Genomic DNA, 57,133 nt, shown 5'->3' on the forward strand with positions numbered 1-57,133 from the left:
GTACGAGCAGCAGCAGTACGACCAGCAGTACGACCAGTACGGGCAGCCGGTGTACGGGCAGGACCCGTACGGCTACCAGCAGCAGGGCTACCAGGGGTACGACGGGTACCAGCAGGGCGGACAGGGCGGGCAGTTCCCGCAACCACAGCAGCAGCCGCAGCAGCCGCAGTCGTACGAGCAGCAGCAGTACGACCAGCAGTACGACCAGTACGGGCAGCCGGTGTACGGGCAGGACCCGTACGGCTACCAGCAGCAGGGCTACCAGGGCTACCAGCAGCAGCCGTACCAGGCCGCCGCCCCGGTCGCCGCCGAGCCGCAGGCGCCGTCGCCGGTGCCGCCGTCGCGGGCCGAGGCCGCCACGCAGTCCGCCGCCGCGGCGGCCGCAGCGGCACCCGCCGCCGCGCCGCCGCGTCCGCGGGTGCCCCGGCCCGCCGAGGAGGCGGTGCCGGCCAAGGCCGTGCCGCCGTCCGAGCAGGTCGCCGGGGCGCGGTCCGGGAAGGCCGGCAAGGCCGGAAAGGCCGGGAGCAAGGCGCCCAAGGACAGCTACACCACGGGCGAGTTCACCTTCGTCGACGAGGAGGCGGAGGAGACCGAGGACGTCATCGACTGGCTGAAGTTCGCCGAGTCCCGCAGCGAGGTGCGCGCCGAGCGCCGCCGCAAGCTGCGCAACCGGCTGATCGGCCTCGGCGTGGTGGTGGCGCTCGCGGCCGGCGGCGTCGGCGGCTACCTCTTCCTGACCGGCGACAAGCCGACCGCGGCCACCGCCGCCGGCGGCCGCCAGGTCAACGTCGTCCACCTGCGCGACCTCCAGGGCAAGGTGTCCAGCGCGCTGCTGGTCAACGACGCCTCCGGGAAGAAGGGCACGGTGCTGCTGCTGCCCGACAACCTGCGGCTGCCCGGCCCGGGGGACCCGCCGGTCAGCACGGTCGGCCAGTCCATGGACGGCATCGGCGCCTCGGCGACCCGCGAGGGCCTGTCCACCGTGCTGGGCGCCCCGGTGGCCGGCACCTGGCGGCTGGACACCCCGTACCTGGAACTGCTGGTCTCCCAGCTCGGCGGCGTCCGGGTGGACACCAACGCCGAGACCCACGAGGGCGGCAAGCCGGACGGCAAGCTGCTGTCCGCGGCCGGGAAGAACACCATGCTCAGCGGGAAGGCCGCGGTCGCGTACGCGACCTGGCAGGCGCCCGGCGAGAACCGGGACGCCCAGCTGGCCCGGTTCGGGCAGGTCCTGGACGCGGTGGTGCGCACCATGCCGACCGAGTTCAAGGACGCCAAGGACGACGTGCACCGGATGAACGCGGTGCTCGACCCCTCGCTGCCCGAGGACGCCCTCGCCGGCGTGCTCGTCCAGCTCGCCCAGCAGGCGAAGGACGGCCACTTCGGCACCACCGCGCTGACCGTCAAGCCGGACGGCAGCCTGGACGAGGCGACCGCGGGCAAGCAGGTCAAGGACGTGCTGGGCGGCACCGTGAAGTCCGCGGCCGTCGGCGACGCCCCGGTCCGGGTCGCGCTCCAGGACGCCACCGGCAACGACGCGGCGGCGGCCGCCGCGCAGGTCCAGATCGTCAACTCCGGCCTGACCTTCATCCCGGGCGGCGCCAAGGCGGCCCCGCAGCCGGCCAGTGAGATCCGCTACACCGACGACGCCCGGCAGGGCGCGGCGAAGTCGCTGGCGACCAGCCTTGGGCTGCCGGACACGGCGGTGAAGAAGGTGACCGGCGACGCCCAGAACGCGGACCTGCTGGTCCTGCTCGGCAAGGACTACCAGCCGCCGAAGAACCAGTAGGGCGGCGGCCCGGGCTCCTGCGGTCCGGGTGTCGCGGTGCGGTGGCCCGGGCGGGCCCGGAAAACGGTTCCGGGCCCGCCCGGGCGGCGTGAGATCCTGGAAGGCGACCCCGGCCGTGCGCCGGGGCACCCCAAGCCGCCGAGCCGGAAGAACACCGTGACCGTCACCGACCACAGCCAGCAGCTCATCACCGTCGCCGCGCAGGCGGCGGCCGACAAGCTCGCGCACAACATCATCGCCTTCGACGTCAGCGAGGTGCTGTCGATCACCGACGCCTTCCTGATCGCCTCCGCGAACAACGACCGCCAGGTCCGCTCCATCGCCGAGGAGATCGAGGACCAGCTGCGCGAGCAGCTGGACATCAAGCCGGTGCGCCGCGAGGGCGAGCGCGAGGGCCGCTGGATCCTGCTCGACTACCTGGACATCGTCGTGCACGTCCAGCACTCCGAGGAGCGCTCCTTCTACTCGCTGGACCGCCTCTGGAAGGACTGCCCCGAGCTGCCGCTGCCCGAGGACGCCGTGGCCTCGCGCAACCGCCCGGACGCCCACACCGACGAGGCCGGCAACGCCGTCGCGCCCGCCGACGACTTCGGCAAGCCCGAGGATCTGCACTGAGCCGCGGCGCGCGCGGCCCGCGCATCGTCTTCTGGCGGCACGGCCAGACCTCCTGGAACCTCGAATCGCGTTTCCAGGGCACCACGGACATCGAGCTGACCGGCCAGGGCGTCCTGCAGGCCCAGCGGGCGGCCCGGCTGCTCTCCGGGCTCCGTCCCGACCTGCTGATCTCCTCGGACCTCCAGCGGGCCCGGCGCACCGCCGCGGAGCTGGCCGAGGTCACCGGGCTGGACGTGCAGCACCACGAGGGCCTGCGGGAGACCTTCGCGGGCTCCTGGCAGGGCCTGACCAACGCCGAGATCCGCGAGCGCTTCCCGGAGGAGTACGAGGCCTGGGCGGCCGGCGAGCCGGTACGCCGCGGGGGCGGCGGCGAGCTGGCCACCGAGGTCGCCGACCGCTCGGTGCCGGTGGTCCTGGAGGCCGTCGGCAAGCTCCCGGAGAACGGCACGCTGGTCGTGGTCAGCCACGGCGGGACGATCCGCACCATGCTCGGGCGGCTGCTCGAACTGGAGCCCTCCCGGTGGGAGCGCTTCGGCGGGCTGTCCAACTGCTGCTGGTCGGTGCTCGGCCTGGGCACGCGCGGCTGGCGCCTGCTGGAGCACAACGCGGGCACGCTCCCGCAGCCGGTCATCGGCGACGACACCTGAGCGGTACCGGTGCGGGCGGCACCGGGGGCCGGGGGCCTCTCGGGGCCCTCGGCCGGGGTCCGGAGGGAGCGGATTTCGCAGTTCCGGCCCTGACCAGCTAGAGTCTTCCTCGTTCGCAGGGAAGGAACGCGGCCCGGAAGGGAAGCGGGAGATCCGGTGAGTGCGGGGCTATAGCTCAGTTGGTAGAGCGCTTGCATGGCATGCAAGAGGTCTGGGGTTCAATTCCCCATAGCTCCACTCCGCATCGGCGGTCGTGGTCAGCCAGGGTCGCCCGTGTCGCGGGGCTATAGCTCAGTTGGTAGAGCGCTTGCATGGCATGCAAGAGGTCTGGGGTTCAATTCCCCATAGCTCCACAGCAGTTCGGAAGGCCGTCACCCAAGGGGTGGCGGCCTTCCGGCGTTCCGGGCCCGGCCGGCCTCAGGCTTCGCAGGTGTGGCTCCAGCCGCCCGGCGGCAGCGAGTCGAGCCGCTCCACCCGCTCCCGGTCCTCCGGGCCGGCCGGCAGGTACACCACGATGTAGCACTCGGGCACGCCCGGCATCGTCAGATAGGTGGCGTTCAGCCGCAGCACCCCGACCGCCGGGTGGCGGAACACCCGCAGCCAGGGCTCCGGCGGCGCGACCTCCTGGCGGTCCCACAGCTCCCGGAACAGCTCGCTGCGCGCCGACATCCGCTGCACGTGCGCCTCCCAGGCCGGCTCGCCCACGTGCTTGCCGTACGCCGAGCGCAGCACCGCCACCATCCGCGGCAGGGTCTCCTCCCGGTTCTCGCACGGGTTGCAGCACGGCGGGGCGGTCAGCATGCACCAGAGGCTGTTGAACACCACCCCGCACGACGGGCGCATCCGGTCGGTGCCGAACATCGCGCGGTACGGGCCGTTGAAGCCCAGCACGTCGAACCGGGTGTTGGAGACCGCCGCCGGCAGCGGGGCCAGCGAGTCCAGGATCACCTGGATCGACGGCGACAGTTCCGGCACCGACGGCAGCGCCCGCGCCGAGGCGGACACCCCGGCCAGCCGGAACAGGTGCTCGTGCTCGGTGCCGTCCAGCCGCAGCGCCCGGGCCACCGCCAGCAGCACCTGCTCGCTCGCGTTGATCGGCCTGCCCTGTTCGAGCCACGTGTACCAGGTGACCCCGACCCCGGCGAGCTGCGCGACCTCCTCGCGCCGCAGCCCCGGAGTGCGGCGGCGCAGCCCCGGCGGCAGCCCCACGTCCTCGGGGGTGACCCGCGCCCGGCAGGCCTTCAGGAAGCGGGCCAGTTCGGTACGGCGGCGGTCGCGCCCGCCGGCCGCGGCGGGCAGTTCCTCCAGGACGGTCATGGCCCCATGGTGCCGCAGCCCGGGCCGCCGATACAGGTGCTGCCGGTACCAGGATCGGCAGGCTCTAACCACCAGTACCGGTACGGGGCCAGGCTGGCTGCCATGACGGACCTTCAGACCCGGCCCCGCGCGGCCGCAGGCACCACCGGCGCCCCGGCGGTACGGCCAGGGCTGCTCCTCGCACTCGTCCTGTGCGGGCAGTTCATGTCCGTGCTCGACGTCTCCATCGTCAACGTCGCGGTCCCCACCATCAGAACCGACCTGGGCGCCTCCGGAGCCGCCCTCCAGCTGGTCATCGCCGGCTACACCATCGCCTACGCCGTCCTGCTCATCACCGGCGCCCGGCTCGGTGCCCGGTACGGCTACAGCCGGCTCTTCCAGCTCGGCCTGGCCGCCTTCACCGCCGCCTCGCTGGCCTGCGGCCTCGCCCCGGCCACCGGCTGGCTGATCGCCTTCCGGCTGCTCCAGGGGGCCGGCTCGGCCCTGATGGTGCCCCAGGTGATGAGCCTGGTGCAGCGCACCTTCACCGGCGCCGCCCGGGTCCGGGCGCTCGGCCTCTACGCGGCGGTGCTGGCCGGCGGCATGGCGCTCGGCCAGGTGCTCGGCGGCGTCCTGGTCAGCGCCGACCTGTTCGGCAGCGGCTGGCGGCCGGTGTTCCTGGTCAACGTGCCGATCGGCGTGGTGCTGCTCGCGGCCGGCGCCCGGCTGCTGCCCCGGCTGCCCGGCGACGCCACCCGGGGCTTCGACCTCCCCGGCCTGGTGGTGCTCGGCGCGGCCCTCGGCCTGCTGGTGGTCCCGCTCGTCCTCGGCCACGAGCTGGGCTGGCCCGTCTGGGGCTGGGCGATGATCGCGGCCGGTGTGCTGCTGTTCGGCCTGTTCGTGGCCGTCGAGCGCCGGATCGCCCGGCGCGGCGGACAGCCGCTGATCTCCGGGCGGGTGCTGGGCGCGCCCGGGCTGCGCCCCGCGGCCGCCGGACTGTTCGCGATCATGGCGGCCTTCGCGGGCTTCATGTTCGCCTTCGCCCTGCACCAGCAGGCCGGGCTCGGCCACACCGCGCTGAAGGCCGGGCTCTGCTCGGCGCCCGTCGCCGTCGGCTTCGGCGTGTCCAGCATGCACTGGCACCGGCTGCCCGGCCGGCTGCACCGGATCCTGCCGGCGCTCGCCGGGGTGCTGCTCGGCGGCGGCTACCTGCTGCTCGGCCTGCTGCTCGGCGGCGGGGCGGAGATCGGCGCCGGGCCGCTGGTGGAGATGGCCGCGCTCGGCCTGGCCGCCGGCTGCGCGTACGCGCCGCTGGTCGCCCGGGCGCTCGCGGGGGTGGCGCCCGAGGACGCGGCCGACGCCAGCGGGGTGATGGTGACGGTCATCCAGCTCGGCCAGGTGATCGGCGTCGCGGTGCTGGGCTCGGTGTTCCTCGGCCAGGTCGACCTGCCGGCGCCGGCCGCCGAGTCGGGGGCGGCGTTGCGGACCACGCTGCTGGTCGACGCCGCGGCGGTGCTGGTGGCCGCGGGCTTCGCGGTGCGCGGCCGGCGGGCGGCGCGGTAGCGGGGGTGGGGTCGCCGGTAGGGCGGCGGTGGGGCGATGGGGTGCGGTCGGGGGTGCCGCAGCCGGGTGCGGGCGGAGGGCAGGGGTCGGGTGCGGGCGGCGGGCGGCACGTCAGCTGGGCGCGTGCGCGGTTGTCGTGCGCCCCGGGCGGGAGGCGCACGCCCGGGGCGCGGAAGGGGGACTCCCCGGGCTCCGCGGACGGGGCTCCCGGGGCGCGTGGTGCGGACCTCGGGAAACGGATTTCAGGAGCACGCCCAGGACCGTGTAAAGTAGTCGATGTCGCCGAGGGAAACGGCCGGAAACAACCGGGAACCACGGTGACATCGCAGGTCAAGGGGCTATAGCTCAGTTGGTAGAGCGCTTGCATGGCATGCAAGAGGTCTGGGGTTCAATTCCCCATAGCTCCACAGCAGTCGAGAGCCGCCTCCCGGAAACGGGAGGCGGCTCTTCGCCGTTCTGCCCGCGCCACCGGTCGCGGCGGCCGGAATCCCGCTACCGTCGTGCCATGGCCGATCTGGAGCGAAGGCGGAACGAGGAACTGGCCCGGATACTCCACCAGCTCGGATGGAGTCCGGAACGGCTCGCCCGCGAGGTGAGCCTCGCCCTGCCACCGGGCCTCGCCATCAGCTCCACCGCCCCGTACAAGTGGCGCGACCGCGGCATGGTGCCGCGCAGCCCGCACGACCAGGCGGTCTGCGAGGTGCTCAGCCGGACCCTCGGCATCGCCGTCACCTACGAGCAGCTCTGGGGCCGGATGGGCGGCCACCGCGGCGCCAAGATCCTCTCGCCCCGGCTGCTCACCGACCCGTGGACCGCCGACACCGCCCAGACCGCGCTGCGCGAGGCCGCCACCGACGCCGGACCGGTCCGCCTCACCGACCTGTTCCGCAGCGCCGACCTCGACCAGGCCGCCGCCCGCCTCGACTCCCCGCCACCGCCCGTCGGCGGCGGCGAGGGCGCGCTGCGCGTCGAACCCGGGCTGGTCGGCGAGCTCGGCCTCTCCTACCGCAGCAAGCAGAAGCTCGAACGGGCCTGCGGCGGCGGCCTCGTCCTCGGCCCCGTCCGGGCCGAACTCGCCATGCTGGCCAAGCTGCTGGAACTCGGCGCGTACGACGAACGGCTCGGCCGCGAGCTGTACGGCACCGCCAGCAGACTCGCCCGGCTGGCCGGCTGGGCCGCGTACGACCTCGGCCACGACGCGGCCGCCCAGCGCGCCTTCGTCGCCGCGCTGCGCGCCGCCCACGTCGGCGGCGACCCCCGGCTCGGGGTCGCGGTGCTCGGCGCGCTGGTCGTCCTCGCCACCCAGGGCCCCGGCGGGCGCGGACTGGACGCCGTCTCCGCGCTCGCGACCGCCCTGGACACCCACGGAGCCGCGCTCGGCCCCACCGCCCGGGCCCGCCAGTACGGCCGGCTCGCCCGCGCGTACGGCCGCCGGGGCGAGGCCGAGCTGGCCGAGGCCGCCGCCGCCCGGGCCTTCGCCGAACTGGACGGCCTGCCAGGCGCCGAGGAGACCCGGGCCGGCGTCGCCGGGATGGTGGGGGAGGGACGGCTGGCGCTCGGCGGGTACCGGATGGCGAAGGTGCTGCTCGCCGAGGCCGTGGCCGGGCTCGGGCCGGGACGGGCCCGCTCCAAGGCGCTGCTCATGGTGCGCCTCGCCGAGGCCCACCGCAGGCTCGGCGACCAGCGGGAGGCGGCCCGCACCGCCGCGCTGGCGCGCTCGCTCGCGGCGGGGATGCAGTCCGAGCGGCTGGCGAAGGCGCTGCGGGAGTTCGACGCGGCGGGGCGGGCGGCGGCGCGGTAGGGCTCTCCGGATCTCCGGCCCGGTCCGGCGCGGTCCGGCGCGGTGCAGTCCGGTCCGGTTCAGTTCGGTGCGGTCCGGGCCTGGACCCGCTATCCGGCCCCGTCCCGTACGGCCCCGCGCGCCGGTCCCGTACGGCCCCGCGCGCCGTCCCGTCCCGTGCGGCCCCGCATGCCTGCGTGCGGGGCCGCACGCAGGCATGTGCACCCCGCAGCCCGCCGACCCGCTTGCGGTACCCTGAGCCCATGCGAACCGTGCGCCTGCTCCTTAGCCGGCCGCGCTGACCAGGACCGGCTGAGCCCTCGGGCGGTGCCGGAGTCGGCGTGGCGTCCCCTCCTGCGAGGGGATTTTTTGTTTTCCGCCCCCGACCCCGTCCCGGGCCGGGTACACGGGCCGGCCGCCTGTGCGGTTCGCCAACCGACATCGATGGAGCTTGAAGGACCATGAGCGAGACGACCCCTGCGTCCGGCGCGGCCGAGACCGTGACCGAGCCGTTCCGGTACAGCGCCGCGCTGGCGGCCGAGATCGAGTCCCGCTGGCAGGACATCTGGGAGAAGGAGGGCACCTTCCACGCCCCCAACCCCACCGGTGCGCTGGCCGACCCGGCGGCCGGCGACGTCACCGCGAAGCCGCACAGCTTCATCATGGACATGTTCCCGTACCCCTCGGGCGCGGGCCTGCACGTCGGGCACCCGCTGGGCTACATCGCCACCGACGTCTTCGCCCGCTACCAGCGGATGACCGGCCACAACGTGCTGCACACGCTGGGCTACGACGCCTTCGGCCTGCCCGCCGAGCAGTACGCCGTGCAGACCGGCACCCACCCGCGGGTCTCCACCGAGGCCAACATCGCCAACATGCGCCAGCAGCTGCGCCGGCTGGGCCTGGGCCACGACCCGCGCCGCTCGATCTCCACGATCGACCCAGAGTACTACCGCTGGACCCAGTGGATCTTCCTGCAGATCTTCAACTCCTGGTACGACGCGGACGCCCGCAAGGCCCGTCCGATCGCCGAGCTGGTCGCCCGGTTCGAGTCCGGCGCGCGCGAGCTGCCGGGCGGGCGCGCCTGGGCCGAGCTGTCCGTCGCCGAGCGCGACGAGGTGCTGGGCGAGTACCGCCTGGCCTACGCCAAGGAGGTGCCGGTCAACTGGTGCCCGGGCCTGGGCACCGTGCTGGCCAACGAGGAGGTCACCGCGGACGGCCGCTCCGAGCGCGGCAACTTCCCGGTGTTCAAGTCCAACCTGCGCCAGTGGATGATGCGCATCACCGCGTACTCGGACCGGCTGATCGAGGACCTGGACCTGCTGGACTGGCCCGAGGCCATCAAGCTGCAGCAGCGCAACTGGATCGGGCGCTCCGAGGGCGCCCGGGTCGACTTCGCCGTCGACGGCGGGAAGATCACCGTCTTCACCACCCGGCCCGACACCCTGTTCGGCGCCACCTACATGGTGCTGGCCCCCGAGCACGGCCTGGTCGACTCGATCGTCCCCGCCGCCTGGCCCGAGGGCGTGCCCGCCGAGTGGACCGGCGGCGCCGCCACCCCCACCGAGGCCGTCGCCGCCTACCGTGCCGCGGCCGCCGCCAAGTCGGACGTCGAGCGCCAGGTCGAGGCCAAGGTCAAGACCGGCGTCTTCACCGGCGCCTACGCCGTCAACCCGGTCAGCGGCGAGTCCGTACCGGTGTTCATCGCCGACTACGTGCTGATGGGCTACGGCACCGGCGCCATCATGGCCGTCCCCGCCCACGACCACCGCGACTTCGCCTTCGCCCGCGCCTTCGCGCTGCCGATGCGCTGCGTCGTCGAGCCGACCGACGGGCGCGGCTCCGACCCCGCCGAGTGGGACGACGCGTTCGACACCTACGACTCCGTCATCGTCAACTCCGCCCGCTCCGAAGGCGACCTGTCGCTGAACGGGCTGAGCGTCGTCGACGCCAAGGCCGCCGCCACCGCCTGGCTGGCCGAGCGCGGCATCGGCGAGGGCACCGTCAACTACCGCCTGCGCGACTGGCTGTTCAGCCGCCAGCGGTACTGGGGCGAGCCCTTCCCGATCGTCTACGACGAGGACGGCGTCATGCACGCGCTGCCCGAGTCGATGCTGCCGGTCGAGGTCCCCGAGGTCGACGACTACTCGCCGCGCACCTACGACGCGTACGACGCCGCCTCCTCGCCGGAGACCCCGCTGTCGCGCAACGAGGCCTGGGTCAACGTCGAACTGGACCTGGGCGACGGCGTCCGGAAGTACCGCCGCGAGACCAACACCATGCCCAACTGGGCCGGTTCCTGCTGGTACGAGCTGCGCTACGTCGACCCGTCGAACTCCTCGGCGGTCGTCGACCCGGCCAACGAGAAGTACTGGCTGGGCCCGACGGAGACCAAGCCGGCCGGTGGCGCCGACCTGTACGTCGGCGGCGCCGAGCACGCCGTGCTGCACCTGCTGTACGCGCGCTTCTGGCACAAGGTGCTGCACGACCTGGGCCACGTCTCGTCCGTCGAGCCGTTCCACAAGCTGTTCAACCAGGGCATGATCACCGCCGACGTCTACCGCGACGAGCGCGGCTTCCCGGTGCCCGCCGCCGAGGTCGAGGAGCGCGACGGCCAGTACTTCTGGCAGGGCGAGCCGGTCAAGCGCGAGGCCGGGAAGATGGGCAAGTCCCTGAAGAACGCCGTCGCGCCGGACGACATCGCCGACGAGTACGGGGCCGACACCCTGCGCCTGTACGAGATGTCGATGGGCCCGCTGGACGTCTCCCGCCCGTGGGACACCCGCGCCGTCGTCGGCTCGTACCGCTTCCTGCAGCGCCTGTGGCGCAACGTCGTCTCCGAGACCACCGGCGAGCTGGTCGTCACCGACGACGCGCCCGACGAGGCGACGCTGCGCGCCCTGCACAAGGCGATCGACGGCATCCGCGGCGACATGGCCGGGCTGCGCTTCAACACGGCCGTCGCCAAGGCCATCGAGCTGAACAACTACCTGGTCAAGCGCGGCTCCACGCCGCGGGCGGTGGCCGAGCAGCTGGTGCTGATGGTCGCCCCGCTGGCCCCGCACATCGCCGAGGAGCTGTGGCGCCGACTGGGCCACGGCGACTCGCTGGCGCACACCGACTACCCGGTCGCCGACCCGGCGTACGTGGTGGACGAGACGGTGACCTGCGTGGTCCAGATCAAGGGCAAGGTCAAGGCGCGGCTGGAGGTCGCGCCGGGCATCTCGGACGCCGAGCTGGAGGCGCTGGCGCTGGCGGAGCCGGCGGTCGTCGCGGCGATCGGCGGGGCCGAGGTGCGGAAGGTGATCGCGCGGGCGCCGAAGCTGGTGAACATCGTCACCGGCTGAGTGCGGCTGAGCTTGGTCGAGCGCGGCTGTGCTTGATCGAGTGCGGCTGTGCGTGGCTGCCGGGGCAGCGAGCGCGGAGCGGTCGGGCGGGCGTCCTTCGGGGCGCCCGCCCGGCGTTTTGCGGGAGGTGGGGGCCGGAGGGGCTTCCCGTCCGGCGTTGCGCGGAGGAGCCGGCGGTTTCCGTCCGGCGTTGCGCGGAGGGGCCGGCGGTTTCCGCCCGGTGTTTCGCGGAGGGGCCGGAGGGTGCTCGCGGGGGCTTTCCGGGGCGGTCGGGGACCCTCGGGGAGATCCCGGATCTGACCCTGATCTCCGTCCGCGGGGGCCGCTCGGGCTGCCCCCGGACGGCTTCCGGCGGCTACCGTGGAACCCTCGGCAATTGCGGCCCGCGTTGGGCCCGGTGGGGGCCGGAACGACGGCGGAAGGTGGCGCGCGATGGACGTGTTCGGCGTGATGATCGGCCTGGTCCTGCTCTTCGGGGTCGCGGTGATGGTGCTGGCCGTGGTCGGCACGGTCAAGGCCGCCAAGGCCGTCGGCGCGAAGATCGAGAAGCACGAGGCCAACGCCCGCCGGGCCGTGGAGACCGCCACCCTCAAGGCGAAGACGTACACCAAGGTCGGCCCGTCCGCACAGATCGCCTCCGTCCGGCTCCGCCTGCGGACCTCGCTCGACGGCACCCGGCAGGTGCTGGAGAGCGGCCTCACGCAGGACGGCCAGCTCGGCGAGTCGCTCGCCCTGCTGAAGCGGCTCGACGAGCACGCCGCCGAGCTCGACGGCGAGCTGCGGATGCTGGAGCGCGAGCCGGAGACCGCGCGGATCGCCGCCAAGCTGCCCGAGCTGCGCGAGCGGGCCGAGCGGATCACGCACTCGGCGGAGACCATGCGCTGGGCGGCGCAGGACCGGATGCAGCGGTTCGCGGACGACGAGCTGAGCCGGCTGAGCCAGGAGTGCGAGAGCGAGGCGGGGGCGCTGCGGCACTGGGACACCGCGGGGGGTGCTTCCTCCGGCAAGGGTTCGGGTGCTCCGGGTGCCTCGGGCTCTGCCGGTTCCGCGGGTTCCGCGGGTTCCGCCGGTTCCGGCGGCGCGGCCGGGAGTGCGGCTCGGGCCCGGCTGACCGACGGGAAGGGGCGTGCGAGTGCCGAGGAGCTGCTCGGGCTCGCCGATCCGCTGGCCAAGCTGGCGCAGCGGCTGCGCAAGCCCTCGGCCGGGCCTTCGACGGGGCCCTCGGCAGGCTGAGCCGGCGGGGCGGTGCGAGGCCTTCGGCCGGTGCCCGGACCATGCGCTGTCCTCCCGGACCGGCGGGGAGTAACCTCCGGCTCATGCCCTCCGACCTCGCGCTTGTCACCGATTCCACGGCCTATCTGCCGCAGGAGACCCTCGACCGGCACGGGATCACGGTGGTCCCGCTGAGCGTCGCGGTCGGTGACTCCGTCCTGAGCGAGGGCGTCGAGATCTCCCCGAAGGACGTCGCCGAGGCGCTGCGCGGCAAGCAGCGGGTGACCACCTCCCGGCCGAACCCGGAGACCTTCGCCGCCACCTACCGGGCGGCCGCCGAGGCCGGGGCGAAGGGGATCGTCTCGGTGCACATCTCCGGCGAACTGTCCGGCACCGTCGAGGCCGCCCGGCTGGCCGCCGCCGAGGCGCCCGTACCGGTGCGGGTGGTGGACAGCCGGCTGGTCGGGATGGCGCTCGGGTACGGGGTGCTGTCGGCGGCCGAGGCCATCGAGGCCGGGCAGGGCCTGGCGGAGGCGGCCGAGGCGGCCGAGCGGCGGGCGGCCCGGACCAGCGGGTTCTTCTACGTCGACACCCTGGAGCACCTGCGGCGCGGCGGCCGGATCGGGGCGGCGCGCGCCCTGCTCGGCTCGGCCCTGGCGGTCAAGCCGCTGCTGCACCTGGACGGCGGGCGGATCGAGCCGCTGGAGAAGGTGCGGACGGCGTCGCGGGCGATCGCGCGGCTGGAGGAGATCGCGGTCGAGCGGTCGGGGGAGCAGGAGGTCGACATCACCGTGCACCACCTGGCGGCCGAGGACCGGGCCGAACCGCTCGCGGAGCGGCTGCGGGCCCGGGTGCCGGGGCTGCGGGAGCTGTACGTGGGTGAGGTGGGGGCGGTGATCGGCGCGCACGTCGGGCCGGGGCTGCTGGCGGTGGTGGTCGCGCCGCGCTGAGTGGTGCGGGTGGTTGCCGGTGTGGGGCGGTCCGGCTGGTCGCCTGGTCGCCTGGTCGCCCGGTCGGCTGGTTGCTTGGTCGGCTGGCTGCTTGGTCGGCTGGTCAATTTCGGACAGCCCTGCTCACTCCTGTGAGTGACACTTTTTATCCACAACCCCCGGGTTGTCCACAGGGTTTGGTTGATTTCCGCGCGCTCGCCGGAGGACTCCTACCGTCCTCGGCATGACGACCATGGGCCTGGGCGCGGCGAAGCGCCATGCGATCAACGAGACGGTACGGCTGCGGATGGCCGCGCTGCTGCCGGCGGGTGGCGAGCCGACGGGTGACGAGCCGGAAGGCGGCGTCGGCGGGGGCTCCCCGGGGTCGGCCGCATCACCGACAAGGGGCCGGGCGGCGGCGGTCGGCGGCCCGTCGTTGCCGTCGCAGGCAGCGGTGCCGGCGGCGGTGCCGGCACCGCCGGACGCGGGTGCCGCGCCGGATCCGGGTGACGCCGTGGATCCACCGGAGGCCGGGGCACGTCCGCGAGTCCCCTCAACCGCCTCGTTCCCCCCGCTCGGCTCGGCGTTGGCGCTCGACCGGCGCGCGGTGGCCGGGCTGGCCATCCTGCTGCTGTTCGCGGTCGGCTACGCCGTACAGCACTTCTGGCTGGCCCGGCCGGAGACGGTCGCCGTGCCCGCGTCGGCGGCCGTCGCGGCACCGGCGGGAGCCGAGCCGCCCGCTCCCGCCGACGCCTCCGCCGTCGACCCCAGGGCCGGGCCTGCCGCCGGTACCGGGGCGGAGGTCGTGGTGGACATCGGCGGGCGGGTCCACCTCCCCGGCCTGCACGCCCTGCCCGGCGGCTCCCGGGTGGCCGACGCCCTGCGGGCGGCGGGCGGGCCGCTGCCGGAGACCGACACCAGGAGCCTCAACCTGGCCCGCATCCTGACGGACGGTGAGCAGATCCTGGTCGGCGAACCGGTGCCCGCCCCCGCTCCGGCCGTCGTCGGCAGCGGGAGCGGACCTCCGGGCCCCGCCGCACCCCGACCACCCGTCAGCCTCAACCGCGCCACGCTCGAACAGCTCGACACCCTTCCCGGCGTCGGCCCCACCCTCGCCCAGCGCATCCTCGCCTACCGCACCTCGCACGGCTCCTTCCGCTCCCTCGACCAACTCCGGCAGGTCAGCGGCATCGGCGCCCGCACGTACGCGGAACTCCGCCCGCTCCTCACCCTCTGACGCCGCCACCGCCGCCGTCCCCGCCCGCTTCCCCGGCCACCGAAGGGAGGTACCGCCATGTCCGTCGCCACCGCGCCGGCCGGTCCGGCCGCTGCGCCCCGCTCCGCGGGCGCCGACTTCCGGCTGCTGCTGCCCGCCGTCTCGGCCTGGACGGTCACGGCGGCGCTCCTCGGCCTGGAACCGGGGTACGAGGCCCTCGCCCTCACCGCGGCCGGCCTTGCCGTGCTCGCGGCCGTCCTGCTGCTCACCCGGCCGGGGGTCCTGCGCCGGCGCGGGTCCTCGGCGACGCTGGCCGCCGTCCTGCTCACCGGCGCGGCGGCCGCGATCGCCACCCCGCTGCACACCTCCGACCTCCACCGGGGGCCGCTGCCGGAGCTCGCCCGCGCGTCCGTGGCCGCCGAGCCGGGAACGCCGTCCCCGGTGGTGGAGGTGGAGCTGACGATCACGGGGGACCCGAAGGCCCACACCTCCCGGGGCGGCCCCGCCGCCGGGCAGACGCTCCTCACCGTCGAGGCGGTGGCCGACCGCGTCACCCCGCTCCCGGACGGGCGGAGCACCCGCACGCGGACGCCGGTGACGGTCATGGTCCGAGGGGCGCGGAGCGAGCCCTGGCAGCGGGTGCTCCCGTCCCAGCGGCTGGCGGCGGAGGTTGAGGTGCGGCCGGCGGGGGAGGGGCATGACACCGAGTCGGCCGCGCTGCTGGTCGTCCACGGGCAGCCCCGGCAGCTGGCGCCGCCGAGCCTGCCCCAGCGGATCGCCGGCCGGCTGCGCGAAGGCCTGCGCACGGCCACCGACGGACTTCCGGCGGACGCGCGCGGGCTGCTCCCGGGGCTGGTGGTCGGCGACACCTCTCGACTGCCCGACGACCTCGACGACGCCTTCCGGGCCACCGACCTGGTCCACCTGGTGGCGGTCAGCGGGGCCAACCTGGCGATCGTCCTCGGTGCGCTGCTGGGCGCGCCCGGGCAGGCCGGTACCCCGGAACGGCACGGGCTGGCCGCGCTGCTGGGGCTGTCACTGCGCACCGGTGCGCTGCTCGGCACCGCGCTGACCCTGGCCTTCGTCACCGTCTGCCGGCCCGAGCCCAGCGTGCTGCGGGCCGCCGGGACGGGGCTGATCGGCATGCTGGCCCTGGCCGCCGGCCGTCCCCGCAAGGCGGTGCCCGCGCTCGCCGGAGCGGTCCTGGTGCTGGTCCTGCTGGACCCGTTCCTGGCACGCTCGTTCGGCTTCCTGCTGTCGGTGCTCGCCACCGCCGGGCTGCTCGTCCTCGGACCGCACTGGGCCGAGGCCCTGCGGGCCCGCCGCTGGCCGTACCACCTGGCAGGCGCGCTCGCGGCCACGGCGGCCGCCCAGGCCCTGTGCGCGCCGGTGACGGTGGTGCTGTCCGGGCACATCAGCCTGGTCGGGATCCCCTGCAACCTGCTGGCCGAGCCGGCGGTGGCCCCGGCGACGCTGCTCGGCTTCGGGGTGCTCGCCCTGCAGCCGCTCCTTCCGGACCTGGCCCGTCTGCTCGCGGAACCGGCCGGAGTGCCGGTCGGCTGGCTCTCCCTCGTGGCACGCCGTGGTGCCGGGATTCCGGGCGGCCAACTGGACTGGCCGGGAGGGTGGTTCGGGACGGCGACGGTCGCGCTGGCCGTCCTGGCCGGCTGTTGGGCGGCGCCGCTTCTGCTGCCCCGACGGGCGCGGCCCGGCAGCCCGCTGCCGGCGTACGGGCGGCGGCGCTGGGCGCGGGCCCTGGTGGCGGGGACGCTGACGGCGGTCCTGCTGGCCGTGCTGCTGCGCCCGCCGCAGCTCGCCCGGATCGCCACCGGCTGGCCGCCGCCGGGGTGGCGGCTGGTGATGTGCGACGTCGGACAGGGAGACATGCTGGCCCTCGCGGCGGGGGCGCCGGACAGCGCGGTGGTGGTCGACGCCGGGCCGGATCCGAATGCCGCGGACAGATGCCTGCGCGACCTCGGCATCACGACGGTTCCCTTACTGCTGCTGACGCACTTCCACGCCGACCACGTCGAGGGCGTGCCGGGGGTGTTGCGGGGCCGCAGGGTCGGCGCGGTCGAGGGCACCACCTTGGACGATCCACCGGGCGAGGCCGCCCGGGTGGCGAGCTGGACGGCAGGCGCGGGCCTCCCGCTGCTGAGAGCCGGTCGAGGTGAACGGCGGTCGGCCGGCGCCGGGTTGGCCTGGGACGTGGTGTGGCCCGTCCCCGGCTCGGCGGTCGAGGCGCCGGGCCCGAACAACGCAAGCGTCGCCTTGATGGTGGCACTGACAGGAGGACTACGGATGGCACTGCTCGGAGATCTCGAACCGCAGGCCCAGTCGGCACTGCTGGGCCGGATGGGGAAGGCCGATGTCGTGAAGGTGGCGCATCACGGATCGGCCCACCAGGACTGGGACTTGGCGGGTGCCCTGCGGCCCCGGCTGGCCCTCATCTCCTGCGGCGAGGGCAACCCGTACGGTCACCCGTCCCCGAGGACGGTCGACCACCTGCGCGCACTCGGCGCCACCGTGCTGCGCACCGACCGGGAAGGGGACATCGCGGTGACGGGCGACTCCCCGGCCACCCTCGGCGTCGCCGTCCGTCCCCGGCCCGCCCACGCGGCCCGCCGCCCCGGCGCCCACGCCGGGCCCGGTGGCGCTCACGGGCACGGCCCCGCACCCCACGCCCACCCCGAGCAGACCCCTGGCACCCCCCGAGCCCCGCCCGCCTGACCCCCGCGCTCTCCTCCTCCCACCAATCACGTGGGGGCATGGAAAGTAGAAGGGGGTGGTGGGAGGAGGAGCGGCGCAGAGCCAGCAGAAACGTTCCGGCGCGCTCCGGGCTCGGCCCGGAGCGCGCCGGAGAAATGCCACAAGCTCAGGGGGAGGCGAGGGCGGCCCGCGGCAAGGTGCCACAGGAACGCGCAAAGGCCTGGAAATGCGGGTTGCGGCGCGCACCGGGCAAGCCGGAGCGCGGCACGGCCGCGCCGGCCCGCCGGTCCGCGCACCGGGCCTGCCGGGAGGCGGTCCAACTCCTGTACGGCGCCGTGGGATCGGCCGCGATCTACACCGGGCGCACCCCGCTCGACCGCTGCTGCGCGACGTCATCACCGCGGGCCGGCACGTCGCCTCGGTGGAGAAGGTCCTCGATGGCGTCGGCGACCTCCGGCCCGGGGGGCGCCTCCGGCTCCCCGCACTTCTGATCCGGCCGGGCCGGTCCGGGCGGGCAGGGGCGCCGACGGCAGGGGCCGGCTCGCCGCAGTGGTCGAGCCGGCCCGGAAGATGTCCGGGTGCCGGGTGCCGGGTGCCGGGTGCCGGGTGCCGGGTGCCGGGTGCCGGCCTCAGGGCTCAGGCCTCCTCGCGCCAGCCCTCGTAGCCGGTCGCGAGGGTGTCGAGGGCGTGCAGCAGGGCGGGGGTCCAGCCGCTCTCCGGGGCCTCGGCGACGACCAGCCACTGGGCGTCCTCGGCGTCGTCCTCGCCCGCGAGCGCGTCGCGGACGACTTCGAGCTCGCCGAGGTCGGGCTGGGTGGCGCCGAGTTCCTCGGCCGCCTCCTGGGCGGTGTCGCGGTCGGGCAGGACGAGCAGCTGCCGGGCGTACGGGTCGTCGACGTCCGGGAGGTCGGTGGTCTGGTTCTCGCTCACCGGGCCATTGTCCAGGTCGGGCCGCCCGCTCCGTCGGGCGGGAGTGTCCGCGGCCCGTGGGATGCTGGTAGGCGATGGCCAGGAAGAGTGCACCCGACGATCTGCTCGCCCCGCTGACCCTCGCGGTCGGCCAGGAGGAGCTGCTGCTGGACCGTGCGGTCGCCCAGGTGGTGGCGGCGGCGAAGGCGGCGGACCCGGACACCGACGTGCGGGACCTGCCGCCCGGCGGCCTGCAGCCCGGCAGCCTTGCCGAGCTGACCACGCCGTCGCTGTTCGCCGAGCGCAAGGTGATCGTGGTCCGGGCCGCACAGGACCTCTCCGCCGACTCGGTGAAGGAGGTCAAGGCGTACATCGAGGCGCCGGCCGAGGAAGTGATCATGGTGCTGGTGCACGCCGGCGGCGCCAAGGGCAAGGGCCTGCTGGACGCCGGGCGCAAGGCCGGCGGGCGTGAGGTGGCCTGCGCCAAGCTGGCCAAGGCGAGCGAGCGGCTGGCCTTCGTCAAGGGCGAGTTCCGCACCCTGGGCCGCTCGGCGACCCCGGAGGCCTGCCAGGCGCTGCTGGACGCGCTCGGCAGCGACCTGCGCGAGCTGGCCGCCGCCTGTCACCAGCTGACCTCGGACGTCGAGGGCGCGATCGACGAGACGGTGGTGGCCCGCTACTACAGCGGCCGGGCCGAGGCGACCGGCTTCGAGGTGGCGGACCTGGCGGTCACCGGCCGGGCCGCGGAGGCGCTGGAGCGGCTGCGCTGGGCGCTGGCCGTCGGCCAGCCGCCGACCGGCATCACCTACGCGCTGGCCTCCGGGGTGCGCAGCATCGGCCGGCTGGCGAGCGCCGGGCGGAACATGCGCCCGGGTGACCTGGCCCGCGAGCTGGGCATGCCGCCGTGGAAGGTCGACCGGGTCCGCCAGCAGATGCGCGGTTGGACGGGCGACGGGGTGGCCACCGCTTTGACCGCGATCGCCCAGGCCGACGCCGCCGTCAAGGGCGGATCGGACGACCCGGCCTTCGCCCTGGAGCGCGCGGTGGTCGCCGTCGCCCGGGCATCCCGGGCCGGCTCCCGGCCCGCCTACTGACGGCCCGCCTACTGACGGCCCGCCTACTGACGGCCCGCCTACCGACGGGCCGCCTACCGACGGGCCCGTCCACCGATGGCCCGCCCACCGATGGCCCGCCCACCGATGGTCCGTCCACTGGCGGCGCGGGGCGGCGGTGCGAGCGGTCCGGCCTACTTCTTCATGGCCCGGAGGGCGTCCTGCCCGTCGGACTGGAGGGCGCCGCGCAGCTCGTCCTTGGACGGCGGCTTGCCCTTGCCCTCGGTGTAGCTGGCCGAGTAGGTGACGTAGTACGTCATCCCGCCGTCGCGGATGTCCAGCTCGGCGTAGACGCTGTGGTACTGGTCCGAGCCGTCGTCCTTGTACAGGAAGTACGCCTCCTCGCCGAGCCCCGCGATGTCGGTGACCTGGTAGCCGCGCGCCCGGTAGAGCTCCTTGTTGGCCTCCAGCTCGGGCGCCGGGTTGACCGCCTTGTGCAGGTCGACGCGCATGTAGAGGTTGGCGTACTCGCTGTCGCTGGTGCCGCCGGTGCGCTTGAGCGACATCGAGCAGTTCATGCTGTCCAGCGCCGGGTGCCGGTCGGTGTGGTGGGTCGACTTGGAGGTGTCCGAGACGGAGTACGTCTGGAGGATCTTCGTGGGCTTCCCGGTGGTGCAGAAGTCGTCGGAGAGCCGGTAGCCGCGCAGGTCGCGCGGGGAGGACTGGCTGGTGACCAGGCCGGGGACGGTCATCACGGCGGCGGCCCAGCCGACCGAGACGATCACCGCTCCGACGAACGCCCAGACGGCGTTGCGCCGCAGGTTCCCGCTCCGTCCGGGGCCCGGGGCGGCGGGCAGGCCGGGCGCGGTGGGCAGCCCCGGCGGCGGTCCGAAGCCGCCCGCGCCCGCGGGCCCCGGGGCGCCCGGTACCGGCTGCGCGCCCCCGACAGGTTGCTGCGGGAAGCCGTACCCCGGTCCGTTCGGTGCCGGTGGCGGCGGTGGCGTCGTCATGGAAGTTCCCCCTGGACCTGGTGCCGGGGTGCTCCCCGCACCTCGAACCGCACGTCGAACGGACCCGACCGACCATAGCGGCCGGACCGCGGAACGCGACAGGCGCCGCAGTGGTCTCCGGGGAGGAGGCCGACTGCGACGCCTGTCGTACTGCTTGGTTGCACCGCACCCGCGTGGCGAACGCAGGCCGCGTACGGTGCGAGTCTCGCGCGCCTCGGGGGTCCGGGTAGAGGGCCGGGTCGTCCCGAAGCGATGGGGGTCACCGCCCCCGGGGGCGTCAGGCCTGGACGGCCGTGTTGACGCGCTTGGTGATGGCCGACTTCTTGTTGGCGGCCTGGTTGGCGTGGATGACGCCCTTGCTCACGGCCTTGTCCAGCGCCTTGGAGGCGGCGCGGGCCAGCTCGGTGGCCTTCTCGGTCTCGCCGGCGGCAGCGGCCTCACGGGCCTTGCGCAGAGCGGTCTTCAGCGAGGACTTGACGGCCTTGTTGCGCAGGCGCGCCTTCTCGTTGGTCTTGTTGCGCTTGATCTGGGACTTGATGTTCGCCACGAAGGAGCCTCAGTCTGTCTAAAGATTGTGAACGGGGTTGCAACCGGCGGCCTTCGGTCCAGCTGAGAGGGCATGCCGAGGCCGGGTGCAGCAGCCCACGCTACCAGGGGCCCGCTGCCCGCCCCAAACCGGGCGCTCGCGAGGACCGCACCCGGGCGCCCGCGAGGACCGCCCCCGGGCCCGTGCGAGGACCGCGCCCGGACGCTCGCGAGCGCCGCCCCGACGCCCGCGAGGAGCTTCCCCGGTGCCCACGGGGACCGCCCCGGGTGCCCGGGAGACTCCCGGACGGTGCCCCGGGCCGCAGTCGTGGGAAGATGGGAGGAACTATTTCGATCGGACGAGACTGTCCGGTCCCCGGGAAACCGGTCAGCGATGATCCGGACACCCCCGGCCCCGGACCAACGGAGAATCGGACCAAGGTGCCCGCGACCCCCAGCAATGTGCCAGAGCCCAGCCGTACCGACCCGGCGCTGATCCGCAACTTCTGCATCATCGCCCACATCGACCACGGCAAGTCGACGCTCGCAGACCGGATGCTGCAGATCACCGGCGTCGTCGACCCCCGGCAGATGCGTGCCCAGTACCTCGACCGCATGGACATCGAGCGTGAGCGCGGCATCACCATCAAGTCGCAGGCGGTCCGCCTCCCGTGGGCGCCGAAGACCGGCCCGAACGCCGGGGCGACCCACATCCTCAACATGATCGACACCCCCGGCCACGTGGACTTCACGTACGAGGTGTCCCGTTCCCTCGCCGCGTGCGAGGGCACCATCCTGGTGGTCGACGCGGCCCAGGGCATCGAGGCGCAGACCCTCGCCAACCTGTACCTGGCGCTGGAGAACGACCTCACGATCGTCCCGGTCCTCAACAAGATCGACCTCCCGGCCGCCCAGCCGGAGAAGTACGCCGCCGAGATCGCCCACATCATCGGCTGCGACCCGTCCGACGTGCTCCAGGTCAGCGCCAAGACCGGCCTGGGCGTCGAGGACCTGCTGGACCACATCGTCAACACCGTCCCGGCCCCGGTCGGCGTCAAGGACGCCCCGGCCCGCGCGATGATCTTCGACTCGGTGTACGACTCCTACCGCGGCGTGGTCACCTACGTCCGTGTCGTGGACGGCCAGCTCACCAAGCGCGAGCGCATCGCGATGATGTCCACCGGCGCCACCCACGAGCTGCTGGAGATCGGCGTCATCTCGCCCGAGCCGAAGGTCGCGGACGGCCTCGGCGTCGGCGAGGTGGGCTACATCATCACCGGTGTGAAGGACGTCCGGCAGTCCAAGGTCGGTGACACGATCACCTCGATGCACAAGGGCGCCACCGAGCCGCTCGGCGGCTACAAGGACCCGCGCCCGATGGTGTTCTCCGGCCTGTACCCGCTGGACGGCTCGGACTACCCGCTGCTGCGCGACGCCCTGGACAAGCTGCGCCTCAACGACGCCGCGCTGGTGTACGAGCCGGAGACCTCGGTCGCGCTCGGCTTCGGCTACCGCTGCGGCTTCCTCGGCCTGCTGCACCTGGAGATCATCCGGGAGCGCCTGGAGCGCGAGTTCAACCTCGACCTGATCTCCACCGCCCCGAACGTGGTCTACCGGGTGGTGATGGAGGACGGCACCGAGCACACCGTCACCAACCCGAGCGAGTTCCCGACCGGCAAGATCTCCGAGGTGTTCGAGCCGGTCGTGCGCGGCACCATCCTGGCGCCCAACGAGTTCGTCGGCGCGATCATGGAGCTCTGCCAGTCCCGCCGCGGCAACCTCCAGGGCATGGACTACCTCTCCGAGGACCGCGTCGAGCTGCGCTACACCCTGCCGCTCGCGGAGATCGTCTTCGACTTCTTCGACCAGCTGAAGTCCAAGACCCGCGGCTACGCCTCGCTGGACTACGAGCCCATCGGCGAGCAGGCCGCCCAGCTGGTGAAGGTCGACATCCTGCTGCACGGCGACCCGGTGGACGCGTTCTCCGCGATCGTGCACAAGGACAAGGCCTACAGCTACGGCGTGATGATGGCGGGCAAGCTCCAGAAGCTCATCCCCCGCCAGCAGTTCGAGGTGCCGATCCAGGCGGCCATCGGCTCCCGGGTGATCGCCCGTGAGACGGTCCGCGCGATCCGCAAGGACGTCCTCGCCAAGTGCTACGGCGGTGACATCTCCCGCAAGCGGAAGCTGCTGGAGAAGCAGAAGGAAGGCAAGAAGCGGATGAAGATGGTCGGCAGCGTGGAGGTCCCGCAGGAGGCCTTCATCGCCGCGCTGTCCACCGACGCCGAGACGCCGAAGGACAAGAAGTAGCGGCACGGCGGCGACGCACGCCGGAAGGGCCCGGGCACCCGCCCGGGCCCTTCCGGCGTTTCCGGAGCCCCCGCCCCTCGCCCCCGCCCCCGGCGCGTCCGGCGCTTCCTGCAGCGGCCGGCGGGGACGGCTGGCTTACTTCAGGCTGTTGAGGACCACGGCGACGATCGCCGCCTTCGCCAGCCGCCCCGCGGTGCCGGTGAACACGGTGGGCCGCATCGAGTCGTCCGGGCGGACCACCTGGAGCAGCCCGTCCCGCCGGCCGAGGCTCACGCACTGCACCTGGTACCGGAACGAGAACGGCCCCTCGGTGCGCCCGTCCAGCAGCCTGCCGAGGTACTGGCCCTGCGGCAGGGCGGTGGCGCAGCCCATCCGCAGGGTGCCGATGCCGGGGACGGTGACCGCGGCGGCGTCGCCGATCACGTGGACGTCAGGGTGGGAGACCGACCGCAGGTGGTCGTCCACCACGGCCCGGCCGCGCCCGTCCACGGCCAGTCCGGCCTCGGCGGCCAGCGGGTGCGGCTCCAGCGAGGCGGCCCAGACGACGAGGTCGGCCTCGATCGGGCCGGCGGTGGTGCGCAGCCCGTCCGGGGTGACCTCGGTGACGGTGGTGTTCTCGTGGACGCTCGCGCCGAGCCGGGCGAGGACGCGCCGGACGTGGGCCCGGCCCTTGGCCGAGTAGACGCCGCCGACCAGGCCGGAGGCGACGATCCGCACCTGCCAGGAGGGGTGGGCCTCGGCGAGTTCGGTGGCCAGCTCGATGCCGGTGGCGCCGCCGCCGACCACGGCCAGGGTGCCGGGCCGGTCGGCCGTGTCGATCCGGCGGCGCAGTTCGGCGGCGCGTTCCGCCGGGTAGGCGAGCTGTTCGGCGCCGGGGACGGCGTGCCAGGCGGTGCGGCTGCCGAGGGCGTGGACCAGGGTGTCGTACCCGAGGGTGGTGCCGTCGTCGAGCCGGACCTCACGCGCGGCCGGGTCGAGTCCGACGGCCCGGGCCCGGCGGTGGGTGATCCGGCCGCCGCGGGTGAGCTCGCCGATGGTGGGCCAGTCGCGGCCGCGGCCGGCCGCGGTCTCGTGCTGGCGGATGCGGTGCAGGATCCGCTCCTCGGGGGCGACCAGGGTGACGTCGTGGTGCCGGCCGGCGCCCTTGGCCGCGGTGAGCCCGGCGTACCCGGCGCCCAGTACGACGATCCGTTGCCCGGTGGTGGTGCTGCTCATCTCGTCCGCCTCCTCGCGAGGGCGCTCCGGTGGAGCGCTGTTCGGGAAGGGGACGACGCGGCCGGCCGGGGTGTGACGGTGACCCGTGTCACAGCTCCACGGCGGGGACCCGGGCGAGCTTCTCGGGGTTGACCACGACGTGCGCCTCGGTGATCCGCCCGTCGGCCACGGTGAAGGCGAGGACGCCGCCGACCGTGCCGGTGGCCCGGTCGTACCAGACCAGTCCGGGTTCGCCGTTGACCACCGCGGTGGTGGTGGCGGTGTCGGGGGTGAACCACTTGGCGACCAGGCCGGCCACCATCCGGGCCACCCGGTCGGCGCCGTGGATCGGGCGGACTCCGGCGCGGACGATGCCGCCGCCGTCGGAGTGCCAGACCACGTCGGGGTCGAGGACCTCCATCAGGGCGAGGATGTCGCCGCGGGTGCTGGCGGCGGCGAAGGCCTCGACGGCCTGGCGGTGCTCGGCCCGGTCGGTCCCGCCGGTGCGCCGGGCGGCGTCCTGTGCGTGGTTGCCGTCGCGGACCCGGCGGCGGGCCCGGGAGGCGAGCTGGCGGGCGGCGTCGGGGGTGCGTTCCAGGGAGGCGGCGATCTCCTCGAAGCCGACCGCGAAGACGTCGTGCAGTACGAAGGCGGCCCGTTCGGCGGGGGTGAGCTGTTCCAGTACGGCCAGCAGGGCGAGCGAGACGGACTCGCCGCGTTCGGCCAGTTCGGCGGGGGAGTCGGGGCCGGCGGCGTAGGTGACGGCGGGCTCGGGCAGCCACTCGCCGTAGTAGGCCTCGCGGCGGGCCCGGGCGGAGCCCAGCTGGTCGTAGCAGAGCCGGGTGACGACGGTGGTGAGGAAGGCGCGCGGGTCGGCGACGGCGGAGCGGTCGGCGGCCCGCCAGCGCAGCCAGGCGTCCTGGAGGACGTCCTCGGCGTCGGTGAACGAGCCGAGCAGCCGGTAGGCGACCGAGCCCAGGTAGCGGCGGTTCGCCTCGAAGGCGTCCGGCGTCCGCGGGGTTCCGGAGGCAGCGGGGGTCCCGGAGGCAGCGGGGGTTCCGGGGGTGCCGGGCGCGGCAGGGGTGTCCGGGCGGTCCGGGGCCTGGTCGTCGATCACGGGCCCAACGTAGCGCGCGGTGTCCGCGAAGCGAAGGGCCGGGGCGGGAAGTCCCCGCCCCGGCCCTCCGGTCGGCCGGACGTCAGTCCATCTCGACCGCGGCCTCGGCGAACTGTGCCTGGTAGAGCCGGGCGTAGGCGCCGTCGGCGGCGATCAGCTCGTCGTGCGAGCCCTGCTCGACGATCGAGCCGTTCTCCATCACCAGGATCACGTCGGCGTCCCGGATGGTGGAGAGCCGGTGGGCGATCACGAAGCTGGTGCGGCCGGTGCGCAGCCGGGCCATGGCCCGCTGGATCAGCACCTCGGTGCGGGTGTCGACGGAGCTGGTCGCCTCGTCCAGGACCAGGATGGACGGCTGGGCGAGGAACGCCCGGGCGATGGTGATCAGCTGCTTCTCGCCGGTGCTGACGTTGGTGCCCTCGTCGTCGATGACGGTGTCGTAGCCGTCCGGCAGGGTGCGCACGAAGCGGTCGACGTGGGCGGCCCTGGCGGCCTCGACGACCTGCTCGCGGGTGGCCGACTCGGCGCCGTAGGCGATGTTGTCGGCGATGGTGCCGCCGAACAGCCAGGTGTCCTGGAGCACCATGCCGATGCCGGAGCGCAGTTCCTCGCGGGACATCGCGGCGATGTCCACGCCGTCGAGGGTGATCCGTCCGGAGCTGACCTCGTAGAACCGCATCAGCAGGTTGACCAGGGTGGTCTTGCCGGCGCCGGTGGGGCCGACGATGGCGACGGTCTGCCCGGGTTCGACCTTGAGCGAGAGGTCCTCGATGAGCGGCTTCTCGGGGTCGTAGCGGAAGGCCACGTCCTGGAAGGCGACCCGGCCGTGCAGTACGTCGGGCCGTTCGGGCATGGCCGGTTCGGGGCTCTGCTCGGGCGCGTCCAGCAGCTCGAAGACGCGCTCGGCGGAGGCGACGCCGGACTGCACCAGGTTGGCCATGCTGGCGACCTGGGTGAGCGGCTGGCTGAACTGCCGCGAGTACTGGATGAACGCCTGGACGTCGCCGATGGACAGCGAGCCGCTGGCCACCCGCAGGCCGCCGACGACGGCGACCAGCACGTACTGGAGGTTGCCGATCAGCATCATCGCGGGCTGGATGGTGCCGGAGATGAACTGGGCCTTGTAGCTGGCCTGGTAGAGCGCGTCGTTGTGCTCGCGGAAGGTCTCCGCGGACTCCTGCTGGCGCCCGAACACCTTGACCAGGGTGTGGCCGGTGTACATCTCCTCGATGTGGGCGTTGAGCTGGCCGGTGGACTTCCACTGCTGGACGAACTGCGGCTGGGCCCGCTTGCCGACCTTGGTGGCGACGACCACCGAGGCGGGCACCGAGACCAGTGCGATCACGGCGAGCAGCGGGGAGATCCAGAACATCATCGCGAGCACGCCGACCACGGTGAGCAGCGAGTTGACGACCTGTCCGAGGGTCTGCTGCATGGACTGGCCGATGTTGTCGATGTCGTTGGTGACCCGGCTGAGCACCTCGCCGCGCGGCTGCTTGTCGAAGTAGCTGAGCGGCAGCCGGGAGAGCTTGGCCTCGACGTCCTGGCGCAGCCGGTAGCCGGCGGCCTGGATGGCCCGGGTGGCCAGCCGGCCCTGGAAGATCCCGAAGACGGCGGAGGCGACGTAGATGCCGAGGACCCAGAGCAGGACGGTGCCGATGGCGCCGAAGTCCATGCCCTGGCCGGGGGTGAAGTCGACGGAGGAGAGCAGGTCGGCGACGCCGCCCTCGCCGTGGGCGCGCAGCCCGTCGACGACCTGTTCCTTGGAGGTGCCGGCCTGGAAGCGGGCGCCGACGACGCCGGCGAAGATCAGGTCGGTGGCGTCGCCGAGGATCTTGGGGCCGATGACGGCGCAGCCGATGCCGATGACGCCGAGGATCAGGACGCCGATCAGGGTGTTGCGTTCGGGGCGCAGCAGGCCGAGGACGCGCTTGCCGGAGCCCTTGAAGTCCATGGACTTCTCGGTGCCCTGGCCGCCCATGAAGCGGCCGGGGCCGGCGGGGCCGCGGCGGGCGGCGGCGGCCTGGGAGTCGCTGGGCAGTCCGGCGTCCTTCGGCGGGGTGTCCTTCGGCGGGGCGTTCTTCTTCAGGGTGTCCGTGGGGGCGCCGCCGGGGGCCTGCCCCTTGTCCAGGTCGGGCTTTCCGGGCGTGGTCACGCCGCCTCCTGCTCGGTGAGCTGGGAGAGCACGATCTCCCGGTACGTCGGGTTGTCGGCCATCAGCTCGTGGTGGGTTCCGGTGCCGACGACGGCGCCCTCGTCGAGGACGACGATCCGGTCGGCGTCGCGGATGGTGGACACGCGCTGGGCGACGATCAGGACGGTGGCGTCGGAGGTCTCGCGGGCGAGGGCCTTGCGGAGCTTGGCGTCGGTGGCGTAGTCGAGCGCGGAGAAGGAGTCGTCGAAGAGGTAGACGGATGGCCGGCGGACCAGGGTCCGGGCGATGGCCAGGCGTTGGCGCTGGCCGCCGGAGACGTTGCCGCCGCCCTGGGCGATGGGGGCGTCGAGGCCTTCGGGCAGCTTCTCGACGAACTCCTTGGCCTGGGCGATCTCCAGGGCGTGCCAGAGCTCCTCGTCGGTGGCGTCGGGCCGGCCGTAGCGGAGGTTGCTGGCGATGGTGCCGGAGAAGAGGTAGGGCTTCTGCGGGACGATGCCGACGTTCTCGGCGAGCGCGGCGGGGGCGAGTTCGCGGACGTCGACGCCGTCGAGCAGGACCTGGCCGGAGGTGGCGTCGAAGAGCCGGGGGACGAGGCCGAGCAGGGTGGACTTGCCGCTGCCGGTGGAGCCGATGATCGCGGTGGTCTCGCCGGGGCGGGCGGTGAGGTCGATGGCGCGCAGCACCGAGGCCTCGGCGCCGGGGTAGCGGAAGTCGACGTCGCGCAGTTCCAGGTTGCCGCGGCGCAGCACCTTCCGGACGGGGTCGGTGGGCGGGACGACGCTGCTGTGGGTGCCGAGGACCTCCTCGATGCGCTCGGCGCAGACCTCGGCGCGCGGCACCATCATGAACATGAAGGTGGCCATCATGACGCTCATCAGGATCTGCATCAGGTAGGAGAGGAACGCGGTGAGCGCGCCGATCTCCATGGCGCCGCTGTCGATGCGGTGGGCGCCGAACCAGAGCACGGCGACGCTGGAGACGTTCACCACCAGCATGACGGCGGGGAACATGATGGACATCAGCCGGCCGACCTGGCGGGCGACCTGGGTGAGGTCCTCGTTGGCGTCGGCGAAGCGGGCCTGCTCCTGGTCGTCCTTGACGAAGGCGCGGATGACCCGGATGCCGGTGATCTGCTCGCGCAGGACCCGGTTCACGGTGTCGATCCGTTCCTGCATGCTGCGGAACCGGGGGCGCAGCGCGCGGACCAGGAGGACCACGACGACGCCGAGCGCGGGGATGACGGCGAGCAGCAGGCCGGAGAGCGGGACGTCCTGGTTGAGCGCCATGATGATGCCGCCGACGCACATGATCGGCGCGGCGACCATGAGCGTGAAGCTCATCAGGGCGAGCATCTGGACCTGCTGGACGTCGTTGGTGGTCCGGGTGATCAGCGAAGGGGCGCCGAACTGGCCGACCTCGCGGGCGGAGAAGCTCTGCACCCGGTCGAAGACGGCGGCGCGGACGTCCCGGCCGAAGGCCATGGCGGTGCGCGCGCCGATGAAGACGGCGCCGACCGAGCACAGGGCCTGGAGGACGGTGACGGCGATCATCACCCCGCCGACGCGCAGGATGTAGCCGGTGTCGCCCTTGACCACGCCGTCGTCGATGATGTCGGCGTTGAGCGTCGGCAGGTAGAGCGCCGCGAGGGTGGACACCAGCTGGAGCAGTACCAGCAGGGTGATCGGTCGGGAGTACGGGCGCAGGTACGCCCTCAGCAATCTGATCAGCACTAGCACACTCTTGTCGTCGCCGGTCGGGTTCGCACCCCAATTCTCCGTGTTCTGTAGCGTCGTACAGGTCATTCGGCGTGCGGGAGCCGGAGGTTTGCCGGGCCTTTGCCGAACGGACGGGTCCGGCACCGGTGGCGCGGGGGCGTGCCGTCGGGCGCTGCCCTCTTACGGAATGACCGGTTTCCCCCTAGGCTGCTGATTGCCCCTTTGTTACTGACCGGTACCGTTCAGGTGAACCGGGGCCCGGCGACCGCCCCCACGGACGCCGCGACAATCCAGACGGCCACCCGCCCCCGGAGGTCCTCGTTGAGTTCCGCGCAGTCCCTGATCGGCTCCGGCAGGTCCGACCTCGTCGCCGGGCGTCCGGCCTCCGTCGCCCACCTGTTCCTGGAGCGGGTCGCCCTGACCCCGAACGCCGAGGCCTACCGCTACCCCTCGCCCGTGGACGAGCAGGCCGCCGACGGCGCGCCCGGCGCCGAGCAGTGGCGCTCGCTCACCTGGGCGCAGACCGCGACCCGGGTCAAGGCCGTGGCCGCCGGCCTGATGGCACTCGGCATCCACCCCGAGGACCGGGTGGCCCTGGCCTCCTCGACCCGGCTGGAATGGATCGTCGCCGACCTCGGCGCCATGTGCGCGGGCGCCGCGATCACCACCGTCTACCCGAGCACCAACGCGGACGAGACGGCGTTCATCCTCTCCGACTCCGGTTCCCGGGCGTTGTTCGCCGAGAACGCGGCCCAGCTGGCCAAGGCCGTCGGGCAGCTCGACCAGCTGCCCGAGCTGCGCACCGTGATCCTCTTCGACGCGCCCGCCGAGGCCCCCGAGAGCGCCGGCCTGGAGCTGCTCACCCTCGCGGAGCTGGAGGAGCGCGGCGCCCGGTACCTGGCGGAGCACCCGGACGCGGTGGAGAAGGCCGTCGACGGGCTCGACAAGGAGCAGCTGGCCACCCTCATCTACACCTCCGGCACCACCGGCCGCCCCAAGGGCGTGCGCCTGGTGCACGACTGCTGGGCGTACGAGGGCCGGGCGCAGGAGGCCAGCGGACTGCTGGGCCCCGACGACGTGCAGTTCATGTGGCTGCCGCTGTCGCACGTGTTCGGCAAGACGCTGATCTCCGGGCAGATCGCCACCGGGCACGTGATGGCGGTGGACGGCCGGGTGGACCGGATCATCCACAACCTGCCGGTGATCCGGCCGACCATCATGGCCTCGGCCCCGCGCATCTTCGAGAAGGTCTACAACGGCATCGCGGGCAAGGCCCGGGCCGAGGGCGGCGCCAAGTACAAGATCTTCCTGTGGGCGGCGAAGGTCGCCCGCGAGCACGCCCGGGCGGTCCAGGAGAGCCGGGTGGCCACCGGCACCGAGACGGCCCCGCTGGGCCTGCGGGCGCAGCACGCGCTCGCCGACAAGCTGGTGTACGCGAAGATCCGGGCGGCCTTCGGCGGCCGGCTGCGCGGTGCGGTCTCCGGCAGCGCCGCGCTCGCCCCGGAGATCGGCTACTTCTTCATCGGCGCCGGGGTGCCGATCCTGGAGGGCTACGGCCTGAGCGAGACCAGCGCCGGCTCCTGCGTCAACCGCGCGGAGGACGTGCGGATCGGCACGGTGGGCCGCCCGCTGCCCGGCACCGAGGTGCGGATCGCCGAGGACGGCGAGATCCTGCTGCGCGGCCCGGGCGTCATGCGCGGCTACCACAACCTGCCGGAGAAGACCGCCGAGGTGCTGGAGCCGGACGGCTGGTTCCACACCGAGGACATCGGCGAGCTCACCCCGGACGGCTTCCTGCGGATCACCGACCGCAAGAAGGACCTGTTCAAGACCTCCGGCGGCAAGTACGTGGCGCCCAGCGAGGTCGAGGGCAAGTTCAAGGCGGTCTGCCCGTTCGTCAGCAACATCCTCGTGATCGGCAACGGCCGCAACTTCTGCACCGCGCTGATCGGCCTGGACGAGGCGGTCCTCCTGCCGTGGGCCGCCGAGCGCGGCCTGGCCGGCAGGAGCTACGCCGAACTGGCCGCCGAGCCGGCCGTGCACCAGCTGATCGAGGGCTTCGTCAAGCGGGTCAACGCCGACCTCCAGCGCTGGCAGACGATCAAGAAGTTCCACCTGCTGCCGCGCGACCTGGACATCGAGCACGGCGAGCTCACCCCGAGCCTGAAGATCAAGCGGCCGGTGGTCGAGCGGACCTACGCGGACGCCGTGGCGGCCATGTACGCGGGCGCCAACGAGGCCTGAGCCGTCCCGCCCCGTACGGCTCACCCGAACGGGTGCGCCGTACGGGACAATGGGCTCATGCCCTCCGCACTCCCCGACGGCGATCCGGTGCCGTCCGACGGTTCCCTGCCCGCGCACGCCCTCGACGGGCTGGGCGACCGGCCGTTCGGCTTCTACCTGCACGTGCCGTACTGCGCCAGCCGCTGCGGCTACTGCGACTTCAACACCTACACCGCCACCGAGCTGCGCTCCTCCGGGGCGGTCGCCTCGCAGGACACGTACGCGGACAACGTGGTCGCCGAGATCCGCCTCGCCCGGAAGGTGCTGGGGGACACGGACCTCCCGGTGCGGACCGTCTTCCTCGGCGGCGGCACCCCGACCCTGCTGCCCGCCCGCGACCTGGTGAAGATGCTCGCCGCGATCCGCGAGGAGTTCGGGCTCGCCGAGGACGCCGAGGTCACCACCGAGGCCAACCCGGAGTCGGTCGACCCGGCGTACCTGGCCGAACTGCGCGAGGGCGGCTACAACCGGCTCTCCTTCGGCATGCAGAGCGCCCGCCCGCACGTCCTGAAGCTGCTCGACCGCCACCACACCCCGGGCCGCCCCGAGGCCTGCGTGGCCGAGGCCCGCGCGGCCGGCTTCGAGCACGTCAACCTCGACCTCATCTACGGCACCCCCGGCGAGTCCGACGACGACTGGCGGGCCTCCCTGGACGCCGCCATCGGCGCCGGGCCCGACCACGTCTCCGCGTACTCGCTGATCGTCGAGGAGGGCACCCGGCTCGCCGCCCGGGTCAAGCGCGGCGAACTGCCGATGATCGACGACGACGTGCACGCCGACCGCTACCTGATCGCCGAGGAGGCGCTCGCCGCCGCCGGCTACTCCTGGTACGAAGTCTCCAACTGGGCCACCGCCCCCGAGGGCCGCTGCCGCCACAACGAGCTGTACTGGACCGGCGCCGACTGGTGGGGCGCGGGCCCCGGCGCCCACAGCCACGTCGGCGGCGTCCGCTGGTGGAACGCCAAGCACCCCGCCGCCTACGCGCAGGCCCTCGCCGAGCAGCGCACCCCGGCGCTGGCCCGCGAGGTGCTGGCCGAGGAGGACCGCCGCGTCGAGCGGATCCTCCTGGAGCTGCGCCTGGTCGACGGCATCCCCCTGGACCTGCTCACCGACACCGGCCGCAAGGCGGCGGACCGGCACCTCGCCGACGGCCTCCTCGCCGCCGGGCCCTACGAGCAGGGTCGCGCCGCACTGACCCTCCAGGGCCGCCTCCTGGCGGACGCGGTTGTTCGTGACTTGGTGGACTGAGTGTCGTTAACGTGGTGTCAGCCGTCGTAGGGAGCGCGCAATGACCGCCATTGATGACCGGGTGACGGGGATCTTCGAGAATCTGGAGGTCCCCGAAGGCTTCAAAGCCGAGCTCATCAGGGGGGAAATCGTGATGATGGCCGGGCCGGACATGGTCCACAACCTCATCATCCGGGCCATCCAGCACCAGACGCCGTACACCCGGTGGAATGCACTGACCACGCAGGATGTGGCCTTTCCCCGCGAGGCCAGTGAGCCGCAGCCGGACCTGGTCGTGTTTGAGCGGGGGGCTGCGGAGGAGAGCGGTCGGCTGTTGCCCGCGCTTGCGGTCACCCTGGCGGTCGAGGTGGTTTCGAAGACCAGCGTGCTTCGCGACTACCGGACCAAACGGGAGCTCTATGCAGAGGGCCAGATTCCCGCATATCTGATTGTCGACCCGATCAAGGGTGTCTGTGTGCTGCTCACCGAGCCGAGTCGAGCGGCGGCCTCCGGGCTGCCGGACTACGCGGTCGAGCGGACCGCGAAGTTCGGCGAGTCGATTCCGCTGGATCTGCTCGACATCACGCTGGACACCTCGGAGTTCCGGACCTACTCCTGACCCGGCAGGGCCGTAAAGTCGATCAGTTCCTCCACCCGGCCCAGCAGTTCGGGTTCCAGGTCCTTGTAGCTGTCCACCTTCGACAGGATGTGCTTCCAGGCCGCCGGGGTGTCCACCGGCCAGCCGAGGCGGCGGCAGGTGCCCTCCTTCCAGTCCTCGCCCCGCGGGACGGCGGGCCAGCCGGGGATGCCCACGCTGGAGGGCTTCACGGCCTGCCAGATGTCGATGTAGGGGTGGCCGACGACCAGCACCGAGTCGCCGGTGACCCGGGCGGCGATGCGGTGCTCCTTCGTCCCCGGCAGCAGGTGGTCGACCAGGACGCCGAGGCGGCGGCCGGGGCCGGGCGCGAAGTCGGCGACGATCGCGGGCAGGTCGTCGATGCCGCGCAGGTACTCGACGACGACGCCCTCGATCCGCAGGTCGTCGCCCCAGACCCGCTCGACCAGCTCGGCGTCGTGCCGGCCCTCGACGTAGATCCGGGACTCGCGGGCGACCCGGGCGCGGGCGTTCGGGACGGCGACGGAGCCGGAGGCGGTGCGGCCCGGCGTCCGGGCGGGAGCCGGGCCGGCCGGGCGGACCAGGGTGACGGCACGGCCCTCCAGCAGGAAGCCGCGCGGCACCAGCGGGAACACCCGGTGCTTGCCGAACCGGTCCTCCAGGGTGACGGTGAACCCCTCGGCGGTCTTCTCGCAGCGCACCACCGCCCCGCAGAAGCCGGTCGCCGCCTCCTCGACCACCAGGTCCCGCTCGGCGGGCACCTCCGGGGCGGGCCGCTGTTTCTTCCACGGCGGGGTCAGGTCGGGTCCGTACTGGCGGCTGCGCATACGGGTGATCATAGGGACGGCGGACGGTGTGTCAGAGGCCCGGCGCGCCCCAGACCGGGAACCAGCGGCTCAGGTCCTTCTCCAGCCGCAGGTCGTTCCCCAGCATCGCGTTGACCTGCAGCTCCAGCGGGCTGTTGCGCTTCTCCCCGCCGCCGGGCATCGGGGCGAAGGGATAGAACGTCCCGCGCTTGTAGAGGTAGACCAGGGCCAGCGACCGCCCCTGCGGATCGCGGAAGGCGACCAGCGAGCAGAGCAGCTGCGGCCCGAAGCCGTTCGCCTCCAGCTCGCTGTTGACCGCGTGCAGGTCGTTGACCAGCTCCGGCAGTTCGTCGGGCCGGTGCCGGGCGAGCAGCCAGGAGTAGCCGTAGTCGTCCTTGGAGGCCTCCACCGGGACGCCGCCGCGCTCGGTGTCGGCGTCCAGCAGGGCCCGGACCTGCTGCTCGACCTGGACGAAGGCCGCGCCCTCGACGGCCGCGAAGCAGACCGAGCCGAGCCCGGTGGGGGTGAACCCGGCCCCGGCCTCCAGGGTGAGCGCGGCGGACGGCACGCCGAACAGCTGGTCGAGGTCGGGCTTGACGGGCTTGGTGCGGCCGAACAGGGTGTCCAGGATTCCCACGGCGGTCCTTTCGCGTCAGGGGCTCGGCGGGTTCAGTGGCCGAGCTGCTCGGAGATCCTCGCCAGCTGCTCCAGCCGCTTCTCCAGGCTGGGGTGGGTGGAGAACAGCTGCGAGGCGGCCTCCCGGGCGCTCAGCGCGGGGGCGAAGTAGAAGGCGTTGTACGGCTGCGCCTGGCGCAGGTCCTTGCTGGGGATGGCCGCGATCTGCCCGGTCACCTTGGTGAGCGCCGAGGCCAGGGCGCTGGGCCGGCCGGTGAGCTGGGCGGCGGCCCGGTCGGCGGCCAGTTCGCGGTAGCGGGAGAGCAGCCGGGTGAGCAGGAAGCTGATCGCGTAGACGACGATCGACACCAGCGGGATGATCAGCGCCAGGATGGCGGCGTTCTGGTCGTTGTTGTTGCGCCCGCCGCCCATGAACCCGCCGTACACGGCGATCCGGGTCATCGCCCCGGCGAGGACGCCGAGGAACCCGGCGATCGTCATCACCGCGACGTCCCGGTGGGCGACGTGCGACAGCTCGTGCGCGAGGACTCCCTCCAGCTCCTCCGGTTCCAGCCGGCGCAGCAGCCCGGTGGTCACGCAGATCACCGCGTTCTGCGGGTTGCGGCCGGTGGCGAAGGCGTTCGGCATGTCGTTGTCGGCGACCGCCACCCGCGGTTTGGGCATGTCGGCCAGGGCGCAGAGCCGGTCGACGGTGCCGTGGAGTTGGGGGAACTGTTCCGGGGACACCTGGCGGGCGCCCATCGCCCGTTCGGTGATCTTGTCGCTGAACCAGAACTGGGCCACGAACAGCCCGCCGGAGATCAGGACGATCAGTGGCCAGGCGCCGCGCAGCAGCGCGATCAGCAGGCCGGTGAAACCGACGTACAGCAACCCGATCACGAACATCGTCGCGACCATGCGGCCGGTCAGGCCGCGGTCGGGCGCGAAACGGGTGTGCTGGCCCGAGCTCGACATCGCTTGCTCCTCCGTTCGCCGTCGCTTTCGATGCTGCCACCCGGACGGCCTCCCGGCACCACCCCGGTGCCGGGAGGATCGAACCGCCGGGGCCCCGCGGGCCGTGTCCGGAACTGCGGGGAGGATCACGCCCCTCGGGCCGTTCCTGCCGTAGGACCCGGGCCTTACACTGGCAGGTACGGTTCTGGCACTCGTACGTTCAGAGTGCCAAGACCGGGGGCCTCCCGGAGCGGCCCGCAGCAGTGAGGGACACAGTCGGACAACGTGCGAAGACGGAGGTGCGTGCCCCATGGCCGGTGAGGTCCGCCAGCTGGACGAACGCAAGCTCGCCGTACTCCGCGCGATCGTGCAGGACTACGTGGGCACCGAGGAGCCGGTCGGCTCCAAGGCCCTGGTGGAACGGCACAACCTCGGGGTCTCGCCGGCGACCGTCCGCAACGACATGGCGGCGCTGGAGGAGGAGGGCTACATCCACCAGCCACACACCAGCGCCGGCCGCATCCCGACCGACAAGGGGTACCGCCTCTTCGTCGACAAGCTCGCCGAGATCAAGCCGATGAGCGCCCCCGAGCGCCGGGCCATCCGGCACTTCCTGGACGGCGCGGTCGACCTGGACGACGTGGTCGCCCGCACCGTGCGGCTGCTCGCCCAGCTGACCCGGCAGGTCGCGGTGGTGCAGTACCCCTCGCTGACGCGCTCCACCGTCCGGCACATCGAGCTGGTGGCGCTGGCCCCGGCCAAGGTGATGCTGGTACTGATCACCAACACCGGCCGGGTCGAGCAGCGGATGGTCGACTGCCCGGGCTCGGTCGGCGAGACGGTGCTGGCGGACCTGCGGGCCCGGATCAACGCGAGAGCCGCCGGCCGGCGCCTCCCGGAGGTCCCGGGGCTGCTGGAGGAACTGCCGGCGCTGTTCGAGCAGGCCGACCGGCCGACGGTCAGCACGGTCCTGGCGACCCTGTTCGAGACGCTCGCCGAGCAGAACGAGGAGCGGATCATGCTGGCCGGCACGGCCAACCTGACCCGCTTCGGGCACGACTTCCCGCTCACCATCCAGCCGGTGCTGGAGGCCCTGGAGGAGCAGGTCATCCTGCTCCGCCTCCTGGGTGAGACCGCGGACGCCGCGATGACGGTCCGGATCGGGCGGGAGAACGCCTATGAAGGGCTGAATTCCACCTCGATCGTTTCGGTCGGCTACGGTTCGGGCGACGAGAGCGTGGCGAAACTGGGTGTGATCGGTCCGACCCGGATGGACTACCCCGGCACAATGGGGGCGGTGCGAGCGGTGGCACGGTACGTGGGCCAGATCCTGGCCGAGTCCTAGCAAGGGCCACCGTTAGAATTTTTAACGGTGGCGTCCAGTCGCAGCACTACTACAGGCGGAACAAGCGGAGCATTTGGTGGCCACGGACTACTACGCGGTACTCGGCGTCCGACGGGATGCGGGGCAGGACGAGATCAAGAAGGCGTTCCGGCGCCTGGCACGCGAACTGCACCCGGACGTCAACCCGGACCCGAAGACGCAGGAGCGGTTCAAGGAGATCAACGCCGCCTACGAGGTGCTCTCCGACCCGCAGAAGCGTCAGGTCTACGACCTCGGCGGGGACCCGCTGTCCCCGGGCGGCGGCGGTGCCGGCGGCTTCGGCGCCGGCGCGGCGGGCTTCGGCTTCTCCGACATCATGGACGCCTTCTTCGGCGCCGCGGCCGGCCAGCGCGGCCCGCGCTCGCGCACCCGCCGCGGCCAGGACGCCATGATCCGGCTGGAGATCACCCTGGAGGAGGCCGCGTTCGGCACCACCAAGGAACTCCAGGTCGACACCGCCGTCACCTGCACCACCTGCAGCGGCGAGGGCGCGGCCCCCGGCACCTCGGCGCAGACCTGTGACATGTGCCGGGGCAAGGGCGAGGTCTCCCAGGTCACCCGGTCCTTCCTGGGCCAGGTCATGACCTCCCGCCCCTGCCCGCAGTGCCAGGGCTTCGGCACCGTCGTGCCGACCCCGTGCCCGGAGTGCGCCGGCGACGGCCGCGTGCGCGCCCGCCGCACCCTGACCGTCAAGATCCCGGCCGGCGTCGACAACGGCACCCGGATCCAGCTGGCCGGCGAGGGCGAGGTCGGCCCCGGCGGCGGCCCGGCCGGCGACCTGTACGTCGAGATCGCCGAGACCACCCACACCATCTTCCAGCGGCGCGGGGACGACCTGCACTGCACCGTCACCATCCCGATGACGGCGGCCTCGCTCGGCACCCGGGTGCCGCTGCAGACCCTGGACGGCCTGGAGGAGGTCGACATCCGGCCCGGCACCCAGTCCGGCCAGTCGATCCCGCTGCACGGCCGGGGCATCACCCACCTGCGCGGCGGCGGCCGGGGCGACCTGATAGTGCACGTCGAGGTGAAGACGCCCACCAAGCTCGACGCCGAGCAGGAGGAGCTGCTGCGCCGCCTCGCGGTGCTGCGCGGCGAGGAGCAGCCGTCCGGCCAGTTCGCGCCGGGCCAGCAGGGCCTGTTCTCCCGCCTGAAGGACGCCTTCAACGGCCGGTAGTCGTCCGCGGAGGGGTGCCGGGGGATCCCGGCACCCCTTCCGTGTTCCCGTCCCACTCCTGGAGGTTCCCCCGTCATGACCGCGCCCGTCTTCGTCGTCGAGACCGAGCGGATCGCCGCCGCCGTGCCCGGGGCCGTGGTGCGCCTGGACGGCCCGGAGGGGCGGCACGCGGCCGCGGTGAAGCGGCTGGAGCCGGGCGAGGCGGTCACCCTGGCCGACGGGCTGGGACTCGGGGTGGACGGCACGGTCGCCGAGGTGCTCGGCAAGGACGCGATCGACGTGACGGTCGCCGCCGTGCGCCGGGAGCCGGAGCCCGCGCCGCGGATCGTGGTCGTCCAGGCGCTGCCCAAGGGCGACCGCGGCGAGCTGGCCGTGGAGACGATGACCGAGGTCGGCGTGGACGTGGTGATCCCGTGGTCCGCCTCGCGCTGCATCACCCAGTGGAAGGGCGAGCGCGGCGCCAAGGCGCTCGCCAAGTGGCGGGCCACCGCCCGGGAGGCGGGCAAGCAGTCCCGCCGGCTGCGCTTCCCCGAGGTCCGCGAGCCGATGACCACCCGGCAGCTGGCGCCGGTGCTGGCGCGGGCCGCGTTCGCCGCCGTGCTGCACGAGGAGGGCGCCGAGCCGCTGGCGCACGCCGGACTGCCGGAGGGCGGGGACATCGTGCTGGTGGTTGGCCCCGAGGGCGGGGTCTCCCCGGAGGAGCTGGCCGCCTTCGCCGAGGCGGGCGCCAAGCCGTACCGGCTGGGCTCCTCGGTGCTGCGCACCTCGACCGCCGGGGTGGCCGCCGGCGCGCTGCTGCTCGGGCGCACCGGCCGCTGGTCGTGACGGCTGCCGTGCAGGCGGTCGGGGCGGCCCGCGGGGCGGTTCCCGGGAGGGCGTAACAGCCCTCTGCGGGCGGCGCCGGAAGTCTGGGAAAAACGGCGCGGATCGTACGCGCACCTGCTTAGGCTGGCCGGGTGACGGACTCCCTGAGCACCTCCTCGAACAGCTCGGCGGGCGCCTACCTGCGCCATCCCCACCTGCACGGCGACCTGGTCGCCTTCGTCGCCGAGGACGACCTCTGGCTCGCCCCGCTGGACGGCGGCCGGGCCTGGCGGCTGACGGCGGACCACCTGCCGGTCCACCACCCGAGGTTCTCCCCGGACGGGCGGCACCTCGCCTTCACCTCCACCCGGGACGGCGCGCCCGAGGTGCACGTGGTGCCGGTGGACGGCGGCCCGTCGCGCCGGCTCACCCACTGGGGCAGCCACCAGACCCGGGTGCTCGGCTGGACCGCCGACGGCCGCCCGATCGCCGCCACCGCCGCGGGCGAGGCCAGTTTCCGCCGCACCTGGGCGCACGCCGTGCCGCTGGACGGCGGCGAGCCGCAGCGGCTGCCGTACGGGCCGGTCGGCGGGCTCGCCTTCGAGCCGGGCGGGGACCGGGTGCTGCTGAGCAGCGTCAACGGTCGCGACCCGGCCTGGTGGAAGCGGTACCGGGGCGGGCGGGCCGGCAAGCTGTGGCTGGGCCGGGACGAGTTCGTCCGCGTCCACGCGGAGCTGGACGGGCAGCTGGACTCCCCGCTGTGGGTGGCCGGGCCGGGCGGGCGGGACGGCCGGATCGCCTTCCTGTCCGACCACGAGGGCGTCGGCGAGCTGTGGTCCAGCGGCCCGGACGGCACCGACCTGCGCCGCCACACCGCCGACCCGGACGGCTTCTACGCCCGCGGCGCCACCACCGACGGCACCCGGGTGGTCCTCCACCGGGCCGGCGACCTCTGGCTGCTGGACGACCTGGACGGTGTCGAGCCGCGCCGGCTGGACGTCCGCCTCGCCGGTCCGCGGGCCGGGCGCCGCCCCCGCCCGGTGCCCGCCGCGCACTGGCTGGACTCCGTCGCCCCCGACCGCACCGGCCGGGGCAGCGCCGTGGTGGTGCGCGGCAGCGTGCACTGGCTGACCCACCGCGAGGGCCCGGCCCGGGTGCTGGACGAGACCCCGGGCGTGCGCGGGCGGCTGGTCCGGGTGGTGCCGGGCGAGGACGGCGCCCAGGGCGTGCTGTGGGTGTCCGACGCCGAGGGCGAGGACGCCCTGGAGTTCGCCCCCGACCTGCACGGCGCCGAGCGCCGCCGGCTGGCCGCCGGGCAGCTCGGCCGGGTCAACTCGCTGGTGGTCTCCCCGGACGGCAAGCAGGCCGCGCTCGGCGTGCACGACGGCCGGGTGCTGCTGGTCTCGCTGGCCGACGGTGCCGTGCACGAGCTGGACCGCAGCGCCGACGGAGAGGCCGGCGGGCCGGCCTTCAGCCCGGACTCGGCCTGGCTGGCCTGGTCGCGCCCGGTGCGCGGGATGGGCCCCCACTCGCTGCGCCAGATCGTGCTGGCCAACCTGGCCACCCGGACGGTCGGCGAGGTCACCCAGCCGCGCTTCGTGGACACCTCGCCCTCCTTCACCGCGGACGGGCGCTACCTGGCCTTCCTGTCGGTGCGCAACTTCGACCCGGTCTACGACGCGCACGTCTTCGACCTGTCCTTCCCGAACGGCTGCCGCCCCTACCTGGTCACGCTGGCCGCCGACACGCCCTCCCCGTTCGGGCCGCAGCGGGCCGGGCGCCCGCTCGGCGGGGAGGAGGACGAGCCGAAGGCCCGGAAGGCGGACGGCGAGGAGGCGGCGGCCGACGCCGCGCCGGTGACCAGGGTGGACCTGGACGGCATCGCCGACCGGATCGTCCCCTTCCCGGTCGAGGGCGGCCGCTTCGAGGACCTGGCCGCCGCGAAGGACGGCGTGCTCTGGACCAGGGCCCCGCTGATGGGCGAACTCGGCGACGAGGCCGCCTCCTTGGACGACGACCGGCCCCGCCCGGTGCTGGAGCGCTTCGACCTGAGGAAGCGCCGGGTCGAGCAGCTGGTGCACGGCCTGGACGGCTTCTCGGTCAGCGCGGACGGCACCCGGGCGGCCGTGCTGGACGAGGGCGAGCTGCGGGTCGTCCCGGCCGACCACAAGGGCGGCGACGACGAGGAGACCACCGTCGACCTCGCCCGGCTGCGGGTGACCGTCGACCCGGCCGCCGAGTGGCGGCAGATGTACGCCGAGAACGGCCGGCTGATGCGGGACAACTTCTGGCGCCCCGACCTCTCCGGCGTCGACTGGGACGGGGTGCTGGAGCGCTACCGGCCGCTGGTCGAGCGGGTCGGCTCGCACGACGAACTGGTCGACCTGCTCTGGGAGGTGCACGGCGAACTGGGCACCTCGCACGCCTACGTGATGCCCTACGGCCGGTACACCGAGCCCGCCCGGCGCCAGGGCCTGCTCGGCGCCGACCTGGTCCGGGACGGCGAGCGGTGGCGGATCGCCCGGATCCTGCCCGGGGAGTCCTCCGACCCCAGGGCCCGCTCGCCGCTGGCCGCGCCCGGCGCGGCGGTCCGCCCGGGCGACGCGGTGCTGGCCGTCAACGGCCGCCCGGTGGACCCGGTCACCGGCCCGGCCCCGCTGCTGGCCGGCACGGCGGGCCAGCCGGTCGAGCTGACCGTGGCCGGGAAGGACGGCACCGACCGGCGCCACCCGGTGGTCGTCCCGCTCGCCGACGAGGAGGCGCTGCGCTACCACGACTGGGTGGCCGGGCGGCGGGCCGCGGTGCGCGAGCTGTCCGGCGGGCGGCTGGGCTACCTGCACCTGCCCGACATGCAGACGGCCGGCTGGGCCCAGCTGCACCGCGACCTGAGCAGCGAGATGGCCAGGGAGGGCCTGGTCGTCGACGTCCGGGGCAACCGGGGCGGCCACACCTCGCAGCTGGTGATCGAGAAGCTGGCCCGCCGGATCATCGGCTGGGACGTCATCCGGGACACCGACCACCCGGTGCCCTACCCGGCGGACGCCCCGCGCGGTCCGGTGGTCGCGCTCGCCGACGAGTTCACCGGCTCGGACGGCGACGTGGTCAACGCCGCCGTCCAGGCGCTCGGCATCGGCCCGGTGGTCGGCACCCGCACCTGGGGCGGGGTGATCGGCATCGACAGCCGCTACCGGCTGGTCGACGGCACCCTGGTCACCCAGCCCAAGTACGCGCTCTGGCTGGAGAACTACGGCTGGGGCCTGGAGAACCACGGCGTCGACCCGGACGTCGAGGTGCCGTTCGCCCCGCACCACTGGGCGGCCGGCGAGGACCCCCAGCTGGCCGAGGGCGTCCGGCTCGCCCTGGAGCGGCTCGCCGAGACCCCGGCCCGTACGGCGCCGCCGCTGCCCTGGCGGTAGCGGGGCGCCGTCCTCGGAGCGGGAGGCCGTACCGGCCGGCTTCCCGCTCCGGGGCGCGGGGGCGTGGGTAGGATGCGGGGCTGTTTCTTGATCCACAGCTCACGGGGGAACCACATGGCGCAGGGCTACCCGCCGCCGCAGTACGGCCAGAATCCTTACGCACAGCAGCCGCAGCCCCATCCGCCGGTGCAGCCCTACCAGCAGCCGCCGGCACAGCCTTACCCGCCGCAGCCGTACCCGCCGCAGGGGTACGCCGCGCCGCAGCCGTACCCGCCGGCACAGCCGTACCAGCAGCCGTACCCGCCGCAGGGACAAGCCCCGCAGGCGTACCCGCAGCCGTACCCGGACCCGTACCCGCGGAGCGAGCAGCCGCGGCGGGCGCTGCCGCCCTGCCCCAAGGAGGCGGGCGGCGGCCGGCGGTTCCTGGCGATCGTGCTGGACTGGCTGTTCGCGATCGGCCTCGGCTTCGTCGCCGCCAACGCCGCGAGCCGCCCGAGGACCGGGCACGCGGCCGGCCACGCCGTGCAGAGCGGACCGGTGGTGCCGTACTTCGTGGCGCTGCTGGCCGTCGGCCTGGCCGCGTCCTTCCTCAACCAGGTGGTGCTCGCCCGGCTGACCGGCTTCAGCGTCGGCAAGGGGGTCATGGCGATGCGGGTGGTGCGCCGCAAGGGCGTGATGCGGCCCAACACCTGGCGGCTCACCAGGCGCTGGCTGATCGGTTTCGTCATCCTCGCGGTCTCCTTCCTCACCGAGGACTTCGACACGGACGAGGGCGACGTCGTCGGCATGCGCTCGGTGCGCTGGAAGCACCTCCAGGAGTACCAGCAGGCCGTCGCCCCGCTCGGCTAGGCTGCGCCCGTACGGCCCCACCACCCGACGTACCGATCCCGAGGAGGGAACCATGGCCGGCGAGCCGCAGCCCGACTGCCTGTTCTGCAAGATCGTGGCGGGCGAGATCCCGGCGACCGTGGTGCGCAAGACCGAGCGCACCCTCGCCTTCCGCGACATCGCCCCCAAGGCGCCCGTGCACGTGCTGGTGGTCCCGCACGCGCACTACCCGAACGCGGCCGCGCTGGCCGCCGCCGAGCCGGAGATCGCCGGCGAACTGCTCGCCGAGGCGGGCGCGGTGGCCAGGGACGAGGGCATCGAGGACTACCGGCTGATCTTCAACACCGGTGCGGGCGCCGGACAGACCGTCTTCCACGCGCACGTCCACGTGCTCGGCGGGGCGAAGATGACCGAGAGCATGGTCTGACCGCAGGTGTCCCAGCGCGAACTCGTCGTCCTCGGCACCGCCAGCCAGGTGCCCACCCGGCACCGCAACCACAACGGCTACCTGCTGCGTTGGGACGGCGAGGGCCTGCTGTTCGACCCCGGTGAGGGCACCCAGCGCCAGATGCTGCACGCCGGGGTCACGGCCACCCAGATCACCCGGATCGCCGTCACCCACTTCCACGGGGACCACTGCCTGGGCCTCGCCGGGGTGATCCAGCGGATCAACCTCGACCGGGTCCCGCACCCCGTCGACGTCTACTTCCCGGCCTCCGGCGAGGTCTACTTCGAGCGGCTGCGGCACTCCACCGCCTACCACGAGACGGCCGTGCTGCGGCCCCGGCCGATCGACGAGCCCGGTCCGCTGCCCGCGCCCGGCGCCCGCTTCGCGCTGGACGCCGTCCGGCTGGACCACCCGGTGGAGTCCTTCGGCTACCGGCTGTCCGAGCCGGACGGCCGCCGGCTGGTGCCGCAGCGACTCGCCGCGCTCGGCGTGCGCGGCCCGGCGGTCGGCCGGCTCCAGCACGAGGGCGCGATCGAGGTGGACGGCCGCACCGTCACGCTGGGCGAGGTCAGCGAGCCGCGGCCGGGCCAGAAGTTCGCCTTCGTGATGGACACCCGGCTGTGCGAGGGCGTGCACACCCTCGCCGAGGGCGCCGACCTGCTGGTCGTCGAGGCGACCTTCACCGACGCCGACGCCCGCCTCGCGGAGGAGCACGGCCACCTCACCGCCGGGCAGGCCGCCAAGGTCGCCGCCGAGGCCGGGGTGCGCACCCTGGTGCTGACCCACTTCTCGCAGCGCTACCCGGACCTCGGCCAGCACCTGGCCGACGCCCGCAAGCACTTCGACGGGGAACTGGTGCTGGCCGCCGACCTCGACCGGGTGCCCGTCCCGGCCCGCCGCCCGTCGTGACCGGCCCGGGAACGCCGAGCCGCGGCCGACGGGAAAAATACGCTCGCATCGGCCTCCGATCTGCCGCAGCATCGTCGGGTGCGGCCCCGCCGCCCGCCACGGCGATCACGCTCGCGGCGTACCCTGGTGCCCCGGAGACACCGAGCGGCACCCGAGACCACGGATGGGATGAGGCAGGCCCCAGCGCCGACCTATGAGTGACACATCGCAGACCCGTACCAACGGACAGTCGCGCACCGAACCGGCCGACGACGGCCGCGTCAGCGCCCGGATCGTCATCCCCGAGAAGCACCCGATGGTCACCCTGCTCGGCACCGCGGACTCGCTGCTGCGCGTGATCGAGCAGGGCTTCCCCGCCGCCGACATCCACGTCCGCGGCAACGAGGTGACCGCCACCGGAGCCCGGGCCGACGTCGCCCTCGTGCAGCGGCTCTTCAACGAGATGATGCTGGTGCTGCGCACCGGCCAGCCCCTGACGGAGGACTCCGTGGAGCGCTCCATCGCCATGCTCCGCAGCCAGGAACAGGACCCGGACAGCCCGGCGCCCTCCCAGGTGTTCACCGCGAACATCCTGTCCAACCGGGGCCGCACGATCCGCCCGAAGACCCTCAACCAGCAGCGCTACGTCGACGCGATCGACAAGCACACGATCGTCTTCGGCCTCGGCCCGGCCGGCACCGGCAAGACCTACCTGGCGATGGCCAAGGCCGTCCAGGCCCTCCAGGCCAAGGAGGTCAACCGGATCATCCTGACCCGCCCGGCGGTCGAGGCGGGGGAGCGGCTGGGCTTCCTGCCCGGCACCCTCTACGAGAAGATCGACCCGTACCTGCGCCCGCTGTACGACGCGCTGCACGACATGATGGACCCGGACTCCATCCCGCGCCTGATGGCGGCCGGCACCATCGAGGTCGCCCCGCTCGCGTACATGCGCGGCCGCACCCTCAACGACGCCTTCATCATCCTCGACGAGGCCCAGAACACCTCGCCCGAGCAGATGAAGATGTTCCTCACCCGCCTCGGGTTCAACTCCCGGGTGGTGGTCACCGGCGACACCAGCCAGATCGACCTCCCGGGCGGCACCCGCAGCGGACTCAAGGTCGTCCAGGAGATCCTGGCCGACGTGCCCGACATCCACTTCTCCGTCCTCACCAGCACCGACGTGGTCCGCCACAAGCTGGTCGGCCGGATCGTGGACGCCTACGAGCGCTGGGACGCCCGGCAGGAGGCCGAGGACGGCTCCCCGGCTCCCCGCAAGCCCGCCCAGCGGCGCCCCGGCAAGGCCACCGCGCCCCGCGCTCCCCGACAGTCCCATCGCACCGAAAGCTGAGCACACAGCCCGTCATGTCGATCGACATCGCCAACGAGTCCGGTTGGGAAGCCGACGAGGAGTCCATCCTCGACGTCGCCCGCTTCGCCCTGGACAAGATGCGGATCCACCCGCAGTCAGAACTGTCCGTGATCCTGGTGGACAGTGCGGCGATGGAGGAGCTGCACATCCAGTGGATGGACCTGCCCGGGCCCACCGACGTGATGTCCTTCCCGATGGACGAGCTGCGTCCCGGCAAGGAGGGCGAGGAGCTGCCGCAGGGCCTGCTCGGCGACATCGTGCTCTGCCCCGAGGTCGCCGAGCAGCAGGGCCAGGCCGCCCCCTCCAAGCACTCGATGGACGAGGAGCTGCAACTGCTCACCGTGCACGGGGTGCTGCACGTCCTCGGCTACGACCACGAGGAGCCGGAGGAGGAGGAGGAGATGTTCGCCCTCCAGAAGCGCATCCTGGACGACTGGCGGGCGGGCCGCGGCCTCGGCGGCATCTCCCCGGCCCCCACCACCCACTGAGCGCGGAGCCCGAACCCCTGTGAGTGGTGAGAGTACGAGCTTCATCCTCGGTGCCGTGCTGCTCGTCGTGCTCGGCTGGCTGGCCGCGTGCGCCGAGGCGGGCATCTCCCGGGTCTCCCGGTTCCGGGCGGAGGAGGCGGTGCGCAGCGGCCGGCGCGGCTCCGCGCGGCTGCTGACCGTCGCCTCCGACCCGATCCGCTACCTCAACCTGGCCACCCTGATCCGGGTGGCCAGCGAGATGGCGGCGGCCGTCCTGGTCACCGTGGTGTGCGTGCGCAACGTCAGCCCGACCTGGCAGGCCGTGCTGCTGGCGTTCGGCGTGATGGTGCTGGTGTCCTTCGTCGCGGTGGGGGTCTCGCCGCGCACGATCGGGCGCCAGCACCCGATCACCACCGCGACCGCGGCCTCCTTCGTGCTGCTGCCGCTGGCCGCGGTGCTGGGCCCGATCCCGCGGCTGCTGATCCTGCTCGGCAACGCGCTGACCCCGGGCAAGGGCTACCGGGAGGGTCCGTTCGCCTCGGAGGCGGAGCTGCGGGCCCTGGTGGACCTCGCCGGGAAGGACGACCTGATCGAGGACGAGGAGCGCCGGATGGTGCACTCGGTCTTCGAGCTGGGCGACACCATCGTGCGCGAGGTGATGGTGCCGCGCACCGACCTGGTGATGATCGAGCGGCACAAGACCGTCCGGCAGGCGCTCACCCTGGCGCTGCGCTCCGGCTTCTCGCGCATCCCGGTGGTCGGCGACAACGAGGACGACGTGGTCGGCATCGTCTACCTCAAGGACCTGGTGCGGCGCACCCACATCAACCGGGACGCGGAGTCCGAGGAGGTCGGCGCGGTGATGCGCCCGGCCGTCTTCGTCCCCGACTCCAAGCCGGCCGGCGACCTGCTGCGCGAGATGCAGCAGCGCCGCTCGCACGTGGCGATCGTGATCGACGAGTACGGCGGCACGGCCGGGCTGGTCACCATCGAGGACATCCTGGAGGAGATCGTCGGCGAGATCACCGACGAGTACGACCGGGAGATCGCCCCGGTGGAGGACCTCGGCGACGGCTCGTACCGGATCACCGCCCGGCTGCTGGTGGAGGACCTGGGCGAGCTGTTCGGCATCGAGCTGGAGGACGAGGACGTCGAGACCGTCGGCGGCCTGCTGGCCAAGCACCTGGGCCGGGTGCCGATCCCCGGCTCCTCCTGCGAGATCCCGCTGCCCGAGCCGGTCGGGGGCGGCCTGACCGGCATCCTGCTGACCGCCGAGTCCTCGGCCGGCCGCCGCAACCGGATCGGCTCCATGGTCGCCGCCCCCGTCCGCCGCACCGAGGACGCCGGGGCTCCGGCGGGCGAGTAGCGGGCGGGCGGTCGCCGAGCGACCATGGAGGGCATGACGCACAAACTTCGCGCGGAGTACGGCCCGCAGGGGGCGGCCGGCGGAGTCAAGTCCTGGCACGTGGTGCGGGACGAGGACCTGTCGGTGGCGCTCTGCGGCCGGGACATGCCCGACGACGCCGAGACGCGGCCCGAGGAGGAGTGGGGCACCGGGCTTCGCTGCTGCCAGCAGTGCGGCTCGCTCTACATGCACGAGACCCCGCACATGGAGAAGCTCCATCCCTACAGCTAGACCATGGCCGAGCTCTGGAGGTCGCCATGAAGCTGCAAGACACGCTGAAGCCCGTCGACCGCCGTCTCGCCATGGTGTGGCGGATCGGGGCGGGGGCCGGGGGGATCTTCCTGATCGTGTTCGGGAGCCTGGGGCTGGCCGACCACCCCGGTTTCCTGTCCACCCACGGCGACCAGGTCGCCGGGCTGTCGACCAACGGGGCGCTGAGCATCCTGTCCATCGTGGCAGGCGCGGTCCTGCTGGTGGGGGCGGTGATCGGGGGGAACTTCGCGTCCAACCTCAACATGGCGGTGGGCGTGCTGTTCGTCCTGTCCGGTTTCTACGGCCTGACGGTGCTGGAGCGGCCGGAGGCGAACATCCTCAACTTCCGGATGTCGAACGTGCTGTTCGCGTTCATCTTCGGGATCGTCCTGACGACCTTCGGGATGTACGGCCGGGTGAGCAGCCACCTGCCGCACGACAACCCGTTCTGGCGCGAGCGCATCGGGCGTGAGGAGCCGATGCCGTCCGGGCCGAAGACCTTCGTCAAGGTCCTGCACCCGAACCCGGGGCCGACCCACCCGGTCGGCCACTGAGCGGCGCCGGGTGCCTATGCTCGGCGGCATGAGTGACATCGTCGAGCTCGACCCCGAAGACAAGAAGATCATCACCCTGGCCCGCTCGGCCCGCGCCCGCAACGGCGTCGCCGAGGGGGCCGCGGTGCGTGACGAGACCGGACGCACCTACGTGGCCGGGACGGTCGCGCTGGAGTCGCTGCGGCTGAGCGCCCTCCAGGCGGCGGTGGCGATGGCGGTGGCCAGCGGCGCCAGGTCGCTGGAGGCGGCGGCCGTGGTGAGCGAGGCGGAGCAGCCGGCCGAGGCGGACCTGGCGGCCGTGCGGGACCTGGGCGGGGCCGGGACGCCGGTGCTGCTGGCCGGGCCGGACGGGGCGCTGCGGGTGTCCGCCGAGGCTCGCTGAGGCCCGGCGGGGCCCGCCGGGAGGCCCGGTGGGAGGCCTGGGCGGGGCCGCCGGGGCCCGTGCCCCGGGCCTTCGGCGGCCGTGCCGAGGGGCATGGTCCCGGCCCACGCCCGGCAGATAATCTCACCGGGGGAGTGGATGCGCTGGGGGGGCTGGGGCATGGGGGCGGTGGCGTTCTTCGCCGGGCTGCTGCTGTTCGTGATGGGGCTGGGCAAGTGGCAGGAGACCAAGTCGGAGCTCTGGCTCTTCGGCTCGCTCGGCTTCCTGCTGGTGCTGGTGGTGGTCTCGCTGATCCCCACCGACGGCAAGGGCGGGAAGAGCGGGAAGAAGGGCTGAACGCGCCCCCGAAGACCCCCGGGGGTGGGCCCGGACGGCGGGGCTCCGGTGATCAGGGAGAATGGAGCCCATGAATGCCCCTTCCTCCTCGTACCGCTCCGGGTTCGCGTGCTTCGTCGGCCGGCCCAACGCGGGCAAGTCGACCCTGACCAACGCCCTGGTGGGGACGAAGGTCGCGATCACCTCCGACCGCCCGCAGACCACCCGGCACACCGTGCGCGGCATCGTGCACCGCCCGGACGCCCAGCTCGTCCTGGTCGACACCCCCGGCCTGCACAAGCCGCGCACCCTGCTCGGCGAACGCCTCAACGACCTGGTCCGCACCACCTGGGCCGAGGTCGACGTGATCGGCTTCTGCCTGCCCGCCGACCAGAAGATCGGCCCCGGCGACAAGTTCATCGCCAAGGAGATCGCCGGGATCAAGAAGACCCCGAAGGTCGCCATCGTCACCAAGACCGACCTGGTCGACTCCAAGCGCCTGGCCGAGCAGCTGATCGCCATCCACCAGCTCGGCATCGAGCTGGGCTTCGAGTGGGCCGAGATCATCCCGGTCTCCGCCGTGGGCGACAAGCAGGTGGAACTGGTCGCCGACCTTCTCACCAAGCTGCTGCCGGAGGGCGACCAGCTCTACCCGGAGGGCGACCTCACCGACGAGCCCGAGCAGATCATGGTCGCCGAGCTGATCCGCGAGGCCGCGCTGGAGGGCGTGCGCGACGAACTGCCGCACTCGCTGGCCGTGGTGGTCGAGGAGATGCTGCCGCGCGAGGGCCGCCCGGCGGACCGCCCGCTGCTGGACATCCACGCCAACGTCTACATCGAGCGGCAGAGCCAGAAGGCGATCGTGATCGGCGCGAAGGGCTCGCGGCTCAAGCACGTCGGCACCACCGCCCGCAAGCACATCGAGGCGCTGCTCGGCACGCCGGTCTACCTGGACCTGCACGTCAAGGTCGCCAAGGACTGGCAGCGCGACCCCAAGCAGCTGCGCAAGCTCGGCTTCTGAGTCCGGGGCTCCGGACCGGCGGGTTCGAGCCACCGGGAGGCCCGGGGCCCGTTCGGACGTTGTGCGTCCGGGCGGGCCCTCGTCGTGGTCCGGCCGTACGCGACGTCAGAAGGGGCACAGCGCGATGAAGTTGCACATCCGGGAGTGGGGCCGTGGGGACCGGCTGGCCGTGCTGGTGCACGGCATCATGTCCGACCACCGCACCTGGCGGCTGATCGGTCCGGCGCTGGCCGAGCGGGGCTACCGGGTTCTCGCGGTGGACCTGCGCGGGCACGGGCGCAGCCCGCGCGGCACCGGCGGGAGCCCGCTGGAGCGCTACCCCCTGGAGGCGTACTCCGACGACCTGGTGGAGAACCTGCCGACCGGCGTCGAGCTCGCGATCGGCCACTCGCTGGGCGGCATCGCGCTGGCGGGCGCGGTCGAACGGCTGGAGCCGGCCCGCGCGGTGTACGTCGATCCGGCCTGGCGGTTCGCCCAGACCGGGATGGACCCGCGGGTGATGGCGGAGCTGAGGCACCTCACCCGGGAGCAGATCGTCGCGCTCAGCCCGAGCTGGGAGCCGGACGACGTGGACGCCGAACTCGCCGCCGCGGCGGCCTGGGACGAGGACTCGGCGTGGGCCCTGGCCGACCAGCGCTCGGACCTGCCGACCCGGCCGGCGGTGCCCTCGCTGGCGGTGCTGGCCGACCGCAGCCTGCTGGTGGACGCGTCCAGCGCCCGGGCGCTGAGCGCCCGGGGCTTCGAGGTGCGCACCGTGCCCGGCACGGGCCACACCGTCCACCGGGACGACCCGGCCGGCTTCCTGGCCGCGCTCGACGGCTGGCTCTGACCCTCCCGGGCGGCCGGGTCCTCCGCGCTCTGCGGGCGGGCCCTGCCGCGCGACCCCGGTGCTACGCGCCCTCGCGCAGCACCAGGGAGATCAGCTCGCGCTGGGAGTCGGTGAGCTTCGGGTCGGCGCAGTACACCGACCGGCCGTCGACGGTGATCTCGTAGTGGAAGCCGTCCGGCACCCCGTACGAGGGCGCGCGCAGCCCGCCCGCGACGGCCTCGCGGGCGAGCGCGTGCACGTGCGGGGCGTCCGTGCGGTCGGCGGTGTCGATCTCCGCCTGGCGGACGAGCCCCGCGAAACCGCCGGTCCGGGTCACCTGGATACGCATGGTGTCCATGGTGCTACGCAGGGAGGGGGTTTGCCGGGCTTTTCCCGGACCGTGACCTTAAGCCCGCCTCAACCCGGTCTCAACCACCCTTCAGTCACGCTCCGGTGGCTCCGGACGGGCTCCTGGGGCTCCGGGCGAGCCCCGCGGGCCGCGCCCCCGGAGGGTCACCCCGGGCTGACCCCGACCTGCGCCCAGGAGGCCGTGACGGTGTCCACGACCGACCGGTCGTCGGGGTAGCGGGCCTTGGCGGCGGCCACGGTGGCCCGGGCGAAGGCGGTGAAGTCGGCGTCGGCGGGCAGCGTGCGCCCGGTCAGCGCGTCGTACCAGATCCGCCCCGCGCGCTCCCAGGCCGAGCCGCCGAGCGCGGTGGCCAGCAGGTAGAACGCGTGGTTGGGGATGCCGGAGTTGATGTGCACCCCGCCGTTGTCCTGGGAGGTGTTCACGTAGTCCCGCATGTGCGCGGGCTGCGGGTCCTTGCCCAGCTGCGGGTCGTCGTAGGCGGTGCCGGGCGCCTTCATCGAGCGCAGCGCCACGCCCTGCACGCCCGGGGCGAGCAGCCCGGCGCCGATCAGCCAGTCGGCGTCGGCGGCGCTCTGGTGCAGCGAGTACTGCTTGACCAGCGAGCCGAAGACGTCGGAGACCGACTCGTTGAGCGCGCCGGGCTGGTCCTGGTAGTCCAGCCCGGCGGTGAACTGGGTGACGCCGTGGGTGAGTTCGTGGCCGATGACGTCGATGCAGGCGGTGAAGTCGCCGAACACCACGTTGTCGCCGTCGCCGAACACCATCTGGTGGCCGTTCCAGAAGGCGTTGTCGTAGTTGCGGCCGTAGTGGACGCTGGCGTCCAGCCGCAGGTTCCGGTCGTCGATCGAGTGCCGGCCGAAGACGTCGGCGTAGAGCGCGAAGGTGGCGCCGAGGCCGTCGTAGGCGTGGTTGACGGAGCTGTCGGAGGACGCGCCGCGGCCCTCGGTGCGGACGCTGCGCCCGGGCAGCCGCTGGCCGTGTCCGGCGTCGTAGATCACCCGGTTGAGGCCCGGGGTGGCGGCGACGGGCGGGGGCGGGGAGAGTCGGGCCGCGCGGTGCTCCGCGTCGAGGGCCAGGGAGTGGACGGCGGGCTCGTGACCGGCCTCGGCGAGGCGGTCCAGGACGTACGGCGGGACGATCGTGCAGATCGGTACTGCTGCAGTCATGTGGCCCAGGGTGAGGCCTCGATGACCGGTTGTCACCACCTTCGGCATGACCGGCCGACGTCTCAAGGGGTGGAACGGAAGCCCGGATCACTTCGGGGGCGCGCGGCGCTGGGTTACGCTGGGGCCATCATGCGCAACGGGCTGCTTCTTCTTAGCTGCCGCGTCGAGGGCCTGTAGTCCACCGGGCCGGCACCCTCGCCGCGGGGAACGAGCTGTGCGCGCGATCGGCGATCCAATGGTGTATCGCGAGCGGCAGCCGAGGCCGGCCAGTCGGTGTCGACCAGGTGTTGACCCCTCCCGACCCGCCCGCACCACGCATCACAGGAAGCCGAGTCACCTCCATGACCGAGCAGAACTCCGCCGCGTCCGTTCCCGCCGGCCGTCCCTTCGTCGACCGCCCCACCCCGATCACCGCCGCCTCGGTGCGCCAGCGGCCCTCGGGCATGCGTCACGGGCGCTACCTGCCGTTCGGCACCGTCGACCTGGCGGACCGCAGCTGGCCGGAGAAGGTGATCACCAAGGCGCCGCGCTGGCTCTCCACCGATCTGCGGGACGGCAACCAGGCGCTGATCGACCCGATGTCGCCGGCCCGCAAGCGCATGATGTTCGACCTGCTGGTGAAGATGGGCTACAAGGAGATCGAGGTCGGCTTCCCCTCCTCCGGGGCCACTGACCACGCCTTCGTGCGCTCGCTGATCGAGGAGGGGGCGATCCCCGAGGACGTCACCATCTCGGTGCTGACGCAGGCCCGCGAGGAGCTGATCGAGAAGACCGTGGAGTCGCTGGTCGGCGCCCCGCGGGCGACCGTCCACCTGTACAACGCGACCGCGCCGCTGTTCCGCCGGGTGGTGTTCCGCAACGACAGGGCGGCCACCAGGGCGATCGCCACCGAGGGCACCCGGCTGGTGATGGAGTACGCGGAGAAGCTGCTGGGCGACGACACCGTCTTCGGCTACCAGTACTCGCCGGAGATCTTCGTCGACACCGAGCTGGACTTCGCGCTGGAGGTCTGCGAGGCGGTCATGGACGTCTGGCAGCCGGGCGAGGGCCGCGAGATCATCCTGAACCTGCCCGCCACCGTCGAGCGGGCCACCCCGAACGTCCAGGCCGACCAGTTCGAGTGGATGTCGCGCCACCTGTCCCGCCGCGAGTTCGTCTGCCTGTCGGTGCACCCGCACAACGACCGCGGCACCGCCGTCGCCTCCGCCGAGCTGTCCTACATGGCGGGCGCCGACCGCATCGAGGGCTGCCTGTTCGGCCAGGGCGAGCGGACCGGCAACGTCGACCTGGTGACGCTGGGGATGAACCTGTTCTCGCAGGGCATCGACCCGCAGATCGACTTCTCCGACATCGACGAGGTGCGCCGCACCGCCGAGTACTGCAACCAGATGGAGGTGCACCCGCGCCACCCGTACGCCGGCGACCTGGTGTACACCTCCTTCTCCGGCTCGCACCAGGACGCCATCAAGAAGGGCTTCGACGTCCTGGAGGCGGACGCCAGGGCCGCGGGCGTACCGGTGCACGAGCACACCTGGGGCGTGCCGTACCTGCCGATCGACCCGAAGGACGTCGGCCGCACCTACGAGGCGGTCATCCGGGTCAACAGCCAGTCCGGCAAGGGCGGCGTGGCGTACGTGCTGAAGAACGACCACAAGCTGGACCTGCCGCGCCGGATGCAGATCGAGTTCTCCCGGATCATCCAGGCCAAGACCGACGCCGAGGGCGGCGAGGTCAGCCCGGCCGAGATCTGGCGGGTCTTCGAGGACGAGTACCTGCCGACCACCGACAACCCGTGGGGCCGGATCTCGCTGAGCGGTTCGCGCACCCTGACCACCGAGGACGGCCGGGACGCGCTGACCGCCGAGGCCCTGGTGGACGGCGTCCCGACCACCCTGACCGGTACCGGCAACGGCCCGGTCTCGGCCTTCGCCGACGCGCTGGCCCGGATCGGCGTGGACGTGCGCGTCCTGGACTACGCCGAGCACGCGCTGAGCGAGGGCGGCGACGCCCAGGCCGCCGCGTACGTGGAGTGCGCGGTGGACGGCAAGGTGCTGTGGGGCGTGGGCATCGACGGCAACACCGTGCTGGCCTCGCTGAAGGCCATGATCAGCGCCGTCAACCGCTCGCAGCGCGGCTAATTCGAACGGGTGGTGTGCGAAGGGCCGTCCCGCGGGGCGGCCCTTCGCCGTGCCGGCCCGGGGTTGTGTCCTGCGCCACATTTTTTCGAATCGGAAGCCGTTCGAGGTACTGACACGTGCCGGTAACCGTGGCAACATCGATCCACCGGAAAGCCGGGTCGGTGGGACGGCCTCGGTGTCCGGTCGCGTGACCTGCCCATTGTCGAGCAGGCCGCCTGCCATGTCTGGGGAGTGGCGCCGTGACCAGGTTGTGGGGTGTTCGCCCGCGGTGGCGGACTGACGTTCTCGGTGACTTCTTCTGCCCGGGTTGTGGCGGGGACCGCAACTACCGCCGGCAGCACGGCCGGCGGTGGCTGCGGTTGCTGGGGACCCCGGTGGTCCCGCTCGGTCCGGTGATCGGCAGTGTGCAGTGCACCAGCTGCCACGGCCGGTACGGCGTCGAGAGCCTGGAGCAGCCCACCAGCGTGCGCCTCGGCGCGATGCTGCGGGACGCCCAGTACACCATCGCGCTGGCCCTGCTCGCGGCCGGCGGCACCGCCCACCGGGCGGCCCGCGACGCGGCCTGCGCGGCGGTCCGCGAGGCCGGGTTCGAGGACTGCGGCGAGGCCCAGGTGCTGGCCGCGCTCGCCGCGCTCTCCGGGCTCGGCGGCGAACTCCACGACGCCCGGGGGATGTCCGGCGGACTGGCCGTCGAACTGCACGCGGTGCTCGAACCGCTCACCCCGCACCTGGCCCACCACGGCCGCGAGCGGCTGCTGCTGCAGGGCGCGGCGATCGCCCTGGCGGACGGGCGCTACCTGCCGCAGGAGCGCGACGCGCTCGCCGCGGTCGGGGGCTGCCTGGACCTGCCGAAGTCCCGGGTCGGGGCGCTGCTGGAGGCGGCGACCAGGACCCCGTACAAGTAGCGCCGCCCGCAGGCCCGCCCGAGGCGCTGCTCGCCGACCACCTCTCACCGCTCACGATCACCGCTCACGATCACTGCTCGCGATCACCGGCCACCACCACCGCCCGCCGAGCGCCGTCCGGACCTCCGGAACCCGCAGACCATCTCCGAATCCCCCACAACGGGCCTTGGACTCCCCACCCCGGGCCCGCCGTGACCCGCACCGCATGGCCTCCCCCACGGCCGCCGGTGCGGGCAACACGGCTGTCCGGCGCCGGGGGGCGGTGGGGGAGAATGGTCCCCATGAGTCTTTTCCGGGACGACGGCGTCGTGCTGCGGGCGCAGAAGCTCGGCGAGGCCGATCGGATCATCACCCTGCTGACCCGCAAGTACGGCAAGGTGCGGGCGGTGGCGCGCGGGGTGCGGAAGACCAAGTCCAAGTTCGGTGCCCGCCTGGAGCCGTTCTCGCACGTGGACGTGCAGTTCTTCAGCCGGGGGAGTGAGCTGATCGGCCGCGGATTGCCGCTCTGCACCCAGGTGGAGACCATCGCGCCGTACGGCGGCCCGATCGTCGCCGACTACGGCCGCTACACGGCCGGCACCGCGATGCTGGAGACCGCCGAGCGGTTCGCCGAGAACGAGGGCGAGCCGGCCGTCCAGCAGTACCTGCTGCTGGTCGGCGGGCTGCGCACGCTGGCGGCCGGGCTGCACGAGTCGCACCTGGTACTGGACGCCTTCCTGCTGCGCTCGCTCGCGGTGAACGGGTACGGCGCGAGCTTCACCGACTGCGCCAAATGCGGCCTGGAAGGGCCGAACCGTTTCTTCTCCCTCCCCGCGGGCGGGGTGCTCTGCGGGGACTGCCGAGTGCCCGGATGTGCCGTACCCTCCCCTGAGACACTGGTACTGCTCGGGGCGCTGCTGTCAGGGGACTGGCAGACGGCCGACGCCTGCGAGCCGCGGTACTGGCGGGAGGGCAGCGGCCTGGTCGCGGCCTATCTGCAGTGGCACCTGGAGCGGGGCATCCGCTCGATGAGATACGTGGAGAAGTGAGCACATGGCAGCGCGACGGCTCTTCGGCGGCGGCAAGCAGCGGACGTACGTCCCCCCGACCCCGCACCCCAGCGGCGCACAGCCCCCGAAGATCCCCGGCGAGCTGGTCCCCGAGCACGTCGCGATCGTGATGGACGGCAACGGCCGCTGGGCCAAGGAGCGCGGGCTGCCCCGCACCGAGGGCCACAAGGTCGGCGAGTCCGTGGTGCTGGACGTCCTCAAGGGCGCCATCGAGCTCGGCGTCAAGAACATCTCGCTGTACGCGTTCTCCACCGAGAACTGGAAGCGCTCGCCCGACGAGGTGAAGTTCCTGATGAACTTCAACCGGGACGTCATCGCCCGCCGCCGCGACGAGATGGACGCGATGGGCGTGCGGATCCGCTGGGCGGGCCGGATGCCCAAGCTGTGGAAGAGCGT

The 57,133-nt window shown here is 73.2% G+C and carries 48 protein-coding genes and 3 tRNA genes (1 of these 51 running past the window's edge); 38 read left to right on the forward strand and 13 right to left on the reverse strand.

Annotated elements, in window-relative coordinates:
- The 5 genes from ACGFSC_RS20025 to ACGFSC_RS20045 form a co-directional block, all read left to right on the forward strand.
- Positions 1–1,789: LytR C-terminal domain-containing protein (locus ACGFSC_RS20025; protein ID WP_359910969.1), on the forward strand; the 1,789-nt coding region annotated here is incomplete at its 5' end.
- A 156-nt stretch (positions 1,790–1,945) separates the two neighbouring features.
- Positions 1,946–2,404 (forward strand): ribosome silencing factor, encoded by a 459-nt coding sequence (gene rsfS, locus ACGFSC_RS20030; protein WP_359910971.1) that lies wholly within the window; start codon positions 1,946–1,948, stop codon positions 2,402–2,404.
- The gene (locus tag ACGFSC_RS20035) at positions 2,401–3,051 is read left to right on the forward strand and encodes a histidine phosphatase family protein (protein WP_359910995.1); all 651 of its coding nucleotides are present in this window, start codon (positions 2,401–2,403) and stop codon (positions 3,049–3,051) included. Before rsfS ends, ACGFSC_RS20035 begins: the two co-directional genes overlap by 4 nt.
- A gap of 164 nt (positions 3,052–3,215) precedes the next feature.
- Positions 3,216–3,288, forward strand: a tRNA-Ala gene (locus ACGFSC_RS20040).
- Positions 3,289–3,331: 43 nt separating this feature from the next.
- Positions 3,332–3,404 (forward strand) — tRNA-Ala (locus ACGFSC_RS20045).
- A 64-nt stretch (positions 3,405–3,468) separates the two neighbouring features.
- Here ACGFSC_RS20045 and ACGFSC_RS20050 read toward each other — a convergent pair.
- Positions 3,469–4,368: a helix-turn-helix transcriptional regulator gene (locus tag ACGFSC_RS20050; protein WP_359910974.1), complete on the reverse strand. Its 900-nt coding sequence runs from the start codon at positions 4,366–4,368 to the stop codon at positions 3,469–3,471.
- Between the two features lie 102 nt (positions 4,369–4,470).
- On the opposite strand from ACGFSC_RS20050, the gene ACGFSC_RS20055 reads away from it, so the two are divergent.
- The 8 genes from ACGFSC_RS20055 to ACGFSC_RS20090 all read left to right on the forward strand — a co-directional run bounded on the left by ACGFSC_RS20055 (position 4,471) and on the right by ACGFSC_RS20090 (position 17,124).
- On the forward strand, positions 4,471–5,910 hold the full coding sequence (locus ACGFSC_RS20055; protein ID WP_359910976.1) for an MFS transporter: 1,440 nt from the start codon (positions 4,471–4,473) through the stop codon (positions 5,908–5,910).
- A 334-nt stretch (positions 5,911–6,244) separates the two neighbouring features.
- Positions 6,245–6,317 (forward strand) — tRNA-Ala (locus tag ACGFSC_RS20060).
- A gap of 98 nt (positions 6,318–6,415) precedes the next feature.
- The gene (locus tag ACGFSC_RS20065; protein ID WP_359910979.1) at positions 6,416–7,711 is read left to right on the forward strand and encodes a hypothetical protein; all 1,296 of its coding nucleotides are present in this window, start codon (positions 6,416–6,418) and stop codon (positions 7,709–7,711) included.
- Positions 7,712–8,151: 440 nt separating this feature from the next.
- Positions 8,152–11,037: a leucine--tRNA ligase gene (gene leuS / locus ACGFSC_RS20070; protein WP_359910982.1), complete on the forward strand. Its 2,886-nt coding sequence runs from the start codon at positions 8,152–8,154 to the stop codon at positions 11,035–11,037.
- A gap of 432 nt (positions 11,038–11,469) precedes the next feature.
- Positions 11,470–12,270 carry a hypothetical protein gene (locus tag ACGFSC_RS20075; protein WP_359910984.1) on the forward strand — a complete coding sequence of 267 codons (801 nt, stop codon included), beginning with the start codon at positions 11,470–11,472 and terminating at the stop codon, positions 12,268–12,270.
- 83 nt (positions 12,271–12,353) lie between these two features.
- The gene (locus tag ACGFSC_RS20080; RefSeq protein WP_359910987.1) at positions 12,354–13,199 is read left to right on the forward strand and encodes a DegV family protein; all 846 of its coding nucleotides are present in this window, start codon (positions 12,354–12,356) and stop codon (positions 13,197–13,199) included.
- 223 nt (positions 13,200–13,422) lie between these two features.
- Positions 13,423–14,415: a helix-hairpin-helix domain-containing protein gene (locus ACGFSC_RS20085; protein WP_359910990.1), complete on the forward strand. Its 993-nt coding sequence runs from the start codon at positions 13,423–13,425 to the stop codon at positions 14,413–14,415.
- A gap of 57 nt (positions 14,416–14,472) precedes the next feature.
- A complete protein-coding gene (locus ACGFSC_RS20090) occupies positions 14,473–17,124 on the forward strand; it encodes a ComEC/Rec2 family competence protein (RefSeq protein ID WP_359910992.1) in 2,652 nt (883 codons plus the stop codon).
- Between the two features lie 615 nt (positions 17,125–17,739).
- Here ACGFSC_RS20090 and ACGFSC_RS20095 read toward each other — a convergent pair.
- On the reverse strand, positions 17,740–18,033 hold the full coding sequence (locus tag ACGFSC_RS20095) for a hypothetical protein (RefSeq protein WP_359903089.1): 294 nt from the start codon (positions 18,031–18,033) through the stop codon (positions 17,740–17,742).
- 74 nt (positions 18,034–18,107) lie between these two features.
- On the opposite strand from ACGFSC_RS20095, the gene holA reads away from it, so the two are divergent.
- Entirely contained in the window at positions 18,108–19,106 is a 999-nt protein-coding gene (holA, locus tag ACGFSC_RS20100; protein ID WP_359903086.1) for a DNA polymerase III subunit delta, read from the forward strand.
- A 152-nt stretch (positions 19,107–19,258) separates the two neighbouring features.
- Here the strand turns inward: holA and ACGFSC_RS20105 are convergent, their stop codons facing one another.
- Together ACGFSC_RS20105 and rpsT are read right to left on the reverse strand one after the other, a co-directional pair.
- On the reverse strand, positions 19,259–20,074 hold the full coding sequence (locus ACGFSC_RS20105) for a hypothetical protein (RefSeq protein ID WP_359903084.1): 816 nt from the start codon (positions 20,072–20,074) through the stop codon (positions 19,259–19,261).
- Between the two features lie 277 nt (positions 20,075–20,351).
- Positions 20,352–20,621 (reverse strand): 30S ribosomal protein S20, encoded by a 270-nt coding sequence (gene rpsT, locus ACGFSC_RS20110; protein ID WP_030309778.1) that lies wholly within the window; start codon positions 20,619–20,621, stop codon positions 20,352–20,354.
- Between the two features lie 419 nt (positions 20,622–21,040).
- Between rpsT and lepA the strand changes: the two genes are divergently transcribed.
- The gene (lepA, locus tag ACGFSC_RS20115) at positions 21,041–22,909 is read left to right on the forward strand and encodes a translation elongation factor 4 (RefSeq protein ID WP_359903081.1); all 1,869 of its coding nucleotides are present in this window, start codon (positions 21,041–21,043) and stop codon (positions 22,907–22,909) included.
- Between the two features lie 135 nt (positions 22,910–23,044).
- On the opposite strand, the gene ACGFSC_RS20120 is transcribed toward lepA, so the two are convergent.
- The 4 genes from ACGFSC_RS20120 to ACGFSC_RS20135 all read right to left on the reverse strand — a co-directional run bounded on the left by ACGFSC_RS20120 (position 23,045) and on the right by ACGFSC_RS20135 (position 29,105).
- The gene (locus ACGFSC_RS20120; protein ID WP_359903078.1) at positions 23,045–24,124 is read right to left on the reverse strand and encodes an FAD-dependent oxidoreductase; all 1,080 of its coding nucleotides are present in this window, start codon (positions 24,122–24,124) and stop codon (positions 23,045–23,047) included.
- An 88-nt stretch (positions 24,125–24,212) separates the two neighbouring features.
- Complete coding sequence (gene sigJ / locus ACGFSC_RS20125) at positions 24,213–25,220, reverse strand: RNA polymerase sigma factor SigJ (RefSeq protein ID WP_359903075.1); 1,008 nt, start codon at positions 25,218–25,220, stop codon at positions 24,213–24,215.
- 82 nt (positions 25,221–25,302) lie between these two features.
- A complete protein-coding gene (locus tag ACGFSC_RS20130) occupies positions 25,303–27,201 on the reverse strand; it encodes an ABC transporter ATP-binding protein (protein ID WP_359903103.1) in 1,899 nt (632 codons plus the stop codon).
- Between the two features lie 170 nt (positions 27,202–27,371).
- Entirely contained in the window at positions 27,372–29,105 is a 1,734-nt protein-coding gene (locus ACGFSC_RS20135) for an ABC transporter ATP-binding protein (RefSeq protein WP_359903072.1), read from the reverse strand.
- A 306-nt stretch (positions 29,106–29,411) separates the two neighbouring features.
- Here ACGFSC_RS20135 and ACGFSC_RS20140 point away from each other — a divergent pair, with 306 nt between their 5' ends.
- The 3 genes from ACGFSC_RS20140 to ACGFSC_RS20150 are packed head-to-tail and all read left to right on the forward strand — an operon-like array spanning position 29,412 to position 33,219.
- Positions 29,412–31,334 (forward strand): long-chain fatty acid--CoA ligase, encoded by a 1,923-nt coding sequence (locus tag ACGFSC_RS20140; protein ID WP_359903070.1) that lies wholly within the window; start codon positions 29,412–29,414, stop codon positions 31,332–31,334.
- 57 nt (positions 31,335–31,391) lie between these two features.
- A complete protein-coding gene (hemW, locus tag ACGFSC_RS20145; RefSeq protein WP_359903067.1) occupies positions 31,392–32,621 on the forward strand; it encodes a radical SAM family heme chaperone HemW in 1,230 nt (409 codons plus the stop codon).
- A 40-nt stretch (positions 32,622–32,661) separates the two neighbouring features.
- Positions 32,662–33,219 carry a Uma2 family endonuclease gene (locus tag ACGFSC_RS20150; RefSeq protein ID WP_359903064.1) on the forward strand — a complete coding sequence of 186 codons (558 nt, stop codon included), beginning with the start codon at positions 32,662–32,664 and terminating at the stop codon, positions 33,217–33,219.
- On the opposite strand, the gene ACGFSC_RS20155 is transcribed toward ACGFSC_RS20150, so the two are convergent.
- From ACGFSC_RS20155 to htpX, 3 genes are read right to left on the reverse strand one after another with little or no spacing between them, the layout of a single operon-like run.
- Complete coding sequence (locus tag ACGFSC_RS20155; protein ID WP_359903061.1) at positions 33,210–34,043, reverse strand: DUF3097 domain-containing protein; 834 nt, start codon at positions 34,041–34,043, stop codon at positions 33,210–33,212. The genes ACGFSC_RS20150 and ACGFSC_RS20155 overlap by 10 nt on opposite strands.
- 31 nt (positions 34,044–34,074) lie before the next feature.
- Entirely contained in the window at positions 34,075–34,659 is a 585-nt protein-coding gene (locus ACGFSC_RS20160) for a hypothetical protein (protein WP_359903058.1), read from the reverse strand.
- Between the two features lie 32 nt (positions 34,660–34,691).
- The gene (gene htpX / locus ACGFSC_RS20165) at positions 34,692–35,612 is read right to left on the reverse strand and encodes a zinc metalloprotease HtpX (protein WP_359903055.1); all 921 of its coding nucleotides are present in this window, start codon (positions 35,610–35,612) and stop codon (positions 34,692–34,694) included.
- Between the two features lie 289 nt (positions 35,613–35,901).
- On the opposite strand from htpX, the gene hrcA reads away from it, so the two are divergent.
- The 16 genes from hrcA to ACGFSC_RS20245 all read left to right on the forward strand — a co-directional run bounded on the left by hrcA (position 35,902) and on the right by ACGFSC_RS20245 (position 51,130).
- A complete protein-coding gene (hrcA, locus tag ACGFSC_RS20170; RefSeq protein ID WP_359903053.1) occupies positions 35,902–36,936 on the forward strand; it encodes a heat-inducible transcriptional repressor HrcA in 1,035 nt (344 codons plus the stop codon).
- A gap of 76 nt (positions 36,937–37,012) precedes the next feature.
- Positions 37,013–38,152: a molecular chaperone DnaJ gene (dnaJ, locus tag ACGFSC_RS20175; RefSeq protein ID WP_359903050.1), complete on the forward strand. Its 1,140-nt coding sequence runs from the start codon at positions 37,013–37,015 to the stop codon at positions 38,150–38,152.
- 75 nt (positions 38,153–38,227) lie between these two features.
- The gene (locus tag ACGFSC_RS20180; RefSeq protein WP_359903047.1) at positions 38,228–38,977 is read left to right on the forward strand and encodes a 16S rRNA (uracil(1498)-N(3))-methyltransferase; all 750 of its coding nucleotides are present in this window, start codon (positions 38,228–38,230) and stop codon (positions 38,975–38,977) included.
- A 131-nt stretch (positions 38,978–39,108) separates the two neighbouring features.
- The gene (locus tag ACGFSC_RS20185; RefSeq protein ID WP_359903044.1) at positions 39,109–42,372 is read left to right on the forward strand and encodes a PDZ domain-containing protein; all 3,264 of its coding nucleotides are present in this window, start codon (positions 39,109–39,111) and stop codon (positions 42,370–42,372) included.
- A 114-nt stretch (positions 42,373–42,486) separates the two neighbouring features.
- Positions 42,487–43,221 (forward strand): RDD family protein, encoded by a 735-nt coding sequence (locus ACGFSC_RS20190; RefSeq protein WP_359903041.1) that lies wholly within the window; start codon positions 42,487–42,489, stop codon positions 43,219–43,221.
- A 52-nt stretch (positions 43,222–43,273) separates the two neighbouring features.
- The gene (locus tag ACGFSC_RS20195) at positions 43,274–43,627 is read left to right on the forward strand and encodes a histidine triad nucleotide-binding protein (protein ID WP_359903038.1); all 354 of its coding nucleotides are present in this window, start codon (positions 43,274–43,276) and stop codon (positions 43,625–43,627) included.
- 6 nt (positions 43,628–43,633) lie between these two features.
- The gene (locus tag ACGFSC_RS20200) at positions 43,634–44,557 is read left to right on the forward strand and encodes a ribonuclease Z (RefSeq protein ID WP_359903035.1); all 924 of its coding nucleotides are present in this window, start codon (positions 43,634–43,636) and stop codon (positions 44,555–44,557) included.
- 295 nt (positions 44,558–44,852) lie between these two features.
- Positions 44,853–45,884: a PhoH family protein gene (locus ACGFSC_RS20205; protein ID WP_359903100.1), complete on the forward strand. Its 1,032-nt coding sequence runs from the start codon at positions 44,853–44,855 to the stop codon at positions 45,882–45,884.
- Between the two features lie 14 nt (positions 45,885–45,898).
- Complete coding sequence (gene ybeY / locus ACGFSC_RS20210; protein ID WP_359903032.1) at positions 45,899–46,393, forward strand: rRNA maturation RNase YbeY; 495 nt, start codon at positions 45,899–45,901, stop codon at positions 46,391–46,393.
- A gap of 19 nt (positions 46,394–46,412) precedes the next feature.
- The gene (locus ACGFSC_RS20215) at positions 46,413–47,738 is read left to right on the forward strand and encodes a hemolysin family protein (protein WP_359903029.1); all 1,326 of its coding nucleotides are present in this window, start codon (positions 46,413–46,415) and stop codon (positions 47,736–47,738) included.
- A 33-nt stretch (positions 47,739–47,771) separates the two neighbouring features.
- Positions 47,772–48,008: a hypothetical protein gene (locus tag ACGFSC_RS20220; RefSeq protein WP_359903026.1), complete on the forward strand. Its 237-nt coding sequence runs from the start codon at positions 47,772–47,774 to the stop codon at positions 48,006–48,008.
- Positions 48,009–48,034: 26 nt separating this feature from the next.
- Positions 48,035–48,583 (forward strand): DUF4383 domain-containing protein, encoded by a 549-nt coding sequence (locus tag ACGFSC_RS20225; protein WP_359903023.1) that lies wholly within the window; start codon positions 48,035–48,037, stop codon positions 48,581–48,583.
- Between the two features lie 28 nt (positions 48,584–48,611).
- Positions 48,612–48,965 carry a cytidine deaminase gene (locus ACGFSC_RS20230; RefSeq protein ID WP_359903020.1) on the forward strand — a complete coding sequence of 118 codons (354 nt, stop codon included), beginning with the start codon at positions 48,612–48,614 and terminating at the stop codon, positions 48,963–48,965.
- A gap of 138 nt (positions 48,966–49,103) precedes the next feature.
- Complete coding sequence (locus ACGFSC_RS20235; protein WP_359903017.1) at positions 49,104–49,301, forward strand: hypothetical protein; 198 nt, start codon at positions 49,104–49,106, stop codon at positions 49,299–49,301.
- Positions 49,302–49,371: 70 nt separating this feature from the next.
- A complete protein-coding gene (era, locus tag ACGFSC_RS20240; RefSeq protein WP_316521324.1) occupies positions 49,372–50,301 on the forward strand; it encodes a GTPase Era in 930 nt (309 codons plus the stop codon).
- A 124-nt stretch (positions 50,302–50,425) separates the two neighbouring features.
- Complete coding sequence (locus ACGFSC_RS20245) at positions 50,426–51,130, forward strand: alpha/beta hydrolase (protein WP_359903013.1); 705 nt, start codon at positions 50,426–50,428, stop codon at positions 51,128–51,130.
- Positions 51,131–51,191: 61 nt separating this feature from the next.
- Here the strand turns inward: ACGFSC_RS20245 and ACGFSC_RS20250 are convergent, their stop codons facing one another.
- Both ACGFSC_RS20250 and ACGFSC_RS20255 read right to left on the reverse strand, forming a co-directional pair.
- A complete protein-coding gene (locus ACGFSC_RS20250; RefSeq protein ID WP_359903011.1) occupies positions 51,192–51,458 on the reverse strand; it encodes a protealysin inhibitor emfourin in 267 nt (88 codons plus the stop codon).
- Between the two features lie 164 nt (positions 51,459–51,622).
- A complete protein-coding gene (locus tag ACGFSC_RS20255) occupies positions 51,623–52,645 on the reverse strand; it encodes a M4 family metallopeptidase (RefSeq protein ID WP_359903008.1) in 1,023 nt (340 codons plus the stop codon).
- A gap of 341 nt (positions 52,646–52,986) precedes the next feature.
- On the opposite strand from ACGFSC_RS20255, the gene leuA reads away from it, so the two are divergent.
- The 4 genes from leuA to ACGFSC_RS20275 form a co-directional block, all read left to right on the forward strand.
- Positions 52,987–54,783, forward strand: coding sequence for a 2-isopropylmalate synthase (gene leuA, locus ACGFSC_RS20260; protein ID WP_359903005.1), 1,797 nt, complete (start codon positions 52,987–52,989; stop codon positions 54,781–54,783).
- Between the two features lie 359 nt (positions 54,784–55,142).
- Positions 55,143–55,688, forward strand: a complete 546-nt coding sequence (locus tag ACGFSC_RS20265; protein WP_359903002.1) for a TerB family tellurite resistance protein — start codon at positions 55,143–55,145, stop codon at positions 55,686–55,688.
- Positions 55,689–55,969: 281 nt separating this feature from the next.
- Complete coding sequence (recO, locus tag ACGFSC_RS20270) at positions 55,970–56,716, forward strand: DNA repair protein RecO (RefSeq protein ID WP_359903000.1); 747 nt, start codon at positions 55,970–55,972, stop codon at positions 56,714–56,716.
- 4 nt (positions 56,717–56,720) lie between these two features.
- Positions 56,721–57,133, forward strand: the beginning of a protein-coding gene (locus ACGFSC_RS20275; protein ID WP_359902997.1) for an isoprenyl transferase. 421 nt of this gene lie beyond the right edge of the window; only the first 413 of its 834 coding nucleotides appear in the window; it begins with the start codon at positions 56,721–56,723; its stop codon lies beyond the right edge, outside the window.

The organism is Kitasatospora sp. NPDC048715, from assembly GCF_043198905.1.
GTDB classification, from domain to species: Bacteria; Actinomycetota; Actinomycetes; order Streptomycetales; family Streptomycetaceae; genus Kitasatospora; species Kitasatospora lactacystinica.

What these genes read in the sequence shown, in the direction of transcription:
- ACGFSC_RS20155 (WP_359903061.1), bottom strand. Translation starts at nt 34,043, where the DNA reads ATGCGCAGCCGCCAGTACGGACCCGACCTGACCCCGCCGTGGAAGAAA.
- ACGFSC_RS20220 (WP_359903026.1), top strand. Translation starts at nt 47,772, where the DNA reads ATGACGCACAAACTTCGCGCGGAGTACGGCCCGCAGGGGGCGGCCGGC.
- ACGFSC_RS20180 (WP_359903047.1), top strand. Translation starts at nt 38,228, where the DNA reads ATGACCGCGCCCGTCTTCGTCGTCGAGACCGAGCGGATCGCCGCCGCC.
- leuA (WP_359903005.1), top strand. Translation starts at nt 52,987, where the DNA reads ATGACCGAGCAGAACTCCGCCGCGTCCGTTCCCGCCGGCCGTCCCTTC.
- ACGFSC_RS20085 (WP_359910990.1), top strand. Translation starts at nt 13,423, where the DNA reads ATGACGACCATGGGCCTGGGCGCGGCGAAGCGCCATGCGATCAACGAG.
- ACGFSC_RS20090 (WP_359910992.1), top strand. Translation starts at nt 14,473, where the DNA reads ATGTCCGTCGCCACCGCGCCGGCCGGTCCGGCCGCTGCGCCCCGCTCC.
- ACGFSC_RS20235 (WP_359903017.1), top strand. Translation starts at nt 49,104, where the DNA reads ATGCGCTGGGGGGGCTGGGGCATGGGGGCGGTGGCGTTCTTCGCCGGG.
- ACGFSC_RS20190 (WP_359903041.1), top strand. Translation starts at nt 42,487, where the DNA reads ATGGCGCAGGGCTACCCGCCGCCGCAGTACGGCCAGAATCCTTACGCA.
- ACGFSC_RS20255 (WP_359903008.1), bottom strand. Translation starts at nt 52,645, where the DNA reads ATGACTGCAGCAGTACCGATCTGCACGATCGTCCCGCCGTACGTCCTG.
- ACGFSC_RS20120 (WP_359903078.1), bottom strand. Translation starts at nt 24,124, where the DNA reads ATGAGCAGCACCACCACCGGGCAACGGATCGTCGTACTGGGCGCCGGG.
- recO (WP_359903000.1), top strand. Translation starts at nt 55,970, where the DNA reads ATGAGTCTTTTCCGGGACGACGGCGTCGTGCTGCGGGCGCAGAAGCTC.
- ACGFSC_RS20080 (WP_359910987.1), top strand. Translation starts at nt 12,354, where the DNA reads ATGCCCTCCGACCTCGCGCTTGTCACCGATTCCACGGCCTATCTGCCG.
- ACGFSC_RS20250 (WP_359903011.1), bottom strand. Translation starts at nt 51,458, where the DNA reads ATGCGTATCCAGGTGACCCGGACCGGCGGTTTCGCGGGGCTCGTCCGC.
- ACGFSC_RS20230 (WP_359903020.1), top strand. Translation starts at nt 48,612, where the DNA reads ATGAGTGACATCGTCGAGCTCGACCCCGAAGACAAGAAGATCATCACC.
- ACGFSC_RS20245 (WP_359903013.1), top strand. Translation starts at nt 50,426, where the DNA reads ATGAAGTTGCACATCCGGGAGTGGGGCCGTGGGGACCGGCTGGCCGTG.
- ACGFSC_RS20050 (WP_359910974.1), bottom strand. Translation starts at nt 4,368, where the DNA reads ATGACCGTCCTGGAGGAACTGCCCGCCGCGGCCGGCGGGCGCGACCGC.
- holA (WP_359903086.1), top strand. Translation starts at nt 18,108, where the DNA reads ATGGCCAGGAAGAGTGCACCCGACGATCTGCTCGCCCCGCTGACCCTC.
- hrcA (WP_359903053.1), top strand. Translation starts at nt 35,902, where the DNA reads ATGGCCGGTGAGGTCCGCCAGCTGGACGAACGCAAGCTCGCCGTACTC.
- ACGFSC_RS20150 (WP_359903064.1), top strand. Translation starts at nt 32,662, where the DNA reads ATGACCGCCATTGATGACCGGGTGACGGGGATCTTCGAGAATCTGGAG.
- leuS (WP_359910982.1), top strand. Translation starts at nt 8,152, where the DNA reads ATGAGCGAGACGACCCCTGCGTCCGGCGCGGCCGAGACCGTGACCGAG.
- ACGFSC_RS20195 (WP_359903038.1), top strand. Translation starts at nt 43,274, where the DNA reads ATGGCCGGCGAGCCGCAGCCCGACTGCCTGTTCTGCAAGATCGTGGCG.
- hemW (WP_359903067.1), top strand. Translation starts at nt 31,392, where the DNA reads ATGCCCTCCGCACTCCCCGACGGCGATCCGGTGCCGTCCGACGGTTCC.
- ACGFSC_RS20065 (WP_359910979.1), top strand. Translation starts at nt 6,416, where the DNA reads ATGGCCGATCTGGAGCGAAGGCGGAACGAGGAACTGGCCCGGATACTC.
- ACGFSC_RS20075 (WP_359910984.1), top strand. Translation starts at nt 11,470, where the DNA reads ATGGACGTGTTCGGCGTGATGATCGGCCTGGTCCTGCTCTTCGGGGTC.
- ACGFSC_RS20205 (WP_359903100.1), top strand. Translation starts at nt 44,853, where the DNA reads ATGGTCACCCTGCTCGGCACCGCGGACTCGCTGCTGCGCGTGATCGAG.
- ACGFSC_RS20055 (WP_359910976.1), top strand. Translation starts at nt 4,471, where the DNA reads ATGACGGACCTTCAGACCCGGCCCCGCGCGGCCGCAGGCACCACCGGC.
- era (WP_316521324.1), top strand. Translation starts at nt 49,372, where the DNA reads ATGAATGCCCCTTCCTCCTCGTACCGCTCCGGGTTCGCGTGCTTCGTC.
- ACGFSC_RS20225 (WP_359903023.1), top strand. Translation starts at nt 48,035, where the DNA reads ATGAAGCTGCAAGACACGCTGAAGCCCGTCGACCGCCGTCTCGCCATG.
- htpX (WP_359903055.1), bottom strand. Translation starts at nt 35,612, where the DNA reads ATGTCGAGCTCGGGCCAGCACACCCGTTTCGCGCCCGACCGCGGCCTG.
- ACGFSC_RS20105 (WP_359903084.1), bottom strand. Translation starts at nt 20,074, where the DNA reads ATGACGACGCCACCGCCGCCACCGGCACCGAACGGACCGGGGTACGGC.
- ACGFSC_RS20130 (WP_359903103.1), bottom strand. Translation starts at nt 27,201, where the DNA reads ATGGGCGGCCAGGGCACCGAGAAGTCCATGGACTTCAAGGGCTCCGGC.
- ybeY (WP_359903032.1), top strand. Translation starts at nt 45,899, where the DNA reads ATGTCGATCGACATCGCCAACGAGTCCGGTTGGGAAGCCGACGAGGAG.